The sequence below is a fragment of the Curtobacterium sp. VKM Ac-2861 genome, assembly GCF_013204965.1.
Lineage (GTDB): Bacteria > Actinomycetota > Actinomycetes > Actinomycetales > Microbacteriaceae > Curtobacterium.
The window spans coordinates 119,309-175,812 of record NZ_JABMLA010000003.1 but is presented as its reverse complement, the minus strand read 5'-3'; the positions used below and the strand labels follow the sequence as shown (position 1 = coordinate 175,812).

The following is a 56,504-nucleotide window of genomic DNA, read 5'->3' as shown; positions in this document are numbered from 1 at the left end:
TTCATCGGGCTCACGAACTACGTCGCGGTGTTCTCCGACCCCGCGATCCTGCAGGCGTACCTGTTCACCCTCGGGTTCTCGCTCGTCACCGTGATCGTCGTCAACGCGGTCGCGTTCCTGCTCGCCATCGCGCTGACGTCGAAGATCCGCGGCAAGATCGCCCTCCGCGCGGTGTTCGTGCTGCCGATGGTGATCTCGGGCATCGTCATCGCGTACGTGTTCTCGTTCCTGTTCGCGAACAGCCTGCCGGCCCTGGCCAGTGCGATCGGCTTCGGTCCGCTCGAGCAGAGCATCCTGGCGAACCCCGACCTGGCGTGGGTCGCCATCGTGATCGTCACCGCGTGGCAGGCGATCCCGTCGACGCTCCTCATCTACATCGCCGGGGTGCTGTCCATCCCCGGCGAGGTCTACGAGGCAGCTGCCCTCGACGGCGCGAGCGCGTGGCGGCAGCTGATCTCGATCACCGCACCGCTGACGGCCGGCTACATCCTGATCAACCTCGTGATCGGGTTTAAGAACTTCCTGAACTCGTACGACATCATCGTCGGCCTGACCGACGGTGGCCCCGGCACCTCGACCACGAGCGTCGCGATGTCGATCTTCAAGGGCTTCAACGGCGGCGACTACGCCTACCAGATGGCCAACGCCACGATCTTCTTCATCATCGCGGTCGTCATCGCCGTGATCCAGCTGCGGGCGACCCGCGGGAAGGCAGCGCTCTGATGACCATCCAGACACCCCTCCGTCCGGGGACGACGAAGACGGGCAGCATCAGATCGGTCGACGCCGACCGGACCGCCGGCCGCCGCGGCGGCAACGCCAACTGGCCCGTCACCGTCGTCCTCGTGCTCTGCGCGCTCTCGATCCTGGTGCCGCTCTACGTCACCCTGACGATGGCGTTCAAGACGACCGGCCAGGCCGTCGACGGCAACGCGTTCTCGCTGCCGGCTCCGTTCAGCGTCGACGGCTTCGTGCAGGCGTGGGAGCTCACCGACTTCCCGCGGGCGTTCGGTGTCTCGGTGCTCGTCGCCGCGATCACCGTCGTCGGCACGATCCTGCTCGCGTCGTTCACCGCGTTCGCGATCGCCCGGAACTGGGACCGTCGGCTGTTCCGCTGGTCGTTCTTCTACCTGCTCGCCGCGATGTTCCTGCCGTTCCCGGTGCTCGCGCTGTCGCAGGTGAAGCTCACCGGGCTCGCCCACCTGGACAACCCGTTCGGCGTCGCGCTGCTGCACGTCATGTTCCAGCTGTCGTTCAGCGTGCTGCTGTTCACCGCGTTCCTGCGGTCGATCCCGGCCGAGCTCGAGGAGAGCGCCCGCATCGACGGCGCGAGCACGGGCCAGGTGTTCTGGCGGCTCGTGTTCCCGCTGCTGGCACCGATGAGCGCCACCGTCGGCATCTTCGCGTTCCTGGCATCGTGGAACGACTTCGTGATGCCGTCGCTGATCACCTCGGACCCGGCGTTGCAGACCCTGCCGGTGCTGCAGCAGATGTTCCAGACCCAGTTCAGCAACAACTACAACGTCTCGTTCGCCTCGTACCTGATGGCGATGGCCCCGGCGATCATCGTCTACCTCGTCACCCAGCGATGGGTGATGGCCGGTGTGACCCAGGGCGCCATCAAGTGAGCAAGACGACCGACCCGGCCGGTACGACCGAACCGACCGACACCGCCACGAACATCGAAAGGCCCGTCGTGACCGACACCCTCGCCCAGCCCGCCACCACCAGCGCCGACGAGACCTGGTGGCGCCAGGCGAGCGTCTACCAGATCTACCCCCGCTCCTTCGCGGACGCGAACGGCGACGGCATCGGCGACCTGCCCGGCATCACCGAACGCGTGCCGTACCTGGCGTCGCTCGGTGTCGAGGCCGTCTGGCTCAGCCCGTTCTACCCGTCCGCCCTCGCCGACGGCGGCTACGACGTCGACGACTACCGCGACGTCGACCCGAAGCTCGGCACGCTCGACGACTTCGACCGGATGGTCGAGGCGCTGCACGCCGCCGGCATCCGGGTGATCGTCGACGTGGTGCCGAACCACACGAGCGACCGGCACGAGTGGTTCCGCGAGGCGCTCGCCGCGCCGAAGGGCTCCCCCGCCCGCGACCGGTACGTCTTCCGCGACGGCACCGGGCCGTCCGGCGAACAGGCTCCGGCCGACTGGATCTCGATCTTCGGCGGCCCGGCCTGGACCGCGGTCGGCGACGGCCAGTGGTACCTGCACTCCTTCGCCAAGGAGCAGCCCGACCTGAACTGGGCGAACCGCGAGGTCCGCGACGACTTCCTGCACACCCTGCGCTTCTGGTCGGACCGTGGCGTCGACGGCTTCCGCATCGACGTCGCCCACGGGCTCGCGAAGGACCTGCCCTCCGGCGCCCTGCCGACCTGGTCGGAGCTCGCCGAGATCCCGAAGGACGGCTCGCACCCGCTGTGGGACCGCGATGACGTGCACGAGATCTACGCCGAGTGGCGGACCGTGTTCAACGAGTACACCCCGGCGCGCACTGCGGTCGCCGAGGCCTGGGTCGCCGCCGACCGCCGCGCCCGGTACGCCAGCGCCGACGGTCTGGGGCAGGCGTTCAACTTCGACCTGCTCGAGGCCGACTTCGACGCCGGTTCGTTCAAGGAGATCATCGAGTTCAACCTCGGCCTGGCCGAGCAGTCCGGCTCGTCGACCACGTGGGTGTTCTCGAACCACGACGTCGTCCGGCACGCCACCCGCTACGCGCTGCCGGCGCGGAACGGCTCCCCCGACAAGCAGGGCGGCGCGTGGCTGCTCGCCGGTGGATCGCAGGACGCGCTGGACCGCTCGCTGGGGCTGCGCCGCGCGCAGGCCGCGACCCTGCTCGAGCTCGCACTGCCCGGCTCCGCCTACCTGTACCAGGGCGAGGAACTCGGTCTGCACGAGGTCGGCGACATCCCCGACGCCGACCGCCAGGACCCCGCGTTCTTCCGGAACCCGGGCGTCGACGTCGGCCGCGACGGCTGCCGTGTCCCGATCCCGTGGACCCGGTCCGGCCCGTCGTTCGGCTTCGGCTCCGGCTCCGCGCACCTGCCGCAGCCGGCGTGGTTCGCGGACGCGAGCGTCGAGGCCGAGGACACCGACCCCGACTCGACCCTGAACCTGTACCGGAAGGCCCTCGGGCTACGCGGGCAGCTGCAGTCCGAGGAGCACCTGGAGTGGCTCGAGACCGGCCGCGACGACGTGCTCGCGTTCCGACGCCCGAACGGCTGGACGAGCGTGACGGTGTTCGGTGACGAGCCCTACGAACTCCCCGCCGGCGAGCTGCTGCTCGCCTCGGCACCGGTGGCAGACGGTGCCCTCACGGGCGTGGGGACGGCCTGGTTGCGTTCCTGACGCAGGGTGCGCGTCGTGGACGCGACCAGGTGACGGACGGGAGGCGCGGTGCAGGCAGGCACCGGGCCTCCCGTCCGCCGTTCGGTCACCATCTCGGGCCGCGACCGGCATCCGAGACGTCAGCCGCTGCCGGTAGGGTCGCCGCATGAGCGGGGCGACGATCAGCGTGCAGGACTTCGTCATGCGGTTCGGGGACCGGAACGTGGTCGACGGACTGTCGTTCGACGTCGCCGCCGGCGAGACGTTCGGCCTGCTCGGCAGCAACGGCTCCGGCAAGACCACGACGATCCGTGCCCTGCTCGGCATCACCACCCCGACCGCGGGCACCCTGAGCATCGACGGCCAGCCGTACCGACCGGCCACCGGTGGCATCGGGTACCTGCCCGAAGAGCGCGGGCTCTACCGCAAGGAATCCGTCATCGACGTGATGTCCTACTTCGGACGGCTCCGCGGGCTCCGAGGTCCCGAGGCGACGGCCTGGAGCATGGACTACCTGGCACGCGTGGGCCTGGCCGACCGCGCCAAGCTCCGCGTCGACAAGCTCTCCGGCGGGCAGCAGCAGAAGGTGCAGCTCGGCATCACGATCATGGACCGGCCGCGGCTGCTCATCCTCGACGAACCCACGAAGGGCCTCGACCCCGTGAACCGACGGCTGCTGCTCGACCTGGTCGACGAACGCAAGGCCGACGGCGCGACCGTCATCCTCGTGACCCACCACATGGACGAGGTCGAGCGGCTCTGCGACCGGATCCTGCTGCTCAAGGACGGCACCGCCGCCGCCTACGGGTCGATCCCCGACGTGCAGGACGCCTTCGGCGGCGCCGTCGCCCGGGTCGGCCTCGACGGACCGGTCCCCCGCTCGCCGCTGTACAAGCTCGCGCGGCACGAGGGCCACGTCGCCTACCTCGTGCCGACGTCGGCCGCAGCACCGGACGGTGCCGACATCCTCGCGGCGCTGGTGGCGGACGGTGTCCGTGTCACCGCGTTCGAGATGCGTCGGATCCCCCTCGACGAGATCTTCGTGCAGGTCTACGGCCACGACGCGCTCGCCGCCGCGGGGGCAGCAGCGTGAGCCGCCTCGGGACCGTCGTCCGGTTCGAGTTCGTCCGCGCGGTCAAGAAGCCCGCGTTCTGGATCGGCACGCTCGCGCTGCCGGTCGTCATCGTCATCGTGTCCCTGCTCGTCGGCATCGGACAGGCCGCCGGCACCGACTCGGTCGTCTCGGGCTCGTCGGCCACGAAGACCCCGTTCCGCTACGTCGACCACTCCGGGCTGGTGTCCGAGTCCGTCGCGGCGAAGTGGGGCGGATCGCCGTCCACCGACGCCGACGCCGACCGCGCCGCCGTGCGCTCCGGGGACCTCGACGCCTTCATCTCGTTCCCGTCCTCCCCCTCGACCTCGCCGATCACCGTCGACGCCGCCGACCGCGGCCTGTTCGCGAACGGTGGCTACTCGTCGCTCGCCGAACGGGTGCTCGAGCAGAGCGTCGCCGCGACCGTCGACGACCCCGAGACCGTCGAGCTCCTGCGCTCCCCACCGGCCACCGACGTCACGACCTACGCCGACGGGCAGGTCGCGCCGGGTTGGCTGTCGATCGTTCCGCCGTTCCTGTACGTCGCCGCCTTCTTCGGACTCGTCATCCTGCTCGCGGCACGCATGGTGACCGTCGTGGTCGAGGAGAAGGAGAACCGCATCTCCGAGATGATCCTGACCGCCGTCACCGCCGGCGACCTGATCCGCGGCAAGGTGATCGCGATGCTGCTCGTCGGGTTCGTGCAGGTCGGGGTGTTCGTCATCCCGGGGCTGGTCGGGATGCTCGCCGTCCTGCCACTCGTCGCCTCGCAGCTCGGCGGGCTGACGATCGACCCGTGGCGGATGCTCGTCGGTGCCCTGCTGCTCGTCGGCGGCGTGCTGCTGGCGTCCGGGCTGTTCGTCGCTGTCGGTGCCGCGGTGCCGTCGATCAAGGACGCCTCGGCGCTGCAGTCCGCGGCGATCTTCGCCCTGATCATCCCGCTCTACGCGGCGTTCTTCGTGATGACCACCCCGACGTCGCCCGTCGCCGCGTTCTTCACGTACTTCCCGACGTTCACGCCCGTCACCGCCATGGTGCGGAACGCCGTCGGCTCGCTGAGCGTCACCGAGTCGGTGGTCTGCATCGTCGAGGTGTTCGTCGCCGCCGGCCTGCTGCTCTGGTTCGCCGAGTACCTGTTCCGGCACTCGGTCGCGCAGTACGGATCGAAGGTGACGCTGCGGCAGATCGTGTCGTGGCGGCGGCGGTCGGTCTCCCGTTAGGGACGGCTCTGGGGTTCCCGCTCGGCTTCGCGTGCAGTCTGCTGGTGTTCCGCCGGTCGCTGGCGCTGCGGCGTCTCGCGCTCGGGGACGTCGGCGTCGAGGTCCCACGACGGCAACTCGTGCTGCTTCCAGCCCTGGCGGAGCGTCCGGACCGACCGGTCGAACTCCACCATGACGTCGATGTGGGGCCGGACGAGCATCTGGATCTGCAGTCCCTCGTACACCGCGAGCAGCTGGGTGGCCGCCTGGTACGACGGGATCGCCGATTCCTCGGCACCGTTGTCGAAGTCGCGCTGCAGACCGTTGCTGAGCTGCTCGACGTACTCGTCGAAGCGCTTGCGGAACAGCTCGGCGAAGCCGGACTCGGAACTCGCGACCGTGATCACGCCCGCGAGGACGCGGACGAGCCCCGGGTCGGCGACGTCCTCGGCCAGGGTCAGCCGGACGTGGTCGATCGTGCACGCCGGCGGGGTCTTCCGACGGGTGCCACGCAGCTGCGTCCACCGGTCGTACGTCACCAGCAGCAGCGCTTCCCACGCGGGGAACAACCGCTCCACGGTCTCGAGCGGGATGCCCGCGACCTCGGCCACGACCGAGGCGTCGACCGCGTCGAAGGAGTGCAGCCGGTAGGCGCGGATCGCTCCGCGGACGGTGCGCTCGGCGAGGGACTCATCGTCCTCGACGCGTTCGCCGTGCAGGGGTTCCATCCGACCATCCCATCGTGTGCGGTACCCCATTGTCTCGTCCCAGACCGGGGGCCGTCACATCCACGCCGGGTCGGCGTGGACCGGCTCGGCGTGGGCGGGCCGTTCAGCCGGGTCGTCAGCCGACTCGTCAGCCGACGGTGACGGGGGCTGCCGGGGGCTTCACCCGCTGCTTCGCCCAGACGAAGAACCCGGTCAGCGTGAAGACGCCGTAGAAGACGTACATGAGACCCGACGCGTAGTACCCGGCCGAGAACAGGAGCGGGACACCGACCAGGTCGACCGCGACCCAGATGAGCCAGAACTCGACCCAGCCCTTCGCCATGCCGTAGGTGGCGAGCAGCGAACCGACGAAGATCCACGCGTCACTCCACACCGGCTCGTACGACCCGAGGGCGCGGAACACCGGCGTGAGCAGGGCGGTCCCACCGACCATGCCGACGACCAGCAGGACGCGGGTCCGCCACGATGCCCAGTGCGGTTCGATCACGGTGGACGTGTCGTCGGGGCGGTGGGTCCAGCGGTACCAGCCGTAGATGCTCACGATGATGAACATCACCTGGCGGCCGGCCTGGCCGAGCAGGTTGACGGGGTTCGGGGTGTCGAACAGTGCGCCCATGAAGACGGTGAACAGGAGCGCGTTGCCGACCAGCCCGACGGGCCAGGCCCAGACCTTGCGGCGCATCCCGCCGAGCGCACTGAGCAGCCCGAAGACGTTGCCGATCACCTCGCGCCAGAGCACCGTCTGGTCGCCGATGACGATCTGCGCATCGAACAGCCAGCGCACGATGCCCATGGGCCCTCCTCGTTTCCGGTCGGTGCAACGGTCGGGGGATGTCCGGCATTCCGGTGGTGATCGGGGTACAAACATGTCCTCCACAGGGTGGACAAAAATCACCCCCGTTTTGGGTCCATGCGAAAGCATGTTCCTACTTGTCCGCACTTTGGGGGACGAGTACCGTCGTCATCAGAGCGAGTCCAGCCCGCCCGAGCAGCAGATCTGCGCTCCGGAGCCCGGCGACCGCTCTCGGCAAAGGTCAGCCGCGACCCCTCACCCGCGAGGTCGATGACACCGTCCCACCGGCACGACGACCCGAATCACGAGCCGGTGGAATCCAGTGCGCCCCGAACGCACAGAACGGACCCGCCACCATGCACAAGATCGTCACTGGCGCCATCGCCGGCGCAGCCGGCATCGCCCTCCTCCTCGGTGGAGCAGGCACCTTCGCCCTCTGGAACGCCAGTGCCTCCAGCGCCGCGTCCTCGGTGAGCTCCGGCACGCTGACCCTCAGCGCGAACAACGACGGCGCCTGGACGGACATCACGAACGGCCGCTCGACCGCGATCAACCCCACCACCGCCCTGATGGTGCCGGGCAACACGTTCCAGTTCACGCAGACGCTGAACATCGGTGCGACCGGCCAGGACCTCAAGGCGAACCTGACCTACGCCAGCCAGTCGATCACCGGTGACTCCGCACTCCTCGCCGCGACGCAGAAGACCCTCGCCGTGACGTCCTCGAGCGCCACCGTCGTGCAGTCCACGTCGAACGCGAACACCTTCGTCGTCTCGCCGTCGGCGTCGACCTCGACCGTCAAGGTCGTCTTCACGATCACGCTGCCGTCCTCGGCGACGACCGGGCAGAACGGGTCGATCAACGTCGGCGCCCTGGCCTTCACGCTCACCCAGACCGCGATCGGTTCCTGATCCACCGATCGCACTGACGCGGGCCACGACCGGCCCCTGATCCGCCGGTCGTGGCCCGTGCTGGGCCCTTGTGGCCCGCACCAGCAGAGGCTCACGAGCACCAGGGGACGCACATGACCGGGACACCGAGGACGACGGGCCGCCACCGCGCGGCACGACGCCACCGGTGGATCCCGCCCGTCGCGCTTGCCCTGGTCGTCGCCGTCGCCACGGCGCTCCTCGGCGTCGGCGGGACCTACGCCCTCTGGAACGGCACCGCCAGCACCGCGGCCACCACCGTGAAGTCGGCGACCGCGACGATCACCGTCGGCACCCTGTCGACGATGAACACCACCGTCCTCGGACCGGGTACCGGGGTCACCGGCACCTTCGCCGTGAAGAACACCGGCTCGATCCCGCTCTCGATGCGCGTCGCCACGACGTCCACGAACGTCGCCTACGCGACGAACGCGTCGTCGGCGGCCGTCCTCGGCGAGCTGACGCTCCGTCTGACCAACGTGTCATCGGCTGCGGCCTGCACCACCGGGCTGTCCGGCGCGAGCGGCCGTCTCGCCGCCTTCGACACCGGTAGCGGTTCGTTCACGCTCCAGCCCGGTGCGAGCACCGTCGGCTGTGTCGAGCTGGTCCTCGACGCCGACGCGCCGCAGAGCGTGTCCGGCGCCGTCACCGACTTCACCCTCACCGTCACCGGAACGCAGGTCTCCGCATGAACCGCCGTCTCCGGCTCGTCGTCGCCGTGCTGCTCACCGCCGTGTTCGTCGGCGGTGGGTCGAGCGCCGCCTGGGCACTGTGGAGTGCGTCCAGCACCACGGCCTCGAGCGTCACGATCGGCAAGGTCTCCGCCTCGATCGCCGGCACGAGCGCGCTGACCACCACCTTCTCGTCCACGGTGACGTCGGTCACGAAGCCGATCACGCTCACCAACTCGGGCTCCATCGCCGGCACCGCGACGACCACCGTGTCCGTCGTCTCCGGCAGCTCGACGGCGCTCGCGCAGGCGGTCACCGTCGTCGCGTGGCCCGTCGCCACGACCGCGGCGTGCACGACGAACACCGCGGTCGGCAGCGGCTCGGTCACCGGCACCTGGGCGTCACTGCCGAGCATGACGTCCAAGCTCGCCGCCGGCGCCTCGGCCATCTGGTGCACCCGCAGCACGCCCAAGTCCTCGGCGCCGGCATCCGCCACGGCCAACGTGAACGTGAACCTCACCGTGGCGAGCGGCAGCTGGACCTCGGGCGTCGTGCAGGGAGGCTTCTACCTGAACACCTCGGCAGCGGAAGCAGCGCTGACCTGCAACGACCACAGCGGCAACTACGTCGACGTCACCTGGGACGCCGCAGGCCGCCCCAAGGAGACCTGGTACGCCGCCTACGTCGGGACCACGCCGGTCGGACAGAAGGCGCAGGACTACTCGGCGTTCATCACCATCGCCCCGAGCGACATCCCGGCGAGCGCGGGTACCTCCGGCACGCTCACCGTCACGGTCAAGGTCCTCGACAGCGCCGGCAACCCGACCTCGACCGTCGCCGGCAGCGGCCCGGTCACGCTCTTCACGCAGAACAACGGCGCGGCGATCCGGTGCGGCGCATGACCCGCGCGGCGGCTCGTCCCGAACGTGCAGAGCGCTCCGGTGGGCGTGCGGTCGTGCACGCCGTCGTCCTCGGTCTCAGCACCGGACTGCTCCTGCTCGTCGCGGCCCTCGCCGTCGTGCTCATCGTCGTCCCCAAGGCCACCGGGTCGATGCCGCTGACGGTCCTGACCCAGTCGATGGAGCCGACGCTGCCCCCCGGCACCCTGCTCGTCGTCCGCCCGACCGCCGTCGACGACATCGAGGTGGGCGACGTCGTCACCTACCAGATCGTCTCCGGCCAGCCGGCCGTCATCAGCCACCGCGTGACCTCGGTGTCCTCGTCGTCGAACGGGGCGCGCACGTTCGTCCTCAAGGGCGACAACAACGCGAAGGCCGACCCGCACCCCGTCACCGCCGCACAGATCCGGGGCGTGGTCTGGTACAGCGTCCCCGAGATCGGTGTCGTCAACCAGCTCGTCAACGGGTCGCGGAGCTGGCTCATCCCGACCGTCGCCGGGGTCCTGTTGGCGTACGGCGGCGTGATGATCACCATCGGCACGGTCACGGCCGCTCGCCGTCGACGTGGGGCGTCCGGGCGCGGGCGACGTGCGACGGCCGGTCACGGGCGCCGCAGGGCATCGCACCGGGGCTCGGGGCAGGCCTCGGTCTAGGCTCGGTGGACGTGACCGACGGAGTGCAGCGAGCGAGGGAACTGCTCGACGACGCCGCACGACGGCTCCGTGCCGCCGGGGTGCCGGACGAGGCGCTCGGCGAGTACGCGCAGCCGAAGGCGGTGCTCGGCATCCGGCGCGAAGCGACCATGCGGCTCCTCGGTCGCGTGTGGCGCGTCGGTGCACTGCTGATCGGCTCGTCGCTCGAATCGGGCGGTCGGGTCTGGGCCACCGGGGCGATCACCCGGGTCACCGATCCGGGCCGGGCGCAGTTCCAGTCGGTCTCGGCCGAGGTCCGTCGGGCCTACCGCGCTGCTGCGGCGAAGGGACACTTCACGGCCGGCGACACCGTCAACCACGGCGCCACGGCGATCGCGTTGGACGGAACGCTCGTCGACGCGACCGGTGTGCTCTTCGTCGAGGACGACGTGCCGCTCGTCCGCTGGTCACCGGCCGGGGGCTCCGCCGTCCCGCTCGCCGACTACCTCGCCGATCGCGTCGGGTTGCTCGTCGAACCGCCCCGGGGTGCGACCGACTGACCCGCTATCGTGACGGCATGGACGGACAGCAGCCGCGCGAACGACGCAACCCCTGGTGGGCGGTGCTGCTCGTCTTCATGTTCGGGGGCGTGCTGTCGCTGGTCGCCGGCCGGATGCTGCCCTGGCAGGACCAGGATCGCCAGGACCCCGACTACTGACGGCTGGCGGAGCCGCCCGACGGTCCGAGACCGAGGCAGAACGCCATCACTGCTTGCTGCACCGGGAGCAGTGCGGCCTTGAACCCGTGCCCGACGAACGCGGGGTGTTCCACGGCATCGGCGCTGACCTCACGGCCACGCACGAACGGCGGACACGGGTCGAAGCGGGCTCCCGTCGGCGCGAGGTCGAGGAGCGCCGCGGTGATCCGGTACGACTCGAGGGCGTCGGCGTGCGCTCCGGGGCCGTCCGTCAGGATCACGTCCGCCGACCGCACGGCAGTCTCGAGGTCGTCGGTCCATGCAGCGCCCGGCGTTGCGAGGCCGGCCGGGCAGCATTGGACCAGGTCGAGTCGCAGGACTCGAGCAGCTTCCTGCCATGCCCTGGCGATGTTGCCGTCCGCCCCGACGAAGAGGAAGCGGAGCGACGAGATCTCCCCACGCTGCCGCAGTGCGTAGAGGTCGGAGAGGACCTCGCACGGGTGGTTCTCGTCGGTCATGGCGTTCACGACAGGCAGCGCATGCGCGGCAACCAGTCCCTCGATGACGGCGAGGTCACGGTGACGCACCACGATGATGTCGACCCAGTTGACGAGGTACCGGGCGACGTCTGCCAGCGCCTCTGGCTTGTCGAGCGTCGTGTCCGGGAACACGATCGGACCGAGCCCCATCAGCGAAGCACCCTGCTCGAACGTCACCCTGGTTCGCAGACTGGTCGGCGGGAAGAACATGGCTGCCGACCCCGCCGTCACCGGTCCCCGGCCGTGCTGGTACGCGTCAGCAAGCTCGAAGACCGCATGGACGTCGGACGGAGACCAGTCATCGAGCTTGGCGAGAGAACGCATCCCACCACCGTAGGGACTGTCCGGAACAGCGTGTGCTTGGAGGGTGTCAGCCTCAGCCGAACTCGTCCGATCGATACGCCACCGATGCGCCGCTGAGGAAGACCACCTGGGCGCCAACGCCGACATCGGCTTGGATGCGCGCTGCCGTCCGGAGCCCGACGGCGCGGGTCTCGGCATCACCGAACGGCGTCCCGACTCGTTCGGTGAGGGCACGCCAGTGCACGATCGCCTTGGCGGTGCCATCACCAGCACCCGCGGCGCGTGCCGACCGGACGTCCCGCTCCCCGTCACGCAAGAACTCGACATCGGTTCCGGGCCGTGCACTCGGCAGCACGACGGCAGTACCCGCCTCGGCCACCGTGTCGATGCCGGCGCCCGCTCCGCACCAGACATGAGCATCGTCACCGAGCTCGAGCTGCACACGACTCGCGAGCACGAACGCTTGGACGCGATGAGCGTCACGGACCGCTCCGGAAGGCCAGTCGAAGTCGGGCTCCCCGCGGGAATCGAAAACGTCGTTCCACGCCCGGAGGTCGTCCCGCAGCGGCCTGCTCAGCCCGAGAGCTCCCGCATCAACGCTCCCGATGCACTCGCGCGACCCGCGGTACCAGAGCGGGGAGTCGTCGACCATGTACTCGGCCATCACGAGGACGATCGTGCTCACCACTCGCCCAGCGTACGACGCCAGAACGGGAGGGTGCGGGCGCGGCCGGCGTGCACGACACTGTGATCGACATGATTGCTTCGTCTCTGCACGACCACCTTCGCCACGGCCGATGGAGCAGCATCATCGGGCTGACGCTCGTGATCGTGGTGTCGCTCACCGCCTGCTCCGGCCGTGCGACGCCGGTTGACGACGCTTCCGCCTGGATGGAGAACGTCCAGGATCGGTGGGCGGACCAGCCCGGCGAACTCGGCGCTGGTGCCGGGACCAACGACGCGTCGAGTCGGCTGTCCCTGGGCGTCGCAGACGGCGGCGAGCGCGCACACGTCCGCGTGTCCGTCGCCTGCCAGGGACACGGAACCGTCCGCATGGCCGTCTGGGGCGGTCGCATCGCCGACGGCGCTGACACCGGCAGGGAGCTCGCGGCGCGCTCGGTCCAGTGCGGCCACGACGAAGACCTCTACGTCGTGACCTCGGCCGACTCGATCACCATCGGGCCCACGTCGGGCGACTCGACCGTCAGCTGGTACGCCGCCGCCTACGCCGACCTCGCGGCGCAGACGCACTGAGCGGAGCTAGCGGACGGCATCCCACCCTGCGTGCACCTGCGGGGCAGACCAGTTCGGGTCCGGCACCCACCGCGACCAGTCGGTCTCGAACGGGAACGAACCCGCGTGCACGGCCGCGGTGGCATCCTCGCCGGTGCGTTCGATCATCGCGCGGTCCGCTTCCGTGACCAGGCCCTCGTCCGTGTAGAACGCGAGTTCGTCTTCGTCCTTGTTCCGAATCGACCAGCGGCCCGCATCGTCTCGGGTCGCGATGACGTCGAGGGTCCAGTCCTGGCTGTCGAAGCCGACGGAGGTACGCACCCATGGCAGCTCGAGGTTGACGTACCAGTCCGGCAGCCACTGCGTCCCGTCGTGCCAGCGCCACACCGACCACGCTGCGCCCCTCGGGTGCACGCGGACCACGGTCGCTCCGAACCAGCTGTCCTCGACGTAGGAGCCGTCCCAGTCCGAGGGGAGGACGAGCCGCGCGTTCGGTCCGCTGCCGGTACCGGCCCGGCGACGGACCGCGGACCCGAGCGGACTCGCGACCACCGCGACGTCGTCGTCGTCCACGAGGACTCGACCCGCGACGGCGAAGGCGACGGCTCGACCGTGCGAACCGAGCGTGTGCAGACTGCGGAGGACCACGGATTCACCGGCGCGGAACGGTTCGCTCCGCACGTCGTTCGCAACATCGTCGTGCATCCGGCGATGCTCTCACAGCGGCGTCGGGCGATGTCGGTTCCTCGCCGCTGGGGGCTTTCTTCGATACGTTGGACGAATGTCGCTCATCGTCGCCGACAGTCTGGTCAAGGAGTTCTCACGCCCCGTCCGGGTGCAGGGTGCGTTCTCGGGTGTGCGGAACCTGTTCACCACGAAGACGATCACGAACCGGGCCGTTGACGGCGTCTCGCTGTCGATCGAGCCGGGCGAGATCGTGGGCTACCTCGGCCCGAACGGCGCCGGGAAGTCGACGACGATCAAGATGCTGACAGGTGTGCTCGTCCCCACGAGTGGCGAGGTCCGAGTGAACGGTGTCGTGCCGTGGAAGGACCGTTCGGCGAACGCACGCACCATCGGTGCGGTGTTCGGGCAACGCACGCAGTTGTGGTTCGACCTGCCGCTCCGAGACTCGTTCGACGTCCTCGCGAAGCTCTACGGCGTCGCCCCGTCGGCGTACAGACGCACGCTCGACGAGTTCGTGGACCTGCTCGACCTCGGGTCCTTCATCGACCGGCCGGTCCGGACGCTCTCCCTCGGACAGCGGATGCGTGGGGACCTCGTCGCGGCGATGCTGCACGAGCCGCCGGTGCTGTACCTCGACGAGCCGACCGTCGGGCTCGACGTGGTCGCCAAGGCACGCATCCGCGAATTCGTCCGGGAGCGCAACCGCACCGCTGGCACGACGGTCATGCTGACCACCCACGACATCGGTGACGTGGAGCAGTTGTGCCGTCGTGTGGTGATCATCGACGACGGTCGGATCCTGTTCGACGGCGACATCGACGCGCTCCGCCGGGCGTACCTGCCACACCGAACCCTGCGCGTCGAACTGTCCGGGCCGGAGCCGCGCGATTGGTGGGTCGAGGGCGTCGAGCGAGCAGGGACGCACGAGCACGGTGATGCGCACCTCCTCGACCTCCGGTACGACCCGACCGAGGTGTCCACCTCGACCGCGATCGCCCGGACCACGGCCGCGCTGCCGATCGCGGACCTCACGGTCCACGAGCCGGAACTCGAGGACGTGATCACCGAGATCTACACGGCACGCTCGGTGCGCCGTGTCGGCTGACGTCCTGGAGGCCCGCGACCGGCCCGCCGGCCCGCTCGCGGTCCGCCTCGCGTTGGTCGGGCAAGGGCTGCGCTCCGTCCTTGTCTTCCGCGCCGATGTCCTCGTCGGCACGGTGAGCACGGTGATGCGGGTCGTCCTCGTGATGCTCGTGTGGAACGCGGTCTACGGCGACCGCACCTCGGTGAGCGGCGTCGACCGTGCCGACGCCGTCGGGTACGCGGTCCTCGGCGCGCTGTTCGCCGTCGTGTTCCAGCCGTGGCAGTTCTCGTCGCTGAACCGACGGGTGCGCGACGGCAATGTGGTGTTCGACATCATGCGGCCGGTCGGGCTGATCACGCAGACCGTCGCCGCGCAGCTCGGCAGCTCCCTCGCCAACGTGCCGAAGGCGATCGTCGGGCTCGCCCTGGCGCTGCTGCTCGGAGCGGTTCCCGCTCCGAGCAGCTGGTGGCAGACCCTCGTGTTCGTGCTCAGCGCCGTCCTCGGTCTGGTCATCGCGATCCAGTGCAACCTCATCGTCGGGCTGACCGCGTTCTGGACCACCGACGTCGGCGGCGCCTACATGATCTACAGCATGGCGGCGGCGTTCTGCTCAGGTTCGCTCATCCCGCTGTGGTTCATGCCGGACGGCCTCGCCGCGGTGCTCCGTGTGCTGCCGTTCAGTGCGCAGATCTTCACCCCGCTCTCGATCTGGTTCGACCGGACGCCGGGCTGGAACGTCCTCGGTGAGCTCGCCCTGCAGGCCGGTTGGATCGTCGCGCTCGCGTTCGCCGCCCACCTGGTGTGGTTGCGCGCCCTGCGGAGGACGGTGATCAACGGTGGCTGACATCGGACGCACGGTCGCCCCGGGGACCGCCACCGAGCCTCCCGGTTGGTTCCGCCAGTGGCGGATCCTGCTCGCCGCGGCGTTCCGGCAGTCCCTCATCTACAAGGGCAACCTGATCCTGATGATGGCGGGCAGTGCGGCCCTGCAAGGGACGCAGCTGCTGTTCATCGGCGTCCTGCTCGACCGGTTCGGCGTCATCGCCGGCTGGTCGACGGCGCAGATCGCTTTCCTGTACGGGCTGCGGCTCACTGCACACGGCGTCGGGACGGTGTTCTTCGGACAGCACCTGGCGACCGACATGGTGATCCGCGAGGGCGAGTACGACCGTTTCCTGCTCCGCCCCGTACCACCGCTGATCCAGCTGCTGACCAGGTGGTTCAACCTGGGCACCCTCGGCGACCTGGTGCTCGGGCTCGGGATCCTCGTGGCCGCCATCACGCTCGCGCCGATCGACTGGACGCCCTGGCTGGTCGCACTCACCGTGGCGGCCGCGATCGGTGGCGGTCTGCTCGAGGCCGGGCTGCAGATCGGTCTCGCAGGGCTGTCGTTCCGGCTGGGATCCACCCGTGACCTCAAGGTCAGCGTCGACAACACGCTCACCGACTTCGGGGCCTACCCGCTTCCCGTGTTCGGTCCCGCGGGCGTCTTCGCGCTGACGTTCGCGCTGCCGCTGGCGTTCATCGCGTACCTGCCTGCGACCGTCGTGCTCGGCAAGACCGACGAGCTGCTGGTCCCGACGTGGCTCGCTGACATCGCACCCATGGCCGGGCCGCTGATGCTCGCATTCGGATGGTGGTTCTTCATGCGGCAGTCCCGGCACTACACGAGCCCCGGGGCCTGACGCCCCTTGTAGCCGGGGACGTCCTCCTTCACTTCGCTCGCTCGCCTGCGAGAGCCTCAGAAGTACATGCGCCCCCGCGCGATGTCGGACTCAGCCTGCCGAAGGGCTTCAGCGACTTCGGGGTCGGTCCCCTCGTACCTCGCCGCCCGAGAGCCGAAGTTGGTGTACCGGTGCATGACGAACCACAGCACGAGGAGCACAGCCAGGACCACGCCGGTTCCGATCCACCACCACATGCGGGAAGCGTAAGTGCGACCGATCGCGGCTGCAACCATTGCGAAGCACCGTTGACGCTCAGGGGCAAGCCGTCGGCAAGAACGGGGGCTTCCTCCGCCGGCGGTTCCGATCAAGATCGCATCGCCGCCAACGCGGCGTCGATCTCGTCGCCGAGGTACGGCGCGAGTGTCGTCGCGAACGTGTTCGTCAGGTGTGTCTGGTCGCGGTAGACGAGTACGCCACCGATCACGGCGGGGCAGACCGTGTCGGTGCAGTACGAGTCCGTGAGGTCGACGAGACGGGCAGCGCCGTGCACGCGGTCGACGGCCTCCGCGGATCCGTCGAACCGTGCGAGGGCGTCGACACGCGAAGAGTCGCAGGCTGGGGTGGTCGGTCCCGACATCTGACCGACGCACGCAACGACGTCGGGGCGTGCTGCAGGGTTGTCGCGGAGCGCGATGATCGGGATACCGGCCTCGGCGGCGGCGCTCCATCCTGTGACGAGTCCGTCGACGACCGTCTGCTCGTCCGTGCCCCCCTCCGGCACCACGACCGGGCCGTTACCGCTCGAGTGCGTCACGATCACGCCGTCCAGGTCGGGGTGTGACCGGAGGTGGTCCATGGCGTTCTGCTTCCAGCCGGTGCACGCGTTGGCCTGGCGTCTGGACCCCGCCTGCTGCTCGGCAGTCGTCAGGTAGCAGCTCTGGTGACCGGCGACGTCGATGCGCCAGTTGCGCTGCTCCGCGATCCGCGCGTAGGCGTCCACCAGCACGTTGTTGTGCGAGTCACCGATCGCGATGAGGTGCTTCGAGTACCCGGTGGTCGGACCGAGGGAACACACTCGGAACGTGCTCGAGTCGTTCGACCAGCAGGCTGATCGGTTGGCGTCGTCGGCGACCGCGTTCGCTGCGGACGGCACGCGGACGTCGGCGAGGGCTGGGTTCACGCACGGGTCGGCCGAAGCGATCTCCGCCGCGGCTCCGAAGCACGCGACGTTGCCGGAGCCGAGGCGCTCCGCCAGCAGCGCCGTCCGGACCTGCTGGACGTGGAGGGCCGTGAGCGAGGTCGCGCCCAGCGCCACCACGACCAGGGTGCTCAGCACCCCGTAGACCGCAACCCGGCGGGGTCGGAGGCGCCGGACGCGCGCGGAGAACCGGAGCGGCTCCTCGACGAGCAGGGTGGTGGCCGCGCCGAGGGTCAGCGCACCGACGACGATCACGACCTTGTCCAGCGTGGTCGCTTCGTGGCGCGTGACGATCGGCAGGAGGACGATCGCGGGCCAGTGCCAGAGGTAGACGGCGTACGAGATCCGACCGGTGAAACGGACAGGGGCGACATGACCGACCAACTCGAGTCCCGAATGCGAACCGAGAAGCACGACCAGCGTCGCGGACACGACCGGCAGCACCGCCGCGATGCCCGGGAACGGCGTCGCAGCGGTGATGGCGAACAGCGAGACGACCAGCCCGCCGGCACCGACCCAGGCAACGATCGCCCGGGTCGTCCGCGTCCCACTCGACCGCGGCACGCCCAGGGGAATCGTCGCAACGAGTCCGCCGAGTGCGAACTCCCACGCTCGCGTCGCCGTCGAGAAGTAGGCAATCCCGGACGCGGTCCCGGTCTGCACGATGCTCCACGTCAGCGAGAGCACCACGACGACGCCGAGCACGACGCGGGTCACGACGACCGGGTCGGCTTGTGCTCGGCGTGCGCGGTGCGCGAACCACAGGACCCCGAGCAGCAGCAGGGGCAGCGCGATGTAGAACTGCTCCTCGACCGACAGTGACCAGAAATGCTGGAACGGGGACGCGCCGTTGCCCTCGGCGAGGTAGTCCACCGAATCGGCCGCGAGCTGCCAGTTCTGGACGTAGACGGCCGAGGCGATGAGCTCCCGGCCGTACTGCCCCCAGAGCGCGCTCGGCACCCAGAGGAGGACCGCGACCCCAGTGGCGACGAGCGTGAGGAAGGCGCCGGGGAGCAGTCGTTTCGCACGACGAGCCCAGAACCCGGCGAGAGCGATCCGGCCGGTCGCGGAGACCTCGCGGAGCAGGTGCCCGGTGATCAGGAAGCCCGAGATCACGAAGAAGACATCGACACCGATGAAACCGCCGGGAAGCCTCGTCGGCCACAGGTGGTACAGCAGCACGGCGAGGACCGCGAACGCGCGGAGCCCCTGCACGTCCCACCGCGTGCTGTCCGCCGCAATGCCACGGCCTGTACGGCGCCCTCGCCGAGTCCGCGACGCCACGGTGATCCCAGCCATCACGAGGAGTCTACGAGCTCACACCCGCACATCGGGCTCCGCTTGTGGCAGATGCCGCAGAGCGGAACTGTCGCGCGACCGGGCTCGTCCCCATCGCCGACGGCACTGAGCCCCGACAGAACCTAATCTGGTCGGATGCTCTCCCGACGCGACGCCGCCGTTCGACTCGACATCACCCTCGAGATGGCGACCCACCACGGAATCCCCTCGCGTCTCAGCGAAGCCGAACTCGACGCGATCGAACAGGATCCGCCCGCGTGGCTCGTGCAGTCCCGAGCGAACCGCACGGGTGCCAAGAAGGTCTGGGTCCGCCTCGAGTGCGTCGTCTGCGCGTTCGCCGAAGAAGCGCGGCCGAAGAAGTGGTGGCCGGAGTGGGACTACCTGATGTGCGACTACCACGAGCCGTACCAGGCGCCGGAACCGACTGCGGGGCTCACCCGACGTGAGGTCGAGGGCATCGGCAGCCGGTTCATCGCCCTCGTCGACGAACGCCCCTGACTGACAGCTCCACCCCACTCGCTGGGTACGGTCCACCCATGCCCTCCGAACGTCGTCGCCTGGTCCTCCCCGGCCAGTACGGGCCCCTGTTCGACGACGGCGGCCCGGCCCTCGTCGTCGAGGCACGCGAGTTCTTCACCGCCCGCCCCGTCCACCGGGCGAAGGCCCACCTCTGGCTGAGCGCCTTGCGCCACCGCGTCCGCGAACTCGGTGACCGTGCCGAGCACGTCCAGGTCGACACCCTCCGCGAAGCGCTGACGGGCCGCGACGACCTCGAGGTGATCGACCCGCCGTCCCGCACCCTCCGCGCGCAGGTCCGGCACTGGGGCCGGGACACCGTGATCCTGCCGAGCCGCGGTTTCGTCACCGACGAGGACGAGTTCGCGGAGTGGGCGGCCCAGGGCACGGGTCGGTTCCGCATGGAGGACCACTACGAGCGTGTCCGGCGCCGCGAGGGCTGGCTGCTGCGCGACGGCAAGCCGATCGGCGGGAAGTTCAGCCTCGACGACCAGAACCGCCAGCCGCCGCCGAAGGGCGCCACGACCCTCGGGCTGCCCGAGCCCTGGTGGCCGGACGAGGACGACATCGACGACCAGGTGCGGCACGACCTGGACCGGTGGGAGCGGGACGGCACCGCCCGGTTCGTCGGCCGCGACGACACCCGTCGGTTCGCGGTGACGGCGGACGAGGCCCAGCGTGCGCTCGACGACTTCGTCGCGGTGCGCCTCGGCGACTTCGGGCCGTTCGAGGACGCCACGTTGACGAACGACTGGACGATGGCGCACTCGCTCCTCAGCGTGCCGATGAACCTCGGGGTGCTCGATCCGCGGCAGGCGATCGACGCCGCCCTCGAAGCACACCGCACCGAGGCCGCCCCGCTCGCCAGCGTCGAGGGCTTCGTCCGCCAGGTCGCTGGGTGGCGCGACTACGTCTGGCACCTCTACTGGTGGTTCGGCGACGACTACGGCGCTTCGGAGAACGCCCTCGGCGCGCACGGACGCCTGCCCGACTGGTGGCGCGAGCTCGACGCGTCGGAGATCGACGCCGTCTGCGTGCGGACCGCGATCGAGGGCCTGCACGACCACGGCTGGCTGCACCACATCCAGCGCCTCATGGTGCTCGGCAACTGGGCACTGCAGCGCGGCTACGACCCGGTGCACCTGACCGAGTGGTTCACCGACGTGTTCGTCGACGGCACCGACTGGGTGATGCCGGCGAACATCATCGGCATGTCCCAGCACGCCGACGGCGGGATGGTCGCCACGAAGCCGTACACGTCGGGCGGTCGCTACATCGACCGGATGTCGGACCACTGCGGGGGCTGCCGCTTCGACCCGACGAAGCGGGTCGGCGACGACGCGTGCCCGTTCACGGCCGGGTACTGGGCGTTCCTCGCGCGCACCGAGCCGGCACTCCGTGACAATCACCGGATGGCCCGCCCGCTGCGGCAGATGCGGTCGCTGGCGGACCTCGACGAGGTCGTCGTGCAGGAGGCCCGTCGCACCTTGCCGTGACGTCACCCGGTCCCGATAGGGTCGTGAGCGTGAGCAACGAGGCATTCGACGACCGCTACGAGCTGCGCGAGTTCGCGCCCGGGACGGATGACGAGGGGGCACCGAACGCCGAGACCGGATCGTGGATGCAGGCCGTCGGCCTCGGGTTCCACGAAGCCGATCCGGACGCCGAAGGTGCAGCCCGTATGGCGTCCCACTTCATCGCCGACGAGGAGACCTTCCTGGGCGTCTACGTCCGGAAGCCCTTCCCCGGTTCCGTCGACGAGACCTGGCCCGCCGGCACCTTCACGTGGTTCCGCAAGGCGCTGAGCTGGGGCGACGGGTCGTCCGTCGACACGCAGGCCATCTCCGCGGTCACGGTCCGGCCCACCGAGCGTCGCCGCGGCATCCTGCGCCGCATGATGACGCACGCGCTCGAGCGCGGTGTCGCCGAGGGCTACGCCGTGGCGTCCCTGACCGCGTCCGAGGGCACGATCTACCGCCGCTTCGGCTTCGGCAGCGCGATCCGCGAGCGCGCGGTGCGCGTGCGTCGCGAACGCGCACTCCCCCTCCTCGCCCCGACGTCGGGCTCGGTGTCCGTCGTCACGCCGCAGTGGCTCGCCGACGGCCCCGGCAAGGCGGTCTTCGAGCGCTTCCACACCCGCACGCCCGGCTCGATGGTCCGCAACGCGGGCACCTGGCCGGTCGTCTTCGGACTGCTCGGCAACGACGGGCAGAAGGCGAAGGACGTCCGTGCGGCGGTGTACCGCGCCGACGGCTCCGACGGCTCCGACGAGGTCGACGGCTACGTCACCTGGCGTGTCAAGGAGGACCGGGGTTCCGACACCGCACTCGAGATCGTCGACCTGGTCTACGCGAACGACCAGGCGTACACGGCGCTGTGGGAGTTCCTGCTGTCGATCGACCTGAACGACGTCGTGAAGTACAACCGCTCGCGGCTCGACGACCCGATCGTCGCGGCCCTCGGTGACAACCGTGCGTACGACGTCGATCACGAAGAGGACCACGTCTGGCTGCGCGTCCTCGACGTGGCCGCGGTGCTCGAGTCGCGGCCGTTCGCCGTCGACGGCTCGCTGACACTCGCGGTCACCGATGCGCTCGGCCACACGACCGGCACGTACCGGCTGGACGTCCAGGAGGCCCGTGGCAGCGTCACCCGCATCGCCGACGACGCCGACGCGGCCGGTTCCGACGTCCAGCTCGACGTGGCAGAGCTCGGTGCCCTGCTCATCGGGTCGGTCTCGCCCGTCACCCTGGCGGCCGCCGGCCTGGTCCGCGCTGCGGACACCGCGTCGATCGAGCTGCTGCGCGCGATGCTCCTGCCCCCTCGGACCCCGCACGGCATCACCTACTTCTGATCCACCGCGCGTGCGCCGCACGGCGTAGCCTCCGCGCCATGAGCGACGACGCGGTGGTCGAGTGGCTGCTCGACTCGGACCCGGCGGTCCGGTGGCAGGTCGAACGGGACCTGGTCGGTGCGCCGCCGTCCGTGTGGCAGCAGACCCGGGCACGGGTCGCGACCGAGGGCCTCGGGGCGGCGATGCTCGCGCACCAGGACCCCGACGGGCAGTGGGCCGGCGGCGCGTACTTCCCGGCGGACTTCGACTTCGACGGTCCCGAGGCGGGCGAGCCCGGGCAGCCCTACACGGCGACGACCTGGTCGCTGAACGCCCTGCGCGACTGGGGGCTCGACTCCGCGGTCCTCGGGGACACGGCCGCCCGGCTCGCGACGAACAGCCGCTGGGAGTACGAGGACCTGCCCTACTGGAGCGGCGAGGTCGACTGCTGCATCAACGCCTTCACCCTGGCGAACGGCGCCTGGCTCGGTGCCGACGTCGGGCAGCTGGCGGACTGGTTCCTCGACCACCAGCTCGACGACGGCGGCTGGAACTGCGAGTGGATCGAGGGGTCGACCGTGTCGTCGTTCCACTCGACCCTCAACGTGATCGAGGGGCTCCTGCAGCACGAGCAGCTGACCGACGGCACCCACCCCCGCGCGGCGGAACTCCGAGCGGCTCGACTCCGCGGCACCGAGTACCTGCTCGAACGACGGCTGCTGTTCCGGAAGCACGACGGCGAGCTCGTCGGACCGTGGGCGACCCGTTTCGCGTACCCGCTGCGGTGGATCTACTCGGCGCTGCGGGTCACCGACCACCTGCGGGTTGCTGCGCTGCAGGACGGCACCGCGCCGGACGCCCGGGCGGCCGAGGCGATCGAGGTCGTCCGTGCCGCCAGGAACGACGACGGGACGTGGACCGAGGGAACGCGGCCGCCGGGTCGGCAGTGGTTCGAGGTCGACGTCCCCGAGGGCGAGCCGTCGAAGTGGCTCACGCTCCACGGCACCCGCGTGCTGCGCTGGTGGGACGCCGCCTGAGCTACGCCCGGCGCCGCACCCGCGGGTCGACGAACGCGTAGACCACGTCGACGATCACGTTCGCCGTGACGATCAGCAGCGCCGAGAACAACGTGAAGCCGACGACGACCTGCAGGTCGAGGGTGTGCACGGCGTCGATGAGCAGCGCGCCGAGGCCCTGCATCGAGAACACCTTCTCGGTGATGACCGCACCGCCGAGCAGCGACCCGAGGTCGAGCCCGAACAGCGTCACCACCGGCAGGATCGCGGTGCGCAGTCCGTGCCGCACGACCACCTGTCGCTCGCGCAGGCCCTTGGCCCGAGCGGTCCGCACGAAGTCCTGCGACATCGACTCGAGCATCTCGCCACGGGTCAGTCGGGCGTAGATCGCGGCGCTGATGAACGCGAGCACGCACCACGGCAGGATCAGGTGGGTGAACCAGCCGACCGGGTCGTCGGTGAACGCGACGTACCCGCTCGTCGGCAGGATGCCGAGCACGAACCCGAACAGCAGGATGCCGAGCAACCCGATCAGGTACGCGGGCGACGAGACCCCGGCGACGGCGACGGTCATCACGGCCCGGTCGACGAAGGTGCCACGGCGGAGCGCTGAGACCGTGCCACCGAACACCCCGGCGACGAGCCAGAGCACGGCGGCACCGACGGCGATCGACGCGGTGACGGGCAGGCGGGACAGGATCAGTTCGGTGACGCTCTCGTGCAGCTGGAACGAGTACCCGAAGCACGGTGCGGCGCAGGTGATCACGGACGCGCCGCTGCCGAACGTGCGGCCGGTGAAGATCCCCGCCAGGTAGGCGCCGAACTGCGCCGGCCAGGGCTTGTCCGTCCCCAGGAACGCCTGCACCTCGCGCAGCCGGTCCGGCGTGCAGGGCTTGTCGCAGATCGCCCTCGCGGGGTTCGTCGGCAGCAGCATGAACAGTGCGTAGGTGATCGCGGCGACGACGAGCAGCACGACGGCTGCACCGAGGACGCGGATCGCGATGAAGCGGAACGTGCTCACCGGCGTGCTCCTCTCGGGTCGAGGGCGTCACGCAGCGCGTCGCCGAGCACGTTGAACGCGAGGGTGATGAGGAACAGTGCCACTCCGGGGAACACGAGGTACATCGGGTCGGTCTGCACCCAGCCGACGGCGTCGCCGATGCTGCGGCCCCACGACGGCGTCGGCGGGGTCACGCCGACCGCCAGGAACGACAGCGCGGCCTCGGCGCCGATCATCGACGGGATCGAGATCGTCGCGTAGACGGTGATCGTCGCCGCGAGGTTCGGCAGCAGCTGGGTGCGGATGACGTGCCACCGGCCGGCGCCCATCGCCGTGGAGGCGACGACGTAGTTCCGACTGACGAGCGACAGTGTCTGGCCGCGGACCACGCGGGCGACGGACGGCCAGCCGAAGAACCCGATGACGAGCACGACCAGGACGGGCTTCGGGAACGACGTCGGCACGATCGCGGTCAGGGCGATCATGAAGACGAGCGACGGGAAGCCGAAGATCACGTCGACCACGCGGGAGAGCACGCGGTCGTACCAGCCGCCGAAGAAGCCGGTGGTGACGCCGACGAGCACCCCGATGACGATCGACAGGAAGGTCGCGGCGAGCCCGATGCCGAGCGACGTCCGGGCACCGTACGTCACGATCGCGAACAGGTCGCGACCGGTCAGCGGCTCGACGCCGAACCAGTGCTCGGCGCTGATCCCCCCGCCGAAGCCCTTCGGCGCCCCGAACGAGTTGAGCGCGTCGATGTCGTACCCGTAGGGGTCCTGCCCGGTGACGGCACTGATGAGCGGCGCCGCGACGGCGACCGCGAGGAACACGACGATGACGACCGCCGAGGTCACGGCCCAGCGGTCCTGCCGGATGCGGCGCACCACGGCGCGGAAGCCGGTGGTGCGTCCGGACGAGGCCACGGGGCGCTCGACGACGTTGGCGGTCACGAGGGCACTCCTTCCCAGGCGCGCCAGGCTTCGCGGCGGGCCGCCTGTCGCACGGGATCGGCGACGGGCGCCGCTGCGAGCAGCATGCGCGTGTAGTCCTGCTGCGGGTCGTCGAGCACGGCGTCCGTGGTCCCCCGCTCGACCACGCGACCGTCGTGCAGGACGACGACCTCGTCAGCGAGCTGCCGGACGACCGCGAGGTCGTGGCTGATGAGGAGCATGCCGAACCCGAACTCGTCCTGCAGCTGCGCGAGCAGGTCGAGCACGGCCGCCTGCACGGTCACATCGAGTGCCGAGGTGGGCTCGTCGGCGATGACGAGCGCCGGACGGAGCGCCAAGGCCCGCGCGACGGCGACGCGCTGGCGCTGCCCGCCGGAGAGCTGGTGCGGGAACCGCTCGGCCCACGACGGGTCGAGCTGCACGGCGGTCAGCAGTTCACGGACGCGTTCCGCACGATCGGCCGCCGAGGCCGTCCCGTGCACGAGCAACGGCTCGGCGATGCTCCAGCCGATGGTCTGCCGCGGGTTGAGCGACGACGCCGGATCCTGGAAGACGATGCCGACGCGGCTGCGGAGCTCGCGGAGCCGTCGGCCCCTGGCGGTCCGCAGGTCGCTGCCGTCGACCTCGACCGAGCCCTCGACGACGGGCACCAGCCCCGCCAGCGCGCGGCCGATGGTCGACTTGCCGGACCCGGACTCCCCGACCAGCCCGACGGTCTCGCCGGCCCGCAGGTCCAGGTCGATGCCCGACACGGTCGGTCCGCCGCGGCGCGAGTACCGCACGGCGACGTCGCGCAGCTGCGCGACCAGCGGACTGGGCCCACGCCGCCGGTTCCGGACCGACGCGCCAGCGGCGGGCCGGCCGTGCCGGTGGGGGGAGGAACGGCTCGCCTCCGCCACGTCGGCCCGGGCAGTGGACGGGTCCCCTTCGACATCCGCAGCAGCGTCGGCGGGGCCGCCACGGCCCTCCAGGGATGGGACCGCGGCGAGGAGCTCGCGCGTGTAGTCGGCGGACGGGTGTGCGAAGACCTCCGCAACCGTCCCGTGCTCGACGGGGTCGCCGCGGCGCATCACCAGGAGCTCGTCCGCGACGTCCGCCACCACACCCATGTCGTGCGTGATGAGCAGGACGGCCAAGGAGCGCTCGCGACCGAGTCGGCGGAGCAGGTCGAGGATCCCGGCCTGCACCGTGACGTCCAGGGCGGTCGTCGGCTCGTCGGCGATCAGTGCGACCGGGTCCCCGGCCAGGGCCATCGCGATCATGGCGCGCTGCAACTGTCCGCCGGAAAGTTCGTGCGGGTACGCCTTGCGGATCCGCTCGGGGTCGGTGAGGCCTGCGGCACGCAGCAGCTCGTCGACGCGCGCGGACACCGCCGCACGGTCGAGGTCCGTCGGGTGCGCCCGGATCGCCTCGGCGACCTGCGTGCCGATGGACAGCACCGGCGTGAACGAGTTCATCGGTTCCTGGAAGACGACGCCGATGCCGGCGCCGCGGACGGCACGGAGCGTGTCGTCGGAGGCGCCGACGAGCTCCTCGCCGCGGAACCGGACACTGCCGGAGACCTGCGCCTCGGGCGGGAGCAGGCCGAGCACGCTCATGGCGCTGACGGACTTGCCGGAGCCGGACTCCCCCACGAGGGCGAGCACACGACCGGGGGTCAGGGTGAAGGAGACGTCACGGACGACGGGCTCCGCGTCGCCGAACGCGACGCGGAGCCCCTCGACCTCGAGCAGCGGCGAACTCACTTCGCGAGCGAGACCTTGAGGTAGTTCGGGTACGCCGGGAAGTCCGCGATCTGGAAGTTCTGCACGTTCGAACCGGCCAGGAACGACTGCTTCGCGTAGGTCAGCGGGACGATCGGCGCGTCGGCCATGATCTTCTTGTCCGCTTCGACCCACAGCTTCTGCGCGTCCTGCTGGTCGACGGTGGCGCTGGCCTTCTTGATCAGGGCGTCCACGTCGGGGTTGCTGTACTTCGAGACGTTGTAGCCGCCGCCACCGATCTGCGACGAGTCGTAGAGCGGCTGGATGTTGGCGTTCGCGCTCGGGAAGTCCGGCTGCCAGCTGAACAGCGCCAGGTCGAAGTCGGTGCCGTCGGTCGTCGCCGTGTAGAACGAGTCCGCGTCCAGCGGCTTCAGCGTGACGGTGATGCCGGCGCGCTTGAGGCCGGACTGCAGCGCCTGCGCCTGGGCGAGGTAGGTCGGGTCGTTCTGGGTCGCCAGGGTCAGCTTGAGGTCGGACACGCCCGCGTCCTTGAGGAGCTGCTTCGCCTTCGCGACGTCTCCGTTCGCGCCGGGCTTGTACAGGTCGTAGTCCTCGCGGCCCGCGATGCCCGGGGTGATGAGGGTCGTGGCGTACGAACCGGCGAGCGCGCCGCCCGCAGCGATCCGGTACGACTTCTTGTCGACGGCGTACTGCAGGGCCTGACGGACCTTGAGGTCCTTGAGCGATCCCTTCTGGGTGTTGATCGCCATGTAGTTGATCGGGCCGGCCTTCGACGTGGCGAGGCGGTCCTGGGCGGCGGGGTTGCTCCGCACCTGGTTCAGCTCGGCTGCGCCGAGGTAGCTCGCGCCGAAGGAGTCCTTCGCGTCACCGTTGTCGGCGATCAGCGTCTGCGTGACGGTCGACGGATCCTGGCTCTCCTTGAACACGACCTTCGACGGGCCGGCGGTGCGGACGTCGTCGGTCTTCGCGCTCCACTCCTTGTTCCGGACGAGGGTGATCTGCGAGCCCTGGGTGTTCGACTGCACCTGGTACGGCCCGGACGCGACCGGCTTGCTGTCGTACGCACCCGTGTCCGTGCCGTCGCCGTCGGGAACCGGAGCGAACGCCGGCATCGACACGAGCCACGGCCAGTCGCCGTACGCGGCGTTGAGCTTGAAGACGATGGTCGAGTCGTCAGGCGTCTCGATACTGTCGAGGGTCTTGCCGTCGAACGGGCCCTTGTAGTCCTCGCCACCGACCAGGAGCGACTTGTGGTAGCTCAGGCCACCGGTCAGGGTCGGCGCGAACGAGCGCTCGATGCCCCACTTGATGTCCTTCGTGGTGATCGGCGTGCCGTCCTGGAACTTCAGCCCGTCCTTCAGGTGGTACGTCCAGGTCTTGCCGCCGTCGCTCGAGTCGCCGGTGTTCGTCGCCAGGTCCGGCACCACCTTGGCGGCCTTGCCGGGCTCGACGTCCCACGCCGTCAGCCGGCGGAGCACCAGACCCAAGGTGGTGATGTTCAGGTTCTGGCTCGTCGCCGGGTCGAGGTGCACCGCGGTGGCCGTCGTCAGGATGTTGAGCGTGCCGCCCTTGGCCGTGCCGTCACCGTCGTCGGACGAGCTCCCACCCGAGCAGCCGGTCAGGACCAGGGCTGCTGCTGCGGCGACGGCCGCGGTGATCGTCAGGCGGTTCGGGCGTCTCATGACGGTGGTGCTCCTCGTGGGAAGGGTGGTGGCGACCGTGCTGCAGCCGCTGTGGTTGCACGGACCGGGTCGCCGGGCGGCGTCCATCCTGACACCGCGGCGGTCGCCCGTCCGAATCACACGTGCGACAGACGTCGCACGACGAAACAATCCAAGTGCCGCGCGACGTTCGTCTATTCCCGATGGATCTGCACCGAGTCCACCCGAGGGGCGTGGGTCAGCGGTCGAACAGGCCCCCGAGGAAGTCGTTGCCCAGGTTCGAGGCCTGCTCGCCGAGGCCCGACGCCTGCTCACCGAGGCCGCCGAGGAGCTGCTCACCCTCGCCCGCGATCCCCTCGAAGCCGCCGCCGAGGTCGACCCCGAGGTCGGCCAGTCCGAGGTCGCCGATGCCGGAGGCGATGCCGTCGAAGTCGACGCCGAGGTTCGCGGCCTCGGCCAGCACGGGCCCGGCGGCGGCGCTCAGCACCGCTCCCCCGGCGACCGCGACACCGATGCCGCCGAGCGCCATCGCGCCGGCGCCGACCGCGGCACCGCCGGCGAAGGCGCCACCACGCCCGCGGCCGTTGCCGTTGCCGTTGCTCGAGCCGCCGAGGACGCGGCGGATCAGGCCCGGACGGCGGACCTCGCCGCGGGTCATCGCGCGCGCCATGCCGCCCGCCGAGTCGTCGCGCAGGTGCTCGTGCGGCGGGAGTTCGGAGTTCAGGCGGTTGCGCACCTGCTGCCGCTGCGCGGGGGTGAGGCGGGCGAAGGCGTCGTGGTGGACCTGCTCGAGCTGGTCCGGTGACGAGGTGCGGAGCAGGTAGTCGTACTTCGCCAGGGCGACCTTGTCCGAGTCGGCCGGGCCGTGCTGCTGCGGCTGCCCGTACTGCTGCTGGCCGTACTGCTGCTGGGGCGCCTGCCCGTACTGCTGCTGGCCGTACTGCCGCTGCTCCGGCTGGCCGTACTGCTGCTGCGGCCGCTGCTGCTGCTGCTGCTGGCCCCGGTCGTCGCCCGTCAGCCGGTCCGCTGCACCGCGGACGACGTCACGCCAGTCGGTCCCGCCAGCGCGCTGCGCTCCGTTGCCGGGCGCACCGTCCCCCTGCCCACGCTTCTGGAGCTGCTTGTCGATGACCTTCGAGGCCATGCCGAGGATGCGGTTGAAGTTCGCCATCCCCCGACCTTTGTGGATGCACATGTGCGCTCCCAGCGACGAACCGGCGGGTCGCCCGCACATCCGGCGGGAAACCGCTGTGAGCAACGACCGGAATGTCACCGGACAGTTCGTCGTAGGCTTGACCCGGTCGCGCCACCGCCGGAGCGCGATCCGGGCGAAAGCACGAAGCCCGGGACTGCGACAACAGTTCCGGGCTTCGATTTGCCTTCCGAGTGGAAAGCCAAGGGATGAACCAACCATCCCGAGTCCAACGCTCGGAACCGATGGTAGCCGAGCACGCTCGGCGACGCATCCCTTGGTCGAAGCTCCTCGTGTCAGCCGGCGACGACACCAGGAGGTCACCGATGTCGAACGACACCGATGATCGGTCCAGGCGTCGGGTGCCCTGGCTGGGGATCGCGAGCTTGCTCGTGACCGTGGTCAGGCTCCTGATCGACCTGTCCCGCAGGGACTGAGGACCCGGGTGTCCCGCATCGCGCTCAACGGTGCGGGACACCTGTCGTCACGCGAGCAGCTGTGCCGCTCGCACGACGAAGGCAGCCGACGCCGCCAACCCGAGGATGACCGCTGCGAGTGATACTCCGAACCCGGTGATCCGTTGCCCGGTGAGCTGCCCGGCGCGTGCCAGACCGATCGCGCCGAAGACGATCCCCAGGATCCCGGGGATCGCGAACACGTTGACGATGAACCCGAGCAGCGCGAGGACCAGCCCGGCGTACCCGAACGGATTCGCTGCACGGGTCGCCCGGTCCTTGGCGATCCGGGCCTTCCGCCCTCGGAGCGGTTGCTCGGTGACGGCCGCGCGGTACTCCGACGGCGCGGGCGGACGCGGTGCCGGCTCCCACTGTGGCGCGGGGACAGCTACAGCAGGTTGGGGTGCGAGCGCTCCCCAACGTGCTCCGTCCCACCACCGTGTGCGGTTCGAGTCTTGCGGGTCCGGGTACCACCCGGCGATCGGCAGCGTCACTGTGCTCCCCTCCGTTGCCTCCGAGGAGGCTACGGAACCGGTGTCGTCACGCGCACGCCCCAGTCGTGGTGCCACGCGGCACGCCCCGTCAGGACAGGACGCGCGCCAGGTACGCGTTGCGGAACCGGCCCGTGGGGTCGACGTCGCGGGCGACCGCGGCGAAGTCCGACAGCCGCGGGTACGCCTCGTGCAGCCGCTCGACGCTCACGCCGGACACCTTGCCCCAGTGCGGCCGCGGGTCGAAGGGCGCGAGCGCTTCCTCGATCCGCGTCACCGCGGCCGCCACGGCAGCGGCGTCCCGGCGGAAGGTGAAGTGGATGCCGACCGACTGACGACCGGACGACGGCGCGAGCCAGGCGGTGTCGGGTGCGATCGTGCGGATCTCGGCGGCGATGAGGATCGGCGCGAACACCGACTCGAGCGGACGGAGGGCCTCGAGCGCGGACACTGCCGACGCTGCCGGGATCAAGTACTCGGCCTGGATCTCGGCACCGGTCGACGGCGTGAACGAGGACCGGAAGTGCGGCAGCCGCTCGGCCCACGGCCCGGGGACGCCGCCCTGCTCGGTGACGCCGGCGGGGTCGTTCTCCCCCGGGTGCACGGGGCCGGTGGCTGGCCGCGCTCCGAGGCCGACGAGGTCGACGGTGGGCGAGGGGTCGTCCACGCGGTGCTTCACCCAGACCTGCCGGGCACCGCGGTCGTCGAACGAGGTGAACATCGACACCGAGTAGGCGTCGGACATGACCTGGTCGAAGTGGGCGGACACCGCGTCCCACGGCAGGTCGAGGTGCACCGTCGTGGCGACCTCGAACGTCGGCTCGATCGCGAGCTCCACCGTGGTGACGACCCCGAGCGCGCCGATGGCCACCCGGTGGGCGTCGAGGGCCCCGTCCGGCGAGGACGCATCGACGTGCTCGATCGCGCCGGAGGCGCGGACGACGTCGAGCCCGACCACCGCCTGCGCGAGCGACGGGTTGCGGACGCCGGAGCCGTGCGTGCCCGTGGCGACGGCCCCGGCCGTGGAGATGTGCGGCAGGGACGCGAGGTTCCCGAGTGCCCAGCCACGGGCCTCCAGACCGGCCGCGACCTGACTGTGCGTCATGCCGGCGGCCACGCGGACCACACGACGCGACGTGTCGATGTCGAGCACCGGTGGCAGGTCCTGCAACGACACCTGCACGGCGTCGGTGTCGGCGATCGTGTTGAAGGAGTGCCGTGAGCCGAGCGCCGTCAGGCGCGGGGTCGACGCGACCAGTTCCTGCAACGCGGCCACCGACGTCGGCCGCGCCAGACCGGACGCCCGGTAGGTGACGTTGCCCGCCCAGTTCGTCCGCGTGCGCTGCTCTGCGATCACGTCGCTCATCGTACGGTCCGCGTCCCTCAGAAGCCGCGGTCGAGACGGTGCCACGTCTGCTGGAGACGAAGCTCGTCACGGAAGCCGCGGGCGGTGGTGTGCTCGTCGATGACCAGGAACTCGGTGCCGACCATGGTCGCCAGGTCCTCGACCACCTGCAGACCGACGGCCGTCGTCATCACGGTGTGGTGGGCGGCGCCCGCGGTGAGCCAGGCCTCGGCGGCGACGGGGAACGACGGGCGCGGCTCCCAGACGGCACGGCCGACGGGGAGCTTCGGCAGGGCTTCGGTCGGCGGCACGACGTCGACGACGTTCGCGGTCAAGCGGAAGCCGTCGCGGGTGTCGGAGAGCGCGACCACCACGGCCTCGCCGGAGTCGGCGGTGAAGACCAGGCGGACCGGGTCGTCCTTGCCGCCGATGCCGAGCGGGTGGATCTCGAGCGTCGGCTTCGTGGTGGTGAGCGTGGGCGAGACCTCGAGCATGTGGGCACCGAGGATCTTCTCGGCCCCGGGCGTGAGGTCGTAGGTGTAGTCCTCCATCAGGCTCGCACCACCGGGCAGTCCGGCGCCGGCGACGTTCATCGCACGGACCAGGACGGCCGTCTTCCAGTCGCCCTCGGCGCCGAAGCCGTAGCCGTCCGCCATCAGGCGCTGGACCGCGAGGCCGGGCAGCTGCTTGAGCGTGCCGAGGTCCTCGAAGTTGGTCGTGAAGGCGGCTGAGCCGTTCTGCGCCAGCAGGGTGCGGAGGCCGATCTCGATGGCGGCGCCGTCGCGGAGCGCGCTCCTGCGTTCGCCCCCCTCTTGGAGTTCCGGTACGAGGTCGTAGGACGCGTCGTAGGTGGCGAGCAGCGCGTCGATCTCGTGGTCCGACGCGGCGGACACGGCCGCCGCCAGCTCGTTCACCGCCCAGGTGTTCACCTGCACGCCGAGCTCGATCTCCGCCTCGGTCTTGTCACCCTCGGTGACCGCGACGTACCGCATGTTGTCGCCGAAGCGGGTGAGCTTCAGCTCACGGACTGCTGCGGCGCCGGCTGCGGCGCGGGTCCAGTTCGACACCCGCTGCTGGACGCGAGGATCCGAGACGTGCCCGACGGCGGTGGCGTGGCGGACACCGAGGCGTGCGAGCGCGTAGCCGAACTCACGGTCGCCGTGCGCGGCCTGGTTGAGGTTCATGAAGTCGAAGTCGATGTCCGCCCACGGCAGGGTGACGTTCGCCTGCGTGTGCAGGTGCAGCAGCGGCTTCGTCAGCGCCTGCAGGCCGCCGATCCACATCTTCGCGGGGCTGAAGGTGTGCATCCAGGTGGTGACGCCGATGACCTTGTCGTCGGCGCTGGCCTCGATCAGGGCGCGCCGGATGCCGTCGGCGTCCTTCAGGACCGGCTTCCAGACGAGCTTGACCGGCAGGGCGCCGGCCAGTTCGGCGTGCACGGCCTTGCTCTGCTCCTCGACCTGGCGCAGCGTCTCCTCGCCGTACAGCCCCTGGGAGCCGGTGAGGAACCAGACCTCGTAGCCGTCGAGCGTGGCCTGGGGGTCGACGGTGGTGTCGTGCGTCGGGGTGTCCTGCGTCATCGCATGGCTCCTTCGGGGTTCTGTCCGTAGACGTTCTGGTAGCGATCGAAGAGTCGATCGATGTCTGCTTGCGCGATCGGGACCACGTCACCGCCCTGTTTCGCGATGTGCACGGTGCGGGCGACGTCCTCGCACATCACGGCGGCCTTCACGGCGTCCTTCGCGTCCTTGCCGATGGTGAAGACGCCGTGGTTCTGCATGAGGACCGCGCGGGATCGGTGGCCGGTCAGCGTCTCGACGATGCCGTGGCCGATGGAGTCGTCACCGATGATCGCGAACGGCCCGACCGGGATCGGCCCGCCGAACTCGTCCGCCATCGCGGTGATCACGCACGGGATGGGTTCCGCTCGTGCGGCCCACGCCGTCGCGTACGTCGAGTGGGTGTGCACGACACCGCCGACCTCGGGCATGTTCCGGTAGACGTGGGCGTGCGCGGCGGTGTCGGAGGACGGGCCGTGCGCGTTGCCCCAACCGTCGGCCGGCTCGCCGTCGAGGGTGCAGACGACCTGGTTCTCCGGGGTCAGGTCGTCGCTCGAGACGCCGCTCGGCTTGATGACGAACAGGTCGGTGCCGGGCACGCGCTCGGAGACGTTGCCGCCGGTCCAGATCACCAGGCCGTAGCGGACGAGTTCGCCGTGCAGGCGGGCGACGCGTTCCCGGGTGGTCGCCACTGCCTGGCGCGTGGTCGGGTCGGTCGCGTCGGCGTGCTGGGTCGCGTCCTGCTGGGTCGCGTCGGTCATCGGGTCGCTTCCTGCTCTGCCGGGAGGCGCGGGTCGGCGCCGTCGGTCTGCTCGGTCGGGCGCGTGGTCGCGCTGGGGCGGGTCGCCGCCGCCGCCACGTCCTGCACGGGCAGTGCGGCCCGGTAGCGGCCCAGGTAGGTCTGGAAGCCGTCGACGTCGGCCGGCTCGGGCTCGGCCACGTGCACGGCGTCCCCGCCGAACACGGTGTCCGACAGGAAGTCGGCGAGCTGCTGGTCGGTGTGCTCGAGGTAGGCGGCGAGGACGGCGATGCCCCACGCCCCGCCCTCGCCCGCGGTCTCCTCGAGGGCGATCGGCACCCGCAGTGCCGCGGCGAGCAGACGCTGCGGGGCACCGGGCGTGCGGAACAGCCCGCCGTGCGCGGTCATCCGGTCGACCTGCACCCGCTCGCCGTGCAGCACGTCCATGCCGATCGCCAGGGTGGCGAACGCGCCGTGTACCTCGGAGCGGACCAGGTTGCCCAGGGTGAAGCGGGCGTCGGGGGTGCGGAGCAGCAGGGGCCGGCCGTCCTCGACGTGGGTGACGGGTTCACCGGCCAGGTAGTTGAACGAGAGCAGGCCGCCGGCGTCGGGGTCGGTGCTGTCCGCGATCGATTCGGTGAGCAGTGTCGCGTAGACGGTGTCGACGTCGAGGGGCTGCCCGGCCGCTTCGGCGAACCGTCCGAAGACCTTCGCCCAGCTCGCGATCTCGCTCGCGCCGTTGTTGCAGTGCACCATCGCCACGGCGTCGCCCGCCGGGGTGGTCACGACGTCGAGTTCCTCGTGCGGGGTGCTGAGCGGGTGCTCGAGGACCACCATCGCGAAGATGCTCGTGCCGACGCTGACGTTGCCGGTGCGGGGTGCGACGGCGTTCGTCGCGACCATGCCGGTGCCGGCGTCGCCCTCGGGCGGGCAGAGTGGCGCGCCGGGTTCGAGCGTGCCGGTGGGGTCGAGCCACGCGGCGCCCTCGGGGGTGAGTTCACCGGCTTCGGCACCGGCGACGAGGACCTCGGGCAGCAGGGACCGCAGGTCCGGCACACCGATCAGGTCCTGCGCGGTGGCGAGCATCGCATGGTCGAAGTCCTTCGCGCCCGGGTCTCCGGGGCCGCTGTCGACGGGTCCGCCCTCGATCGGGAACACACCAGAGGCATCCCCGACGCCGAGCACGTTGCGTCCGGTGAGTCGTCGGTGCACGTAGCCCGCGAGCGTCGTGATGCCCGCGACCTCGGCCACGTGCGGCTCCTCGTCGAGGACCGCCTGGTACAGGTGTGCGATCGACCAGCGGAGTGGCACGTTGAAGGCCAGTGCCTCGCTGAGCTGTTCGGCTGCGGGCCCGGTCGAGGTGTTCCGCCAGGTCCGGAACGGCACGAGCAGGTCGCCCGCGGCGTCGAACGCCAAGTAGCCGTGCATCATCGCGCTCACGCCGACCGCGCGGAAGGTGGTCGGACGCACGCCGAACTGCGCTTCGACGTCGGCGACGAGCGCGGCGTACGCGGCCCGGAGGCCGGTCTCGACGGCGTCGAGCGAGTAGGTCCAGCGGCCGTCGACGAACTCGTTCTCCCACTCGTGGGAGCCGGCGGCGATGGGCACGAGGTCCTCGTCCACCAGGCATGCCTTGATGCGGGTGGAGCCGAGCTCGATCCCGAGTGTCGTGCGGCCGTTCGCGACCTGCTGGGTGGGGTCGTCGCCCATGCGTTCCTCCAGAACTCCGTCGTCCTCCGTGAGCGCTCACATCCTGGCACGTGAGCGCTCACTCTCGCAACGTCCGCGCGCGCCGCCCTTCTCGCCTACCCCACCAGTCGAGACACCCCGCTCACGTCCGCCGAGGTTCCACAACTCGCCGCCCGCGCAGCGCCCAGGTTCCACGACCGCCTCGGATCCCCGCCCAGATGCCGAAATCTCGGAACCCCGGGCGCCGAGCGGCAATCCCGGGCAACGGCCTTCGGCGCGTTCCGAAGGACCCCGACGCGGCGACGACTCGCCCGACCCTTCCCCGCCGAGGTTCCACGACTCGCCGCCGCCGGTGCGCCGAGGTTCCACGAACGGCTCGGAGTCCCGCCCAGATGCCGAGATTTCGGAACCTCGGCGACGGGCGCGGCGGACGGACGGGCGGGAGGGCGGGACGGGCGGCGCGGGGCGGGCTACGCGCCGGCGGTGCTCTCGCGGATGACGAGGGCCGGGGTGACCGTCGCCGAGGCCGCCGCACCGCCGTCGATCAGCCCGAGCAACGCCTGCCCGGCCACGCGCCCGAGCTCCTCGAGCCGCAGGTCCACCGTCGTCAGCGGCGGCCTCGAGGCGAGCGCCATCACGTCCCAGTCGTCGTACCCGGTGACGGCGACGTCCTCGGGGACCGATCGCCCGAGCTCCCGCAGCCGATCGCACACGCCGCGGGCGATCTGGTCGCTGCCGCACACGATCGCGTCGACGTCGGGCGACTGCCGCGCGAGCACGTCGACGGCCTGGCGCCCCCACCGCTCCGACCACTCGCCGAACAGCGGCGGCGTGACCAGTCGTGACCCGAGCACGGAGGCCGCTCCCGCCACCCGACGTTCGGCGGAACGGTGCCGCGCGGGCCCGGTGACGACGGCGACCCGCTGCCGCCCGAGCGTCAGCACGTGCGAGGCGACGAGCGCGGACCCGGCGGAGTCGTCGAGGGTGATCGACACGTCATCGGCCGAGGTCGATGGCGTGAACGCGTACACGACCGGGATCGCCACGTCGATCGGCGGTCGCGGGTCGGCGGAGCGTCCGGTCACGATGATGCCGTCGACTCCGCGGGCTGCGAGCGAGCGGAGGTAGTGGGCCTCGCGGACGTGGTCGTCGCGGGTGTCGCAGAGCAGGACCGCCATCTGCCCGGCGGACAGGGCGTCCTCGGCGCCGAGGAGCACCGGGATCGAGAACCGACCGAAGGAGTCGGTGGTGATCATGCCGACCGTGTAGGTCCGACCGGAGGACAGCGCACGGGCCCGGGCGTCGCCGACGAACCCGAGCTTCTCGGCGGCGTTCTTGACCCGTGCCCGGGTGGAGTCGCGGAGCTGTCCGGTGCCGTTGAGCGCCTTCGACGCCGTGCCGATCGACACCCCGGCGAGCGCGGCGACGTCGGTGATCCGGACGGGTTGCGTGCTGCGGTCGGCACCGGTGCGCTCGAGGGTCACGGCAAGTTCCTTTCCGGATCGCGGGACGTGACGATGAGCATACGCAGAAAACTCAGCACTGCTCTTGCGCGGCGAAGACCAGTGTCGTAACGTCCACCGCAGAAACCGTTTTCCGGAGCGCTGCACGAACGGCGGCTCCGGGACGGTCCCAGTCACATCGCAAGGAGGCGACATGACAACCACGCTCGCGACCGACAGCCGTGCGCACACCGCGACCCCGGTCCTCCCGACCGCCGACGCGCACCTCACGCTTCGGCCCCTGCCGACGGGCGACGCCCGGATCACCGGCGGCTTCTGGGCACTCCGGCAGGAGCGCAACGGCCGTGACGCGGTCCGCGGCGGGTACGCCCTGCTCGAGACCGCCGGCAACTTCCGGAACCTGCGCATCGCCGCCGGGCTCGAGGAGGGCGAGGCCACCGGCCCGATCTTCATGGACTCGGACGTGACGAAGTGGCTCGAGGCGGTGGCGTGGGAGTACGGCCGCGCCCCGTCCGAGGACCTGCTCGACCTGCAGCGCGAGGTCACCGCCCTGTACGCCCAGGCGCAGGCCGACGACGGCTACCTCGACTCCGTGCAGCAGATCCGTGGGAAGGGCGAGCGGTACACGGACCTCAAGTGGAGCCACGAGATGTACTGCGCCGGCCACCTGTACCAGGCGGCCGTGGCGCAGCACCGTGCGACGGGCGACACCGGCCTGCTCGAGGTCGCGATCAAGAACGCCGACCACCTGGTCCGCACGTTCGGCGACGGCACCGCCCCGGACGGCACGCCGAAGACCCGCGACGTCGACGGCCACCCCGTCGTCGAGATGGGCCTCGTCGAGCTGTACCGCGAGACCGGCAACCGTGAGTACCTCGACCTGGCGCACTGGTTCGTCGACGCCCGCGGCACGGGCATCATCGAGCGTGCCGGCGGTGAGCCGACGTACTTCTCCGACCGGGTGCCGAGCCGACAGGCAACGACGGTCGAGGGCCACGCCGTCCGCGCCGTGTACCTGGCAGCGGGTGCCGTCGACGTCGCGATCGAGACCGGTGACACCGAGCTGCTGGCCGCGAGCGAGACGCAGTTCTCGGACATGATGGCGACGAAGGCGTTCATCACCGGCGGCCTCGGGGCGCGCTGGGACTGGGAGGCGTTCGGCGACCCCTACGAGCTGCCGACCGACCGTGGCTACGCCGAGACCTGCGCGGCCATCGGCGGTGTGCAGTGGGCGTGGCGACTGCTGCTCGCCACCGGCAAGCCGGTCTACGCCGATGCGATCGAGCGCCTGCTCTACAACGCGTTCCTGGCCGGCGTGAGCCTGGCGGGCACCGAGTACTTCTACGTGAACCCCCTGCAGCAGCGGGACCACGCGCACCAGGACGAGAACCGCTCCCCCGCTCACGGGCGCCGAGGCTGGTTCGACTGCGCCTGCTGCCCGCCCAACATCATGCGCACGTTCGCGAGCATGGACGGCTACCTGGCGACCGCGACCGACGGCGGCCTGCAGATCCACCAGTACGCGACCGCGGACCTCGGGCCGGTGTCGGTCGAGACCGGCTACCCGCACGACGGCCGCGTGGTCGTCACGGTCACCGAGGACGGCCCGCTCGCCCTCGGCCTGCGGATCCCGGTCTGGTCGGACACGACGACGGTGCAGGGACCGGACGGTACGGCGCACCCGGAGCCGGGCACGCTGCACGTCGTCGACCGGCACTGGACCGCCGGGGACACGGTCGAGCTCGTCTTCGACACGACGCCGCACCGGTACGTGGCCGACACCCGCATCGACGCCGCCCGCGGTCAGGTCGCCATCGAGCGCGGCCCCCTCGTGTACGCGGTGGAGCAGGCGGACCAGCAGGGCTTCACGGTCGACGACCTGACGGTCGACGCGGTCGCACCGATCACCGAGGAACGTCGCGACGACCTGCTCGACGGCATCGTCACGCTGCGCGTGCCCGGACACGCCCCGGCCGGACACGAGCAGGCATCGTGGCCGTACCAGCGGCTGGACGCGACCCGGTCTGGAGGCGCGGATCACGCCGTGGACGCGACCAGCGTCGACGACGCGGCCGGCTCGCAGGGCGCCACCACGGACCTCCCGGCCGTCACCGCGACCGCGGTTCCCTACTACGCCTGGGCGAACCGCGGGGCTGCGCCGATGCGCGTGTGGCTCCCGCTGGCGCGGTGACGTGATGGACCGCAGAGCGTTCCTGGTCGGCGGTGTCGCCGGCGGCGCAGCACTCGCCCTGGCAGGGTGCTCCGGCACCCTGCCCAAGGTCGACGCGGAGGTGGCGAGTTTCGGGAAGGACGCGACCGGCACCGTGCACGTCTGGTGCCGGTCCGCGACCCAGGCCGGACTGACCTCGGCCGTGGCCGGGTTCAACAAGGCGAACCCGAAGCTGCAGGTCGAGCTGACCCCGGTGCCGGACGGTCAGTACGTGACGAAGCTCGCGACGGCCATCCGCGGCGGTGAGCCGCCGGACGTCGTGGACATCGACGACATCAACTCGCAGCTGTTCATCTTCCGCGAGGCGTTCGCCGACCTGACCGACGTCGTCAAGGGCCTCGACTACTTCGACGCGATCTCGCCGGGGCACCTGCGGCTGCTCGAGTACCGCGACCGGTACTACGGGCTGCCCTACCTGGCGGACAACTCGCAGCTGTTCGTCAACACCGAGCTGTTCGACCGGGCCGGGCTCGACGTCGAGGAGTCGACGAAGGACCTCTCCACGCTGCTCGACGCGGCGAAGGCCATCCGGAAGCTCGACGACGACATTTACGGGTGGTCGATCTCCGGCAACGCCGCCGGCATCATCGGCTTCGTCACCCAGCCGCACGTCTGGGCAACGGGTGTCGACATGATGTCCGGCGAGGTCGGCTCCCAGACGGCGAACATCACCGGCAACGAGGCCCTGGAACGGATGCTCGAGTTCTACCGGCAGCTCTGGAAGGACGGCGCGCTGTCGAAGGCGACGTACTCGGACGCCGGCACCACGTGGGGCGCGGACTTCCGGGCCGGCAAGGTGGGGATCTTCCCGACCTCGTACGGCGCCACCGTGCCCGCGGCCACCAAGGCGATGCGGGCGAAGATGCAGACGGTGCTCATCCCGTCGTGGGACGGCCAGCGGTCGTTCTTCGACGGCGGCGACAACATGTGCATCCCGAACGGGGCGGCGAACCCGTCCGGCGGCTGGGCGTTCATGCAGTACGCGAACGGCCTGCAGCAACAGCAGGCCCTGCCCGACGGCGGGTACTTCCCCACCCGCTCGGACGCCGCGACGCCCGAGTACCGGAAGCGGTTCCCGTTGGCGTTCGGCCCGCTCGACGCCATCGACAAGGGCTACGCGCCGCAGACCCTGGCGTACAACCTGCTCAACAACCAGCCGTCGTCACCGTACTTCGCGATGTTCCGCGAGGCCGTGTTCGGCTCGGGCACCGCTGCCGCGATGAAGACGGCGCAGGCGGACTACACCCGCATCCTCGACCAGGTCCAGGCCTGACCGCCGTTCGCTCGTTGCACAGAGAGGTGCAGACATGACCACCATCTCCAACCGACGGACCGGCGCCGGCCGCCCGACCGTCGGCCGCGGCGCCGGCCGCCCGGGCCGCTCGGGTCCGTCCCGCGGATCGCTCACGCACCCGCCGCGCGCCGGCGCCGTGCTCGTCACCCCGGCGATCGTCTTCGTCGCGGTGTTCGTCCTCGCCCCGCTCGTGTTCGCGCTCTACATCTCGTTCACGAACTGGCCCCTGATCGGCCCGTACCGGTTCATCGGGCTGCAGAACTACCTGACGCTGTTCCAGGACCCGACGTTCGTGCACGCCATCGGGTACACGCTGCTGTACACCGCGATCGTGACGGTGCCGATCCTGGTGCTCGGCTACTTCCTGGCGGTGCTCATCCGGGCACGGCGTCGGGGCAGCACCCTGCTGCGGACGGTGTTCTTCCTGCCGTACGTCGTCGGCCTGACGACGCTGTCGTTCATGCTCGTGCTCGAGGCGCAGCCGAACTCCGGAGCCGTCAACATGGTGCTCCGCTGGCTCGGCATCACCGACGGCAGCACCGCCTGGCTCGTCAACGGCCCCCTCGCCACGCTGCTCATCTGCGTGCTCGTGGTCTGGGCGGTGTCCGGGCTGACGATGGTGCTCCTGATGTCGGCCATGCAGGGCATCCCCGACGAGGTGTACGAGTCGGCGCAGCTCGAGGGGGCGTCGTGGTGGCAGACCGAACGGCTCATCACCCTGCCGATGATCCGGTCGACCATCGCCCTCAGCGCCATCATCTCGGTGATCGGCTCGCTGCTCGCGTTCAACCAGTTCTACATCCTGACCCAGGGCGGGCCGGGGACCGAGACCACGACGATCGTCAACGCGATCTACAACCGTGGCTTCGTCAACCTGCAGCTCGGCGCCGCGACCGCCGAATCGATCGCCCTGGTCGTCGTCATCGCCGCCGTCACGGTGTTCCAGTTCTGGGCACTGCGAGAGAAGGACTGAGCCATGAGCACCACGACCTCCCGTGCCGGCCTCGCGGCGCCGGACCTGTCCACCCGCACGCTGACCACCACCGGCGACGGACGCCGTCGACGACACCACCAGGGCAGCGTCCGGCACCCCCGCGACACCGCCGTCAAGCGCACCCTGTACGTGATCGCCGGCGTCGGGTCGGTGCTCGTCTTCGGCGTCCCGCTGCTGTGGTCGATCCTGCGGGCGTTCCAGTCCGAGGCCGTCATCACGCAGGCCGCCGACCCCGCGACCTTCTTCCAGCTCGGCTGGCAGAACTTCGCCGCCGTCTTCAGTTCGTCGTCGCACCTGCTGACCGGCGTGTTCAACTCGTTGATCGTGTCGATCGCCACGGCGGTGCTGACCGCGGTGATCGCCACGATGGCCGGGTACGGGTTCGCCCGCTTCCGGTTCCGCGGGTCGGGCATCGTGTTCGGTCTGGTGCTGCTGACGATGATGGTGCCGTTCCAGGCGATCCTCACCCCGCTGTACCTCGAGATGAACGCCATGAAGCTCACGAACTCGTTGCTCGGGCTCGTGCTGTTCTACACGACGGTGAACCTGCCGTTCGGGGTGTTCGTGATGCGGAACGCGTTCGAGTCGATCCCGACCGAGCTCGAGGACTCGGCGTTCGTCGACGGGGCCTCACGCTTCCGGGTCGTCGTGTCGGTGCTGCGCCCGCTCCTGCTGCCCGGGGCCGCGACCGCTGCGCTGTACGCGTTCCTGGCGTCGTGGACCGAGTTCCTCGGGGCGCTGACGTTCCTGACGAAGGACTCGCTCTACACGCTGCCGGTGGCGCTGCTCAACCTGCAGACCGGGGCGTACGGGCAGGTGTCGTACGGCAACCTCGTCGCCGGGTCGGTGGTGGCGATGATCCCGTGCATCGCGCTCTACGTCGGACTGCAGCGGTTCTACGTCGCAGGCCTGTCGTCCGGTGCCCTGAAGGGCTGACGGTCGGGTCGGCCCAGCGGGTCGCGCCTGCCCCGCACCGTGCGAGGGTCCGCTCCGGTGCGAGGTTCCGTACTCCGTGCCAGGCCCGGTGGCTCGCACGGAGCACGGAACCTCGCACCGTTCGACACCACCCCTCGCACCGTGCGAGGTCCGCCGAGCTAGGCGCTGCGGCGCACCACGAGCTCGGGCGCCAGCAGCGTCTCGTCGCGCGGCTCGCCCTCGACCAGGGCCCGCACGGTGTCGAGCACCCGCTCCCCCATCGCCCGGAAGTCCTGCCGCACGGTGGTCAGCGGCGGCGTGAAGTGCGCGGCCTCGGGCACGTCGTCGAACCCGACCACCGCGATGTCGTCGGGCACGCGCAGGCCCTCGTCGGCGAAGGCGTGGAGCACCCCGAGCGCCATCTGGTCGTTGCCGGCGAACACCGCGTCGACGGCCGTCACGTCGATGTGCCGTGCGGCCGCGAAGCCGCTCCCCGGGGTCCAGTCGCCGTCGAGCACGACGGGCTCGAGGCCGGCCGCTTCCATGATCCGGACGTACGTGGCACGGCGCACCTCGGACTCCTGCGAGACGGGCGGGCCGGCGATGTGCACGATCCGCCGGTACCCGCGCCCGAACAGGTGTTCCATCACGAGCGACGTCCCGGCGGCCTGGTCGATCGCGACCGCGGCGACGGTCGACGCCGCCGGGGTCCGCACGGCGTCGCGCTGCACGGCGTTCGACACGACGACGGGCACGGTGACCGGCACGGTGAGGGAAGCGAGGGCGTCGAGCACCCGGTTGTCCGCGGCGACGAGGACGATCGCGGCGACGTCCTGCGCGAGCAGCGTCGTGAGTGCACCGGACAGGTCGGACGGCGTCGGGTCCTCGGGCAGGGTGGAGAGCAGCACGTGGTACCCCGCCGAACGGGCCGCACGTTCGAAGCCGATCGCGGTGCTCGACGGACCGTACAGCGCGTCGCCCGCGGTGATGATGCCGAGCGCGCGGCTCCGCCCCCCGGCGAGTGCGCGGGCGGCGGCGCGGGGCCGGTAGCCGAGGTCGTGGACGGCGTCGGTGACCTGCGTGCGGAAGGCGTCGCGGACCGTCGGGTCGCCGTTGATGACGCGCGAGACGGTCTGGTGGGAGACGCCCGCGCGCTCGGCGACATCGAAGATCGTCGGAGCCTTCCGGCGTTTGCCGCCCGTGCCCCCTGGGGCGGTCGTGGTCGTCACGAGGCCAACCGTACCGCGCAGTCCGGCCCGCGCGGCAAGATCGCGAAACGGTCACGCCGAGTTGACACCCCGTTACGAAAGCCCCAGTATGTGAGCGCTCACACGAGCACATCCCTCGGGGCACAGCAGCCCCGGCACCTGAGCGCGTCGAGGACGACGCGAGAGGAACAGAGGTACTTCGATGACGAAGCGCAGGATCATCGCGGGCGTTGCAGCCCTCGGCATCGCGATCGCACTCGCCGGCTGCTCGGCCGGTGGCCGCGCGTCCACCGACGGCGGCAGCAGCAGCGACAACAAGGGCGCCCTCGTCGGCGTCGCCATGCCGACCAAGGTCTCGGAACGCTGGATCAAGGACGGCGACGCCGTCAAGAGCGACCTCGAGAAGGCCGGTTACAAGGTCGACCTCGAGTACGGCGACAACAAGGTCCAGCAGCAGGCCCAGCAGGTCAGCAACATGATCACGAAGGGCGCGAAGGTCCTCATCATCGCGTCGATCGACGGCGGAGCCCTCTCCGACCAGCTCGATGCCGCCGCCAAGGCCGGCATCAAGGTGATCTCCTACGACCGTCTGCTGACGGGCAACAAGAACGTCGACTACTACGTGTCGTTCGACAACGAGAAGGTCGGCGTCGACCAGGCGACGAGCCTGCTCACCGGCCTCGGCGTCCTCGACGACAAGGGCGAGAAGACCGGCGAGAAGGGCCCGTTCAACATCGAGGTCTTCGCCGGCTCGCTCGACGACAACAACGCCAGCTTCTTCTTCAACGGCGCCATGAAGACCCTCAAGCCGTACCTCGAGGACGGCACGCTGAAGATCCAGTCGGGTCAGGACCAGCTCTCGCAGGCCGCCACGCAGCAGTGGGACCCGGCGACCGCCAAGGCCCGCATGCAGAACCTGGTGGCGAAGTCGTACTCGGGCGGCACCACGCTCGACGGCGTGCTCTCGCCGTACGACGGCATCTCGATCGGCATCATCTCGGCGCTGCAGGGTGCCGGCTACGGCACCAGCGACCGTCCGCTGCCGATCGTGACGGGCCAGGACGCCGAGGCGGCCTCGGTCAAGTCGATCATCGCCGGTCAGCAGTACTCGACCATCTACAAGGACACCCGCAAGCTCGCCAAGCAGTCGGTCACCATGGCCGAGGACCTGCTCACCGGTGACAAGCCCGAGGTCAACGACACGAAGAGCTACGACAACAAGGTCAAGGTCGTCCCGACCTTCCTGTTCCAGCCGACGGTCGTCACCAAGGACAACTACAAGGAAGTCCTCGTCGACTCGGGTTACTACACCGAAGCCGACCTGAAGTAGTCGCAACCCACCTGTCGGACAGGAGGCACGAATCGACCCCGCCCCGTGCCTCCCGTCCGCCCCATCCGCGCGCCACGGCGCGCACCACGGAAGGCGGTCGACGTGACGGACACGATCCTCGAGATGCGTGACATCACCAAGACGTTCCCCGGCGTGAAGGCCCTGCAGGGCGTCTCGATCGAGGTCGAGCGTGGACAGGTCCACGCCATCTGCGGCGAGAACGGCGCCGGCAAGTCGACCCTCATGAAGGTGTTGTCGGGCGTCTACCCGCACGGCTCCTTCGAGGGCGAGATCCTGCTCGACGGCGCACCTGTCTCGTTCGCGAACATCAACGACTCCGAAGCCGCTGGCGTCGTCATCATCCACCAGGAGCTCGCGCTGAGCCCGTTCCTGTCGATCGCCGAGAACATCTTCCTCGGCAACGAGCGGTCCAAGGGCGGCTTCATCGACTGGAACAAGACGAACCTGGCAGCCGCCGAGCTCCTGCAGCGCGTCGGTCTCAAGGACAACCCGGTCACGAAGATCGTGGACATCGGTGTCGGCAAGCAGCAGCTCGTCGAGATCGCGAAGGCACTGTCGAAGAAGGTCAAGCTCCTCATCCTCGACGAGCCCACCGCTGCCCTGAACGACGACGACTCCGCGCACCTGCTCGAGCTCATCCGCTCCCTGCAGGCCGAGGGCATGACGGCGATCATCATCAGCCACAAGCTCAACGAGATCAAGGCGATCGCCGACAAGGTCACGATCATCCGTGACGGCAAGACCATCGAGACGCTCGACATGCACGCCGACGACGTCTCCGAGGACCGCATCATCCGCGGGATGGTCGGCCGCGACCTGTCGAACCGGTACCCCGAGCACGAACCGAAGATCGGCGAGGAGCTCCTGCGGATCGAGGACTGGACGGTCCACCACCCGCTCGACGGGTCGCGCGAGATCATCCACCAGGTCGACCTGAACGTCCGCGCCGGCGAGATCGTCGGCATCGCCGGGCTCATGGGCGCCGGGCGGACCGAACTCGCGATGAGCGTGTTCGGCCGGTCGTACGGATCCGGGATCAGCGGGACCGTGTACAAGCGCGGCGAGCCGATCAAGACCCACACGGTGTCGCAGGCGATCGACCACGGCATCGCGTACGTCACCGAGGACCGCAAGCGCTACGGCCTGAACCTGATCGACGACATCAAACGGAACATCTCCGGGTCGGCGCTCGGCAAGCTCGCCAGCTGGGGCTTCGTGAACGCGTCGGAGGAGACCACGGTCGCCGGGCAGTTCCTGAAGAACCTCAACATCAAGGCACCGAACGTCGACGTCATCACGGGCAAGCTCTCCGGCGGCAACCAGCAGAAGGTCGTCCTGTCGAAGTGGATGTACACCGACCCGGACGTGCTCATCCTCGACGAGCCGACCCGCGGCATCGACGTCGGTGCGAAGTACGAGATCTACACGATCATCAACAGCCTCGCGGACCAGGGTAAGGGGGTCATCGTGATCTCCTCGGAGCTCCCGGAGCTCCTCGGCATCTGCGACCGCATCTACACACTCTCCGAGGGCACCATCACCGCCGATGTGCCCCGCTCCGAGGCCACCCCAGAGGTCCTCATGCAGTACATGACCCAGGAACGGGAGACCCCTGTCAATGAACGCGCTTAAGTCCGCCGCCGGCTACCTCACCGGGCAGCTCCGACAGATCGGCCTGTTCATCGCGCTGATCGTCATCGTCGTCTTCTTCCAGGTGACGACCAACGGCATCACCCTGGCCCCGATCAACGTCTCGAACCTGATCGTCCAGAACAGCTACATCCTCATCCTCGCCATCGGCATGGTGATGGTCATCATCGCCGGGCACATCGACCTGTCCGTCGGGTCGGTCGTCGCCTTCACCGGCGCCATGGCCGGCGTGATGATCACGCAGTGGCACATCCCGTGGCCGATCGCCGTCGTGCTGTGTCTGGTCGTCGGTGCGCTCGTCGGCGCCTGGCAGGGGTTCTGGATCGCCTACTTCGGGATCCCGGCGTTCATCGTCACCCTGGCCGGCATGCTCGCCTTCCGCGGTGCGGCGCAGATCGTGCTGCACAACCAGCAGATCTCGCCGTTCCCGGACGGGTTCCGTGCCCTCGGGTCCGGCTTCCTGCCGTCGTTCGGCACCACCGGGTACGAGCCGCTCACGATGATCCTCGGCTTCGCCGCCGCGGCCGTCATGGCCGTCACGGCGTTCCGCGGCCGGGCCACCCGCCGCAAGTACCAGCTCGAGAGCGAACCGTTCGCCTGGTTCATCGTGAAGCTCGTCTTCGGCGTCGTGCTGGTCGTCTACGTGGCCCTGCTGCTCGCGAGCTACAACGGCACCCCGATCGTGCTCGTCATCCTCGGCGCACTCGTGGTGATCTACTCGGTCATCATGCGGAGCGCGGTGTTCGGCCGCCACGTCTACGCCATCGGCGGCAACGCCCTGGCCGCGCAGCTGTCCGGCGTGAAGACGAAGCGCGTCACGTTCATGCTGTTCGTCAACATGGGAGTCATCTCGGCCCTGGCCGGCGTGGTCTTCACCGGTCAGCTCAACCTGGCGGCACCCGGTGCGGGCAACGGCTTCGAACTCGACGCCATCGCCGCGGTGTTCATCGGTGGCGCAGCGGTCACCGGCGGCATCGGCACGGTCCCCGGCGCCATCGTCGGTGGTCTCATCATCGGGCTGCTCAACAACGGCATGTCGATCCTCGGCGTCGGCACCGAGTACCAGTCGCTCATCAAGGGCTTGGTCCTGCTCGCCGCCGTCGCGTTCGACGTGTTCAACAAGCGTCGGGCGGCTGCCGCGCGCAAGTAGGGCTGCGCGCGGTCGCGTTCGCGGTCGCTTGGTGAACAGAAAAGGTCGGGTCCTCTGTGGGGACCCGACCTTTTCTGCTCACGATCGTGACGCGACGGCCCAACCCCTGGCCGGGAGGCGCAGGGTCCCGTCCCCGAGATCCGCGCCGCCCGCCTCCACCCGCGTCGCATCCGCCGCGGGCACCTCGACGGGATCGGCCGACAGGTTCAGGGCGGTCACCACGGCCGCGTCCGACGTCGCGGTCCGCAGGACGACCGCCGTGTTCGTCAGGTGCACCACGTCGGTGTGCGCCCGGTGCAACCACGGGTTGCGGCGGCGCAGGGCGATCAGGGCCTCGTACGCGTGCGTCAGGTCCCCCGCTGCGGGTGGTGCGTCCGGGAACTCCGGTCGGACCGCGTCGTCGCCACCCTCGCGTTCCTCCTTCACCCCGGTCCAGCCGTACTCGTCGCCCGCGTAGACGATCGGGGTGCCGGCGACGGTGAACAACACCGCGGCCGCGTGCCCGGCGAACTGCTCCCCCACGGCGCTCGCGATGCGGGTGACGTCGTGGTTGCCGATGAAGGTCGTCGGGGCGAACGTCTCGAGCAGGGCGTCGTGCCGCTCGATCGCGTGCGCCAGCTCGTGGCCGTTGCCGTCCGCGATGCCGTGCCAGATGCCCTGCCACAGTTCGTACTGCGTCAACGAGTCCATGGTCGACTCCCGCGCGATCGCCGCCGCGTCGCCGTGGATCACCTCACCGCTGAACCACGCGTCCGGGAACCGCTCGCGCACCCGCGGCAGCACCCTCGCCCAGAACGCCGGTGGCACTGCGTACGCAGCATCGAGGCGCCAGCCGTCGATCCCGCGCTCCAGCCAGTGCGTCATCACCTGCACGACGAAGTCCTCGGTCGCCGGGCTGTCGTGGTCGAGTGCGACGAGGATGTCGTGCCCTTCGAACAGCCCGACCGGCACCGGCTGCCCCGGCGTCCACCCCGACCAGTCGATCGCGAACAGGCCAGCGGTCGCCGCGTCCGGTCCCTCTTCTCCGAGCGCCCGGAACGCCGGGTGTTCACGACCGACGTGGTTGAAGACACCGTCGAGCAGGACCCGGATCCCCCGCTCGTGCGCCGCGGACACCAGGCGGTCGAAGTCGGCGTCGTCGCCGAGTCGGGGGTCGATCCGGAAGTGGTCCACCGTGTCGTAGCCATGGGTGGAGCTCGCGAACACCGGCCCGAGCACCAGGCCGTTCAAGCCGAGGTCCACCACGTGGTCGAGCCAGGGTTTGACGCGGCCGAGACGGTGCTCGACGGCGCGCTCCTCGAACGGCACTCCCGGGCGGACGTCCGCCCCGACGAACCCGAGCGGGTAGACGTGCCACCACATGACGTGCGGGACCCACGCGGGCTCGGGCGGACGGATCGGTGCGGTGTCGGTGCTCACCCCTCGACACTGCCAGTCGCGCCTGTGCTGGGCGCTCCCGTGCTGGGAACGGACAGGGACGGCAGGACGAGGATGTGCGCATGGGACGTGCGATCAGGACGGAAGCGGACGCTGCGGCATCGGAGTCGGCACAGGCCGATCGGACCTGTGCGTCGTGCGGCCGTCGGATGCCGTCGTCGGCGGCGCCCGAAACCAAGTGGTGTTCCCGCGCCTGCCGTCGCCACGGAGTGGACCGGACGGACCTGGCACTCGAACAGCGCATCGACGAACTGCTCGCCGCACGGGCACGAACCTCGAGCATCTGCCCGTCCGAGGTCGCGCGGTCGCTCGAACCGGACGACTGGCGCCCGCTCATGGAGCCCGCCCGTCGAGCGGCCCAGCGCATGGTGGCGCGCGGCGAGGTCGAGATCACCCAGGGCGGCTCCGTGGTGGACCCGTCGACCGCGAAGGGTCCGATCCGCATCCGTCGCCCGCGGTGAGCCGCGGGCACTCAGAGACGCTCGTGCAGTGTCCGAACGAGCCGTTCGAGTGCCGTGACGAGTGCACGGGTCTTCTCCTGGGTCACCCGTGACGACGAGTACTGGAAGTGGGTCTTCTCGTCGGTGAGACGCTTGAAGTGCAACCCCGGCCGGGTGTCCGGCGCGCAGGCTTCGTCGAGCAGCCGTCGCGCCGCCGCGTGGTCGTCCCCGATGTGGTGGTAGCCGAGCACGGCGCCGCAGATCGCATCGGACGCTGCGATGCCTCCCAGTACGGCATTCGCGCCGGCGGTCTTCCAGTCAGCGTGGCTGGCCGACTCGGCGTACATCTGCGCGACTTCGAAGTAGGACGCCGCCTCGTCCCGTCGCATCTCGACGGCACGCCGATCGACCGCCCGCACTCGGCCGGCCATCAGATGAGTGTCCTGATCTCCTCGCCGAAGACAGTCCGGGCCTCGTCACGCCACGAGCCGACCAGCGGATCCCCCTCGGCAACGAATCGGCGGAGGTCTGCACGGGTGACATCGAAGACCTGACACTCGTTCCCGGTCCATCGCCGGACCAGATCACCGAGGCGGACCACCACTTCGGTGTCGACGGCATCGGCGAACACGACGAGCAGATCGAGATCGGATGCCGGAGTGGCGGTGCCGCGAGCGACGGAGCCGAAGATCGACACCGAGAGCACCCCCGCGCCCGCAGACTCGACGAACGCTGCTATCCGGCGCTCGAGTTCGTCACCAGCATCGAGGCCGAGTTCGACCGCTGGCCAGAGCAGGTGCTCACGGTTCACCCGGTACGCCGAGTGCTGGAGGCCACGATCCACGCAGACGAGGCCCGCTTGCTCCAGTTTGTCGAGCGCCCGCTTGATGCCGGTGTGCTGTGCGGCGCCGGCGACTCGCGCCACCTGGCGGCCGGTCATGCCGGAATCGGTCCGGGCGAGCACTCGGAGTGCGTCTGCCTGGGTGGTACCGAGGAGTGTGGCGAGTGGTTTCACGAGTTGCATGCTGGCCTCCGGAAGCAGTGTACCGATTTTGAGTCCACGTGGGGCGGATTTGTGTACACCACCCGGTCGTCGCCCGCGGTGAGGGAACACGTGTCGTCCAACCTCGGTTGGGGATGGGGATGACTGCAACCGGATCGACCGAACCGACCCCCGTCCAGCCCCGAGCCCTCGTCGTGGGAGCGAGCGGCATCACCGGCTCCGCCCTGGTGAGCCACCTGCTCGACCTCGGCTGGGACGTGACCGCACTGTCCCGCCGACCGCTCCCCCAGCAGGACGTCCGGACGGCCGCCGCGGACCTCCGCGATCCCGACAGCCTCGGCGCCGCGCTGGCCGACGAACGTCCCACGCACGTGTTCTTCACCGCGTGGCAGCGCCAGGAGACCGAAGCCGAGAACATCCGCGTGAACGGCGGCATGGTCCGCGACCTGCTCGCCGCACTCGCGCACGCTCCACTGGCGCACGTCGCACTGGTGACCGGCCTGAAGCACTACCTCGGCCCGTTCGAGGCCTACGCCGCGGGCGAGATGCCGGACACGCCCTTCCACGAGGAAGAACCCCGCCTGGACACCCCGAACTTCTACTACGCGCAGGAGGACGAGCTGTTCGCCGCCGCCGAGCGCCAGGGCTTCACGTGGTCGGTGCACCGCTCGCACACCGTGATCGGACACGCCGTCGGCAACGCCATGAACATGGGCCTGACGATCGCGGTGCAGGCCACCCTGGCGAAGGAGCTCGACCTGGACTTCGTGTTCCCGGGCAGCGAGGCGCAGTGGAACGGTCTGACCGACATGACCGAGGCGGGGATCCTCGCCGAGCAGATGGTCTGGGCGGCGACCGCACCCGAGGGTGCCGACGAGGCCTTCAACATCGTGAACGGCGACGTCTTCCGGTGGCGCTGGATGTGGCCGCGCCTGGCTGCACACCTCGGCGTCGACCCGGCCCGTGTGGTCGGGTACCAGGACGAGCCGCGTCCGCTCGAGCAGCAGATGGCGCCGTACGAGTCGGAGTGGGCCGGCATCGCCGAGCGACACGGTCTGGCAGAGGCGGACATCACACGGCTCGCCTCGTGGTGGCACACCGACGCCGACCTCGGTCGCGCGATGGAGGTCGTCACCGACATGGGGAAGAGCCGCGAGGCCGGGTTCACGGCGTTCCGCCGGACCGAACGCGCGTTCGCCGACCTCTTCGCGCGCTACCGGGCCGACCGACTCATCCCCTGAGTCGTCGGCCCGGAACAGCGGGCTACAGCGCGAGCAGGAGCACCACGAGCGTCGCGACCGACAGCACCAGCAGGACGACGGCGCCCTGCAGGTCCTTGTCGTGCGCTCGGAGGTGCGCCACCACGGCGCCGACGAAGTAGACCACCGCGCCGATGGCCGCGGCGATGGCGAGCGGCACCCACCAGATGCCGATGACGAGCCCGGCGGCAGCGGCGACCTCGAGCACCCCGAGGACGGTCATCTGCGAGGGAGTGACGTGGACGGCCTGCATCGAGGCGACGATCTTCGGGTTGCGCACGAGTTTCATGACGCCCGAGCCGAGCAGGGCCACGGCGAGGACGAGGGACAGGACGACGGCTGCGATGTGCACGGGGAACTCCAGGTGGCGAAACGGATGGTTGTCCCCGTTTCAAACCGGGGACTACTCCCCGTATTCCCGGCCACGCGATCTAGGCTCGGTGCATGACCCGCCGAGACGTCGCCCGGAACCGTCAGGCGCTCGTCGACGCGGCCCGGTCCGCGTTCACCGACCACGGCCTCCAGGCTGCACTGGAACCGATCGCGGTCGCAGCGGGACTCGGCAACGCGACCCTGTACCGGCACTTCCCGACCCGCGCGGCGCTGTGGGAAGCCGTCCTGGTCGAGCCGATGCACGAGGTGCTCGACCTCGTCGAGCACTGCCGCGAGTTGTCCACCTCGGACCCGTGGGAGGGCTTCGCGACCTTCGTCCGCAAGACGGCGGCCATCGAGGCCCGCCGCACCGGGTTCAGCGAACTCATGACCACCGACTACCGCGACGCTCCGGAACTCCTCCGGCTCCGCATCGCCGTGCAGGACGGGATCGACGCCCTCTTCACAGCCGGGCAGGCGGCCGCGGTCATCCGCGCCGACGCCACCCTGGCCGACGTCGCACTCCTGCAGCTGTCGATCGCGGAGACGATCCGCACGTTCGGCCGGGTCGCGCCCGAGGCGTACCGACGCTGGGTGGACCTGGTGCTCGACGGGTTCCGGGCGGCAGACGTCCCGCGCGGCACGCTGGCCGGACGCCCCCTGCGCGGTGACCAGGTCCGACGAGCCCTGGCGGAGCGCCACCAGACATGACCTGGCACGCTCGGACCATGACCGCCGCCGAGGACGACCATTACTTCGTGGTGAACGGCCGACGCTGGCGCCGGACCGACCCCGCGCTGCCGGACGACGTCGCGGCGGCGCTCCGGAGCCACCTCGGTCGTGGGCGGAACGCCGTCAAGCAGGCCAAGCATGCCGGTGACGACGAGGCACTGGCTGCGGCTCGGCACCGGAACGGCCTCGCGAAGCACGGGCTGGGCGAGCGCGGGCCGGAGTGGTGGACGCGTCCCGAGGCCGATCGGATCGCCGACGCCGAGCAGGCACTCGCCGATCTGGACGCCCTGCCGTGACGACGATCCGTCCGCCGCGCCTGGACCGCATCCTGAACCTCATCGTGTTCGGCCCGGTGATGATCGGGACAGGAGTCGCACTTGCGAGCGTGGCCTTCGTGCCCGGAGCATCGGCGCGGGTGTTCGTCTTCGTCCTCGGTGTCGCCTTCATCGCCGGCGGGACCTGGGCCACGGCCAGGCTCCGACGCGTCGCCGTGTACCTGTCCGACGAAACCCTCCGGTACTCCGGCTTCTTGTCGTCGTGGACCGCACCGCGTGCGGGCGTCACCGCGGTGCTCGACGACGCGTACGTCGAGTGGCGCGACGATCGCGGGGTCGACCACCGACGGCAGATCTGGCTGCTGACCCGAGCATGGGAGGACGACGGCACGAGGTTCGCTCCGCTCTGGCGCTGGCGACGCGAGGCGCTCCTCGAGGTGCGGGCGTGGGCAGCGACTCACGAAGTCCGAAACGTCCCATGACGCCCGCGGTGGAAAGCGGAATCGGGCGTACCTGGTCGGAACTTCCGACCAGGTACGCCTGATTCGACCCGGTACGCCGGGTCCGACCAGGTACGCCCGTTTCGACCAGGTACGCGGCCAGCCTCGTCAGCCCTCGGTGTGCCCCAAGGACGGCTCGAGGAGCAGGTGGGCCGTGCGGGATGCCGACGCGTGCAACTCGAACACGACGAGCTCGTTCCGGCCTGAGCGCAGGACCGGCCCCGGGATCGCCAGGGTCTGCTGCGGGCCGCGCGACCAGTACCGGCCGAGGCAGAACCCGTTGACCCAGGCGACACCCTTGCGGAAGCCGTCGAGCGACAGGTAGCGGTCGTCCACCGCGTCGAGGTCGAACGACCCGGTGGCGAACGTCGGTCCGGCGAGCGCCTCGCCGTCGGCCGGTTCCACGGCGGACAGCGCCTCGAGTGCGGACGGGGCGATCGGGTCGAGCGCCAACGGCGACGCGGTCCAGCGCGAGAGCGGGACCCCGTCGACGGCGACCCCGCCGATCAGGCCCTTCGGCTCGCCGATGCGGATGCCGTAGTCGACCCGCCCCTGGTCCTCGACGAGCAGTTCGAGCGTGCCGGTCACCGGCGGCAGGACGATCGCACGGTCGTGGTGCTCGCGCTCCAGGACGCCCACGACCACACCGTCGACGGACACGATCGCGCGGTCGCGGACCTCGGTGCCGACGGTCAGCACGCCGCCGGACGGCAGGTCGACCTCGGCCCGGTACAGGACGAAGCCGCTCGCCGCACCGAGGGCGTCGAAGGTCGGCGGCTCGTCGTACGCCGACCACGTCGTGAGCGTGGGCAGCAGGGAGCGGAGCGACGCGACGCGGTCGAGGCGGACGGCGAGGTCCGTGGCGGGGGTGATCCGGGCCTCCAGGCCGACTCCGTCCGCCGCATCGGACGCGAGTCGACCCGACCCACCCGGCTCCATCGACGCCGGCAGCGGCGGGACGGGCGCGTAGCGCTCGATGACCGCGCGGAAGGCGTGGAACTTCGGCGTCGGTCGGCCGGCTTCGTCGAGCGGGGCGTCGTAGTCGTACGACGTCGCGATCGGACGGTAGACGCCCTTGTCGTTCGCGCCGTTCGTGAAGCCGAAGTTCGTGCCACCGTGGAACATGTAGATGTTGACCGAGCCACCGGCGGCGAGCAGGACGTCGAGGTCCGCAGCGCTGTCCGCGGCCGAGGTGGTGTGGTGGTGCTCGCCCCAGCTGTCGAACCAGCCGTCCCAGAACTCCGAGCACATCAGGGGGCCGGTCGGCTGGGCCTGCCGCAGGCGCTCGAGGCGCGCGGCGGACCGCGAGCCGAACGAGCCGGTCTTGTGCAGCGACGGCAGCGAACCGTCCTCGAGCATCGTGCCCATCGGCTGGTCGACGCTCGTGAACGGGACGGTCAGCCCGATGTCGCGGTGCATCTGCTCGAGTGCACGCAGGTACACGGGGTCGGAGCCGTAGGCGCCGTACTCGTTCTCGACCTGCACCAGGACGATGGGGCCGCCCTGGTCGATCTGCCGCGGGACCAGCACCGGCGCCAACGCCTGCAAGTACGAGGAGACTGCTGCGAGGAACCCCGGCTCGTCGCGGCGGACCCCGACGGTGCCGTCGGCGAAGAGCCAGTACGGCAGGCCGCCGTTGGCCCACTCCGCGCAGATGTAGGGGCCGGGGCGGACGATGGCGTGCATCCCCTCGGCAGCGACCAGGTCGAGGAACCGGCCGAGGTCGAGCCCGCCGGTCAGGTCGAAGACCCCGGGCGACGGCGCGTGCGCGTTCCAGGCGACGTAGGTCTCGATGGTGTTGAGGCCCATCAGCTTCGCCTTGCGGATCCGGTCGGCCCACAGGTCGGGGTGCACGCGGAAGTAGTGGATCGCACCGGACAGCACGCGGTGCGGCTCGCCGTCGAGCAGGAAGTCGGTGTCGCCGATGGCGAATCGCATGAGATGACTCTTTCAGACAGCGGGGTGGGGGGGGGGGGGGGGGGGGGGTTGGGGCCGGGGCCGCTTCGTGGCGGGTCGTGGGCGCTTTGTGAGCAGGAATGGTCGGGTCGGGTCGTCAGACTCTACCGTTTC

General features: G+C 70.2%; 55 protein-coding genes (1 of these 55 cut by a window edge). 31 read left to right on the top strand and 24 right to left on the bottom strand.

The window, feature by feature from the left end:
* From HQQ88_RS08815 to HQQ88_RS08795, 5 genes are all read left to right on the top strand, one after another.
* Positions 1 to 723: the 3' portion of a carbohydrate ABC transporter permease gene (locus HQQ88_RS08815; protein WP_111084432.1), read on the top strand. It extends 225 nt beyond the left edge of the window; the window shows 723 of its 948 coding nt (coding positions 226-948); the start codon falls outside the window, past its left edge; it ends in the stop codon at positions 721 to 723.
* On the top strand, positions 723 to 1,628 hold the full coding sequence (locus HQQ88_RS08810; protein WP_123291961.1) for a carbohydrate ABC transporter permease: 906 nt from the start codon (positions 723 to 725) through the stop codon (positions 1,626 to 1,628). Before HQQ88_RS08815 ends, HQQ88_RS08810 begins: the two co-directional genes overlap by 1 nt.
* A 68-nt stretch (positions 1,629 to 1,696) precedes the next feature.
* Positions 1,697 to 3,358, top strand: a complete 1,662-nt coding sequence (locus tag HQQ88_RS08805; protein WP_173169442.1) for a glycoside hydrolase family 13 protein — start codon at positions 1,697 to 1,699, stop codon at positions 3,356 to 3,358.
* A gap of 145 nt (positions 3,359 to 3,503) precedes the next feature.
* A complete protein-coding gene (locus HQQ88_RS08800; protein WP_173169241.1) occupies positions 3,504 to 4,430 on the top strand; it encodes an ATP-binding cassette domain-containing protein in 927 nt (308 codons plus the stop codon).
* Positions 4,427 to 5,650, top strand: a complete 1,224-nt coding sequence (locus HQQ88_RS08795; RefSeq protein WP_123291959.1) for an ABC transporter permease — start codon at positions 4,427 to 4,429, stop codon at positions 5,648 to 5,650. Before HQQ88_RS08800 ends, HQQ88_RS08795 begins: the two co-directional genes overlap by 4 nt.
* Here the strand turns inward: HQQ88_RS08795 and HQQ88_RS08790 are convergent.
* Both HQQ88_RS08790 and pnuC read right to left on the bottom strand, forming a co-directional pair.
* A complete protein-coding gene (locus tag HQQ88_RS08790; protein ID WP_123291958.1) occupies positions 5,647 to 6,357 on the bottom strand; it encodes a hypothetical protein in 711 nt (236 codons plus the stop codon). The two genes, HQQ88_RS08795 and HQQ88_RS08790, sit on opposite strands and share 4 nt — an antisense overlap.
* Before the next feature lie 127 nt (positions 6,358 to 6,484).
* The gene (gene pnuC, locus HQQ88_RS08785) at positions 6,485 to 7,150 is read right to left on the bottom strand and encodes a nicotinamide riboside transporter PnuC (protein ID WP_123291957.1); all 666 of its coding nucleotides are present in this window, start codon (positions 7,148 to 7,150) and stop codon (positions 6,485 to 6,487) included.
* Between the two features lie 356 nt (positions 7,151 to 7,506).
* Here pnuC and HQQ88_RS08780 point away from each other — a divergent pair, with 356 nt between their 5' ends.
* The 6 genes from HQQ88_RS08780 (at position 7,507) to HQQ88_RS08755 (ending at position 10,999) form a co-directional block, all read left to right on the top strand.
* Positions 7,507 to 8,061 carry an alternate-type signal peptide domain-containing protein gene (locus HQQ88_RS08780; protein ID WP_123291956.1) on the top strand — a complete coding sequence of 185 codons (555 nt, stop codon included), beginning with the start codon at positions 7,507 to 7,509 and terminating at the stop codon, positions 8,059 to 8,061.
* Between the two features lie 113 nt (positions 8,062 to 8,174).
* Positions 8,175 to 8,771: a TasA family protein gene (locus HQQ88_RS08775; protein WP_173169240.1), complete on the top strand. Its 597-nt coding sequence runs from the start codon at positions 8,175 to 8,177 to the stop codon at positions 8,769 to 8,771.
* Entirely contained in the window at positions 8,768 to 9,652 is an 885-nt protein-coding gene (locus HQQ88_RS08770) for a hypothetical protein (RefSeq protein WP_123938506.1), read from the top strand. The genes HQQ88_RS08775 and HQQ88_RS08770 overlap by 4 nt, the downstream gene beginning before the upstream one ends.
* Positions 9,649 to 10,302: a signal peptidase I gene (locus HQQ88_RS08765; protein WP_173169239.1), complete on the top strand. Its 654-nt coding sequence runs from the start codon at positions 9,649 to 9,651 to the stop codon at positions 10,300 to 10,302. The genes HQQ88_RS08770 and HQQ88_RS08765 overlap by 4 nt, the downstream gene beginning before the upstream one ends.
* Before the next feature lie 11 nt (positions 10,303 to 10,313).
* Positions 10,314 to 10,841 (top strand): hypothetical protein, encoded by a 528-nt coding sequence (locus tag HQQ88_RS08760; protein WP_173169238.1) that lies wholly within the window; start codon positions 10,314 to 10,316, stop codon positions 10,839 to 10,841.
* Between the two features lie 17 nt (positions 10,842 to 10,858).
* The gene (locus HQQ88_RS08755; protein ID WP_165901085.1) at positions 10,859 to 10,999 is read left to right on the top strand and encodes a hypothetical protein; all 141 of its coding nucleotides are present in this window, start codon (positions 10,859 to 10,861) and stop codon (positions 10,997 to 10,999) included.
* On the opposite strand, the gene HQQ88_RS08750 is transcribed toward HQQ88_RS08755, so the two are convergent.
* Both HQQ88_RS08750 and HQQ88_RS08745 read right to left on the bottom strand, forming a co-directional pair.
* A complete protein-coding gene (locus HQQ88_RS08750; protein ID WP_123291951.1) occupies positions 10,993 to 11,841 on the bottom strand; it encodes an ornithine carbamoyltransferase in 849 nt (282 codons plus the stop codon). The two genes, HQQ88_RS08755 and HQQ88_RS08750, sit on opposite strands and share 7 nt — an antisense overlap.
* A 52-nt stretch (positions 11,842 to 11,893) precedes the next feature.
* Positions 11,894 to 12,505 carry a hypothetical protein gene (locus HQQ88_RS08745; RefSeq protein ID WP_173169237.1) on the bottom strand — a complete coding sequence of 204 codons (612 nt, stop codon included), beginning with the start codon at positions 12,503 to 12,505 and terminating at the stop codon, positions 11,894 to 11,896.
* 71 nt (positions 12,506 to 12,576) lie between these two features.
* On the opposite strand from HQQ88_RS08745, the gene HQQ88_RS08740 reads away from it, so the two are divergent.
* On the top strand, positions 12,577 to 13,074 hold the full coding sequence (locus HQQ88_RS08740) for a hypothetical protein (protein WP_173169236.1): 498 nt from the start codon (positions 12,577 to 12,579) through the stop codon (positions 13,072 to 13,074).
* Between the two features lie 6 nt (positions 13,075 to 13,080).
* Here HQQ88_RS08740 and HQQ88_RS08735 read toward each other — a convergent pair whose 3' ends face one another.
* The gene (locus HQQ88_RS08735; protein ID WP_173169235.1) at positions 13,081 to 13,758 is read right to left on the bottom strand and encodes a DUF402 domain-containing protein; all 678 of its coding nucleotides are present in this window, start codon (positions 13,756 to 13,758) and stop codon (positions 13,081 to 13,083) included.
* A 76-nt stretch (positions 13,759 to 13,834) separates the two neighbouring features.
* Between HQQ88_RS08735 and HQQ88_RS08730 the strand changes: the two genes are divergently transcribed.
* The 3 genes from HQQ88_RS08730 to HQQ88_RS08720 are packed head-to-tail and all read left to right on the top strand — an operon-like array spanning position 13,835 to position 16,509.
* Positions 13,835 to 14,845: an ATP-binding cassette domain-containing protein gene (locus tag HQQ88_RS08730; protein ID WP_123938499.1), complete on the top strand. Its 1,011-nt coding sequence runs from the start codon at positions 13,835 to 13,837 to the stop codon at positions 14,843 to 14,845.
* A complete protein-coding gene (locus HQQ88_RS08725; protein ID WP_173169234.1) occupies positions 14,835 to 15,668 on the top strand; it encodes an ABC-2 family transporter protein in 834 nt (277 codons plus the stop codon). The genes HQQ88_RS08730 and HQQ88_RS08725 overlap by 11 nt, the downstream gene beginning before the upstream one ends.
* Positions 15,661 to 16,509 (top strand): ABC transporter permease, encoded by an 849-nt coding sequence (locus HQQ88_RS08720; RefSeq protein WP_123938497.1) that lies wholly within the window; start codon positions 15,661 to 15,663, stop codon positions 16,507 to 16,509. Before HQQ88_RS08725 ends, HQQ88_RS08720 begins: the two co-directional genes overlap by 8 nt.
* A gap of 56 nt (positions 16,510 to 16,565) precedes the next feature.
* Here HQQ88_RS08720 and HQQ88_RS08715 read toward each other — a convergent pair whose 3' ends face one another.
* Positions 16,566 to 16,745 carry a hypothetical protein gene (locus tag HQQ88_RS08715; RefSeq protein ID WP_123938496.1) on the bottom strand — a complete coding sequence of 60 codons (180 nt, stop codon included), beginning with the start codon at positions 16,743 to 16,745 and terminating at the stop codon, positions 16,566 to 16,568.
* Between the two features lie 110 nt (positions 16,746 to 16,855).
* A complete protein-coding gene (locus tag HQQ88_RS08710) occupies positions 16,856 to 18,988 on the bottom strand; it encodes an acyltransferase family protein (RefSeq protein WP_173169233.1) in 2,133 nt (710 codons plus the stop codon).
* A gap of 135 nt (positions 18,989 to 19,123) precedes the next feature.
* On the opposite strand from HQQ88_RS08710, the gene HQQ88_RS08705 reads away from it, so the two are divergent.
* Genes HQQ88_RS08705 through HQQ88_RS08690 form a run of 4 tightly spaced genes read left to right on the top strand, consistent with a single transcriptional unit; the run spans position 19,124 to position 23,374 of the window.
* Positions 19,124 to 19,486, top strand: coding sequence for a hypothetical protein (locus tag HQQ88_RS08705; RefSeq protein WP_123291944.1), 363 nt, complete (start codon positions 19,124 to 19,126; stop codon positions 19,484 to 19,486).
* A gap of 38 nt (positions 19,487 to 19,524) precedes the next feature.
* A complete protein-coding gene (locus HQQ88_RS08700) occupies positions 19,525 to 21,000 on the top strand; it encodes a cryptochrome/photolyase family protein (RefSeq protein ID WP_173169232.1) in 1,476 nt (491 codons plus the stop codon).
* Positions 21,001 to 21,029: 29 nt separating this feature from the next.
* A complete protein-coding gene (locus HQQ88_RS08695; protein WP_173169231.1) occupies positions 21,030 to 22,358 on the top strand; it encodes a GNAT family N-acetyltransferase in 1,329 nt (442 codons plus the stop codon).
* A 38-nt stretch (positions 22,359 to 22,396) separates the two neighbouring features.
* Positions 22,397 to 23,374 carry a squalene cyclase gene (locus HQQ88_RS08690; protein WP_173169230.1) on the top strand — a complete coding sequence of 326 codons (978 nt, stop codon included), beginning with the start codon at positions 22,397 to 22,399 and terminating at the stop codon, positions 23,372 to 23,374.
* 1 nt (position 23,375) lies between these two features.
* Here HQQ88_RS08690 and HQQ88_RS08685 read toward each other — a convergent pair whose 3' ends face one another.
* The 11 genes from HQQ88_RS08685 to HQQ88_RS08635 form a co-directional block, all read right to left on the bottom strand.
* Positions 23,376 to 24,374 (bottom strand): ABC transporter permease, encoded by a 999-nt coding sequence (locus tag HQQ88_RS08685; RefSeq protein ID WP_173169229.1) that lies wholly within the window; start codon positions 24,372 to 24,374, stop codon positions 23,376 to 23,378.
* Positions 24,371 to 25,306, bottom strand: a complete 936-nt coding sequence (locus HQQ88_RS08680) for an ABC transporter permease (RefSeq protein ID WP_132099964.1) — start codon at positions 25,304 to 25,306, stop codon at positions 24,371 to 24,373. Before HQQ88_RS08680 ends, HQQ88_RS08685 begins: the two co-directional genes overlap by 4 nt.
* A complete protein-coding gene (locus HQQ88_RS08675) occupies positions 25,303 to 27,051 on the bottom strand; it encodes an ABC transporter ATP-binding protein (protein WP_173169228.1) in 1,749 nt (582 codons plus the stop codon). The genes HQQ88_RS08680 and HQQ88_RS08675 overlap by 4 nt, the downstream gene beginning before the upstream one ends.
* On the bottom strand, positions 27,048 to 28,712 hold the full coding sequence (locus HQQ88_RS08670) for an ABC transporter substrate-binding protein (RefSeq protein WP_165901369.1): 1,665 nt from the start codon (positions 28,710 to 28,712) through the stop codon (positions 27,048 to 27,050). The genes HQQ88_RS08675 and HQQ88_RS08670 overlap by 4 nt, the downstream gene beginning before the upstream one ends.
* Positions 28,713 to 28,929: 217 nt before the next feature.
* Complete coding sequence (locus HQQ88_RS08665; RefSeq protein WP_173169135.1) at positions 28,930 to 29,862, bottom strand: cation-transporting ATPase; 933 nt, start codon at positions 29,860 to 29,862, stop codon at positions 28,930 to 28,932.
* Positions 29,863 to 30,367: 505 nt separating this feature from the next.
* The gene (locus HQQ88_RS08660) at positions 30,368 to 30,832 is read right to left on the bottom strand and encodes a DUF2510 domain-containing protein (protein WP_123938488.1); all 465 of its coding nucleotides are present in this window, start codon (positions 30,830 to 30,832) and stop codon (positions 30,368 to 30,370) included.
* An 88-nt stretch (positions 30,833 to 30,920) separates the two neighbouring features.
* Complete coding sequence (locus HQQ88_RS08655; RefSeq protein WP_311316828.1) at positions 30,921 to 32,186, bottom strand: D-arabinono-1,4-lactone oxidase; 1,266 nt, start codon at positions 32,184 to 32,186, stop codon at positions 30,921 to 30,923.
* A gap of 26 nt (positions 32,187 to 32,212) precedes the next feature.
* The gene (araA, locus tag HQQ88_RS08650) at positions 32,213 to 33,754 is read right to left on the bottom strand and encodes an L-arabinose isomerase (RefSeq protein ID WP_173169227.1); all 1,542 of its coding nucleotides are present in this window, start codon (positions 33,752 to 33,754) and stop codon (positions 32,213 to 32,215) included.
* Positions 33,751 to 34,494 (bottom strand): L-ribulose-5-phosphate 4-epimerase, encoded by a 744-nt coding sequence (locus tag HQQ88_RS08645; RefSeq protein ID WP_216834428.1) that lies wholly within the window; start codon positions 34,492 to 34,494, stop codon positions 33,751 to 33,753. The genes araA and HQQ88_RS08645 overlap by 4 nt, the downstream gene beginning before the upstream one ends.
* Positions 34,491 to 36,182 (bottom strand): xylulokinase, encoded by a 1,692-nt coding sequence (locus HQQ88_RS08640; RefSeq protein WP_173169226.1) that lies wholly within the window; start codon positions 36,180 to 36,182, stop codon positions 34,491 to 34,493. The genes HQQ88_RS08645 and HQQ88_RS08640 overlap by 4 nt, the downstream gene beginning before the upstream one ends.
* A gap of 449 nt (positions 36,183 to 36,631) precedes the next feature.
* Positions 36,632 to 37,645, bottom strand: coding sequence for a LacI family DNA-binding transcriptional regulator (locus HQQ88_RS08635; RefSeq protein WP_173169225.1), 1,014 nt, complete (start codon positions 37,643 to 37,645; stop codon positions 36,632 to 36,634).
* 172 nt (positions 37,646 to 37,817) lie between these two features.
* On the opposite strand from HQQ88_RS08635, the gene HQQ88_RS08630 reads away from it, so the two are divergent.
* The 4 genes from HQQ88_RS08630 to HQQ88_RS08615 are packed head-to-tail and all read left to right on the top strand — an operon-like array spanning position 37,818 to position 43,078.
* The gene (locus HQQ88_RS08630; protein WP_173169224.1) at positions 37,818 to 39,815 is read left to right on the top strand and encodes a beta-L-arabinofuranosidase domain-containing protein; all 1,998 of its coding nucleotides are present in this window, start codon (positions 37,818 to 37,820) and stop codon (positions 39,813 to 39,815) included.
* A gap of 4 nt (positions 39,816 to 39,819) precedes the next feature.
* Positions 39,820 to 41,127, top strand: a complete 1,308-nt coding sequence (locus HQQ88_RS08625) for a sugar ABC transporter substrate-binding protein (RefSeq protein ID WP_173169223.1) — start codon at positions 39,820 to 39,822, stop codon at positions 41,125 to 41,127.
* A gap of 34 nt (positions 41,128 to 41,161) precedes the next feature.
* Entirely contained in the window at positions 41,162 to 42,121 is a 960-nt protein-coding gene (locus HQQ88_RS08620) for a carbohydrate ABC transporter permease (protein WP_132099953.1), read from the top strand.
* Positions 42,122 to 42,124: 3 nt separating this feature from the next.
* Positions 42,125 to 43,078, top strand: a complete 954-nt coding sequence (locus HQQ88_RS08615) for a carbohydrate ABC transporter permease (RefSeq protein ID WP_123291928.1) — start codon at positions 42,125 to 42,127, stop codon at positions 43,076 to 43,078.
* A gap of 158 nt (positions 43,079 to 43,236) precedes the next feature.
* On the opposite strand, the gene HQQ88_RS08610 is transcribed toward HQQ88_RS08615, so the two are convergent.
* Positions 43,237 to 44,286 (bottom strand): substrate-binding domain-containing protein, encoded by a 1,050-nt coding sequence (locus tag HQQ88_RS08610; RefSeq protein ID WP_173169222.1) that lies wholly within the window; start codon positions 44,284 to 44,286, stop codon positions 43,237 to 43,239.
* Between the two features lie 181 nt (positions 44,287 to 44,467).
* Between HQQ88_RS08610 and chvE the strand changes: the two genes are divergently transcribed.
* The 3 genes from chvE (at position 44,468) to mmsB (ending at position 48,416) form a co-directional block, all read left to right on the top strand.
* Entirely contained in the window at positions 44,468 to 45,595 is a 1,128-nt protein-coding gene (gene chvE / locus HQQ88_RS08605) for a multiple monosaccharide ABC transporter substrate-binding protein (protein WP_173169221.1), read from the top strand.
* A gap of 102 nt (positions 45,596 to 45,697) precedes the next feature.
* Positions 45,698 to 47,248, top strand: a complete 1,551-nt coding sequence (mmsA, locus tag HQQ88_RS08600; protein ID WP_131845834.1) for a multiple monosaccharide ABC transporter ATP-binding protein — start codon at positions 45,698 to 45,700, stop codon at positions 47,246 to 47,248.
* A complete protein-coding gene (gene mmsB, locus HQQ88_RS08595) occupies positions 47,235 to 48,416 on the top strand; it encodes a multiple monosaccharide ABC transporter permease (protein WP_111086259.1) in 1,182 nt (393 codons plus the stop codon). Before mmsA ends, mmsB begins: the two co-directional genes overlap by 14 nt.
* A 78-nt stretch (positions 48,417 to 48,494) precedes the next feature.
* Here mmsB and HQQ88_RS08590 read toward each other — a convergent pair whose 3' ends face one another.
* Positions 48,495 to 49,835, bottom strand: a complete 1,341-nt coding sequence (locus HQQ88_RS08590; RefSeq protein WP_367917001.1) for an alpha-amylase family glycosyl hydrolase — start codon at positions 49,833 to 49,835, stop codon at positions 48,495 to 48,497.
* Between the two features lie 227 nt (positions 49,836 to 50,062).
* Here HQQ88_RS08590 and HQQ88_RS19490 point away from each other — a divergent pair, with 227 nt between their 5' ends.
* Positions 50,063 to 50,314, top strand: a complete 252-nt coding sequence (locus tag HQQ88_RS19490) for a DUF3253 domain-containing protein (protein ID WP_367917000.1) — start codon at positions 50,063 to 50,065, stop codon at positions 50,312 to 50,314.
* An 11-nt stretch (positions 50,315 to 50,325) separates the two neighbouring features.
* Here the strand turns inward: HQQ88_RS19490 and HQQ88_RS08580 are convergent, their stop codons facing one another.
* Together HQQ88_RS08580 and HQQ88_RS08575 are read right to left on the bottom strand one after the other, a co-directional pair.
* Complete coding sequence (locus tag HQQ88_RS08580; protein WP_123291923.1) at positions 50,326 to 50,724, bottom strand: hypothetical protein; 399 nt, start codon at positions 50,722 to 50,724, stop codon at positions 50,326 to 50,328.
* The gene (locus HQQ88_RS08575; RefSeq protein WP_173169219.1) at positions 50,724 to 51,233 is read right to left on the bottom strand and encodes a nucleotidyltransferase domain-containing protein; all 510 of its coding nucleotides are present in this window, start codon (positions 51,231 to 51,233) and stop codon (positions 50,724 to 50,726) included. The genes HQQ88_RS08580 and HQQ88_RS08575 overlap by 1 nt, the downstream gene beginning before the upstream one ends.
* 203 nt (positions 51,234 to 51,436) lie before the next feature.
* Between HQQ88_RS08575 and HQQ88_RS08570 the strand changes: the two genes are divergently transcribed.
* A complete protein-coding gene (locus HQQ88_RS08570; protein WP_173169218.1) occupies positions 51,437 to 52,537 on the top strand; it encodes an SDR family oxidoreductase in 1,101 nt (366 codons plus the stop codon).
* Between the two features lie 22 nt (positions 52,538 to 52,559).
* Here HQQ88_RS08570 and HQQ88_RS08565 read toward each other — a convergent pair whose 3' ends face one another.
* Entirely contained in the window at positions 52,560 to 52,907 is a 348-nt protein-coding gene (locus HQQ88_RS08565; protein ID WP_123291920.1) for a DoxX family protein, read from the bottom strand.
* A 92-nt stretch (positions 52,908 to 52,999) separates the two neighbouring features.
* On the opposite strand from HQQ88_RS08565, the gene HQQ88_RS19195 reads away from it, so the two are divergent.
* Genes HQQ88_RS19195 through HQQ88_RS08550 form a run of 3 tightly spaced genes read left to right on the top strand, consistent with a single transcriptional unit; the run spans position 53,000 to position 54,416 of the window.
* Entirely contained in the window at positions 53,000 to 53,638 is a 639-nt protein-coding gene (locus HQQ88_RS19195; protein WP_216834426.1) for a TetR/AcrR family transcriptional regulator, read from the top strand.
* A gap of 17 nt (positions 53,639 to 53,655) precedes the next feature.
* A complete protein-coding gene (locus tag HQQ88_RS08555; RefSeq protein WP_123292308.1) occupies positions 53,656 to 53,955 on the top strand; it encodes a biopolymer transporter Tol in 300 nt (99 codons plus the stop codon).
* Complete coding sequence (locus HQQ88_RS08550; protein ID WP_123338690.1) at positions 53,952 to 54,416, top strand: hypothetical protein; 465 nt, start codon at positions 53,952 to 53,954, stop codon at positions 54,414 to 54,416. The genes HQQ88_RS08555 and HQQ88_RS08550 overlap by 4 nt, the downstream gene beginning before the upstream one ends.
* A gap of 126 nt (positions 54,417 to 54,542) precedes the next feature.
* Here the strand turns inward: HQQ88_RS08550 and HQQ88_RS08545 are convergent, their stop codons facing one another.
* The gene (locus HQQ88_RS08545; protein ID WP_173169217.1) at positions 54,543 to 56,372 is read right to left on the bottom strand and encodes a beta-galactosidase family protein; all 1,830 of its coding nucleotides are present in this window, start codon (positions 56,370 to 56,372) and stop codon (positions 54,543 to 54,545) included.
* Between the last annotated feature and the right edge of the window lie 132 nt (positions 56,373 to 56,504).

Bases quoted from the DNA above. Each gene is read 5' to 3' on its own strand.
- HQQ88_RS08750 (WP_123291951.1), bottom strand. From the start codon at position 11,841: ATGCGTTCTCTCGCCAAGCTCGATGACTGGTCTCCGTCCGACGTCCAT.
- HQQ88_RS08615 (WP_123291928.1), top strand. From the start codon at position 42,125: ATGAGCACCACGACCTCCCGTGCCGGCCTCGCGGCGCCGGACCTGTCC.
- HQQ88_RS19195 (WP_216834426.1), top strand. From the start codon at position 53,000: ATGACCCGCCGAGACGTCGCCCGGAACCGTCAGGCGCTCGTCGACGCG.
- HQQ88_RS08625 (WP_173169223.1), top strand. From the start codon at position 39,820: ATGGACCGCAGAGCGTTCCTGGTCGGCGGTGTCGCCGGCGGCGCAGCA.
- HQQ88_RS08730 (WP_123938499.1), top strand. From the start codon at position 13,835: ATGTCGCTCATCGTCGCCGACAGTCTGGTCAAGGAGTTCTCACGCCCC.
- HQQ88_RS08755 (WP_165901085.1), top strand. From the start codon at position 10,859: ATGGACGGACAGCAGCCGCGCGAACGACGCAACCCCTGGTGGGCGGTG.
- HQQ88_RS08765 (WP_173169239.1), top strand. From the start codon at position 9,649: ATGACCCGCGCGGCGGCTCGTCCCGAACGTGCAGAGCGCTCCGGTGGG.
- HQQ88_RS08630 (WP_173169224.1), top strand. From the start codon at position 37,818: ATGACAACCACGCTCGCGACCGACAGCCGTGCGCACACCGCGACCCCG.
- HQQ88_RS08710 (WP_173169233.1), bottom strand. From the start codon at position 18,988: ATGGCTGGGATCACCGTGGCGTCGCGGACTCGGCGAGGGCGCCGTACA.
- HQQ88_RS08555 (WP_123292308.1), top strand. From the start codon at position 53,656: ATGACCGCCGCCGAGGACGACCATTACTTCGTGGTGAACGGCCGACGC.
- HQQ88_RS08700 (WP_173169232.1), top strand. From the start codon at position 19,525: ATGCCCTCCGAACGTCGTCGCCTGGTCCTCCCCGGCCAGTACGGGCCC.
- HQQ88_RS08570 (WP_173169218.1), top strand. From the start codon at position 51,437: ATGACTGCAACCGGATCGACCGAACCGACCCCCGTCCAGCCCCGAGCC.
- HQQ88_RS08670 (WP_165901369.1), bottom strand. From the start codon at position 28,712: ATGAGACGCCCGAACCGCCTGACGATCACCGCGGCCGTCGCCGCAGCA.
- HQQ88_RS08775 (WP_173169240.1), top strand. From the start codon at position 8,175: ATGACCGGGACACCGAGGACGACGGGCCGCCACCGCGCGGCACGACGC.
- HQQ88_RS08800 (WP_173169241.1), top strand. From the start codon at position 3,504: ATGAGCGGGGCGACGATCAGCGTGCAGGACTTCGTCATGCGGTTCGGG.
- HQQ88_RS08665 (WP_173169135.1), bottom strand. From the start codon at position 29,862: ATGGCGAACTTCAACCGCATCCTCGGCATGGCCTCGAAGGTCATCGAC.
- HQQ88_RS08740 (WP_173169236.1), top strand. From the start codon at position 12,577: ATGATTGCTTCGTCTCTGCACGACCACCTTCGCCACGGCCGATGGAGC.
- HQQ88_RS08780 (WP_123291956.1), top strand. From the start codon at position 7,507: ATGCACAAGATCGTCACTGGCGCCATCGCCGGCGCAGCCGGCATCGCC.
- HQQ88_RS08575 (WP_173169219.1), bottom strand. From the start codon at position 51,233: ATGACCGGCCGCCAGGTGGCGCGAGTCGCCGGCGCCGCACAGCACACC.
- HQQ88_RS08645 (WP_216834428.1), bottom strand. From the start codon at position 34,494: ATGACCGACGCGACCCAGCAGGACGCGACCCAGCACGCCGACGCGACC.
- HQQ88_RS08580 (WP_123291923.1), bottom strand. From the start codon at position 50,724: ATGGCCGGCCGAGTGCGGGCGGTCGATCGGCGTGCCGTCGAGATGCGA.
- HQQ88_RS08790 (WP_123291958.1), bottom strand. From the start codon at position 6,357: ATGGAACCCCTGCACGGCGAACGCGTCGAGGACGATGAGTCCCTCGCC.
- HQQ88_RS08810 (WP_123291961.1), top strand. From the start codon at position 723: ATGACCATCCAGACACCCCTCCGTCCGGGGACGACGAAGACGGGCAGC.
- mmsB (WP_111086259.1), top strand. From the start codon at position 47,235: ATGAACGCGCTTAAGTCCGCCGCCGGCTACCTCACCGGGCAGCTCCGA.
- HQQ88_RS08735 (WP_173169235.1), bottom strand. From the start codon at position 13,758: ATGCACGACGATGTTGCGAACGACGTGCGGAGCGAACCGTTCCGCGCC.
- pnuC (WP_123291957.1), bottom strand. From the start codon at position 7,150: ATGGGCATCGTGCGCTGGCTGTTCGATGCGCAGATCGTCATCGGCGAC.
- HQQ88_RS08640 (WP_173169226.1), bottom strand. From the start codon at position 36,182: ATGGGCGACGACCCCACCCAGCAGGTCGCGAACGGCCGCACGACACTC.
- HQQ88_RS08715 (WP_123938496.1), bottom strand. From the start codon at position 16,745: ATGTGGTGGTGGATCGGAACCGGCGTGGTCCTGGCTGTGCTCCTCGTG.
- HQQ88_RS08620 (WP_132099953.1), top strand. From the start codon at position 41,162: ATGACCACCATCTCCAACCGACGGACCGGCGCCGGCCGCCCGACCGTC.
- chvE (WP_173169221.1), top strand. From the start codon at position 44,468: ATGACGAAGCGCAGGATCATCGCGGGCGTTGCAGCCCTCGGCATCGCG.
- HQQ88_RS08770 (WP_123938506.1), top strand. From the start codon at position 8,768: ATGAACCGCCGTCTCCGGCTCGTCGTCGCCGTGCTGCTCACCGCCGTG.
- HQQ88_RS08705 (WP_123291944.1), top strand. From the start codon at position 19,124: ATGCTCTCCCGACGCGACGCCGCCGTTCGACTCGACATCACCCTCGAG.
- araA (WP_173169227.1), bottom strand. From the start codon at position 33,754: ATGACGCAGGACACCCCGACGCACGACACCACCGTCGACCCCCAGGCC.
- HQQ88_RS08545 (WP_173169217.1), bottom strand. From the start codon at position 56,372: ATGCGATTCGCCATCGGCGACACCGACTTCCTGCTCGACGGCGAGCCG.
- HQQ88_RS08690 (WP_173169230.1), top strand. From the start codon at position 22,397: ATGAGCGACGACGCGGTGGTCGAGTGGCTGCTCGACTCGGACCCGGCG.